The organism is Actinoplanes sp. CA-051413 (assembly GCF_050955795.1).
GTDB lineage: Bacteria > Actinomycetota > Actinomycetes > Mycobacteriales > Micromonosporaceae > Actinoplanes.
Map to the genome: position 1 here is coordinate 2675402 of NZ_CP192100.1, position 55436 is coordinate 2730837.

55 protein-coding genes and 1 pseudogene (1 of these 56 cut by a window edge) are annotated in these 55436 nt (G+C 68.8%); 27 read left to right on the forward strand and 29 right to left on the reverse strand.

Features of this window, described 5'->3' with window-relative positions; genetic code table 11:
* The first annotated feature begins 450 nt into the window (after positions 1-450).
* Positions 451-1125: a hypothetical protein gene (locus ACQP2Y_RS12725; protein WP_433727558.1), complete on the forward strand. Its 675-nt coding sequence runs from the start codon at positions 451-453 to the stop codon at positions 1123-1125.
* 621 nt (positions 1126-1746) lie between these two features.
* Here the strand turns inward: ACQP2Y_RS12725 and ACQP2Y_RS12730 are convergent.
* The 4 genes and pseudogenes from ACQP2Y_RS12730 to ACQP2Y_RS12745 all read right to left on the reverse strand — a co-directional run bounded on the left by ACQP2Y_RS12730 (position 1747) and on the right by ACQP2Y_RS12745 (position 4598).
* Complete coding sequence (locus ACQP2Y_RS12730) at positions 1747-2043, reverse strand: hypothetical protein (RefSeq protein ID WP_433727560.1); 297 nt, start codon at positions 2041-2043, stop codon at positions 1747-1749.
* 82 nt (positions 2044-2125) lie between these two features.
* Positions 2126-2224 (reverse strand): annotated as a pseudogene (locus tag ACQP2Y_RS12735) (transposase); the annotation flags it as partial.
* Entirely contained in the window at positions 2181-2912 is a 732-nt protein-coding gene (locus ACQP2Y_RS12740; protein ID WP_433727562.1) for an IS110 family transposase, read from the reverse strand. The gene ACQP2Y_RS12740 and the pseudogene ACQP2Y_RS12735, both read right to left, overlap by 44 nt.
* A 489-nt stretch (positions 2913-3401) precedes the next feature.
* Entirely contained in the window at positions 3402-4598 is a 1197-nt protein-coding gene (locus ACQP2Y_RS12745) for a DUF418 domain-containing protein (RefSeq protein ID WP_433727564.1), read from the reverse strand.
* A gap of 109 nt (positions 4599-4707) precedes the next feature.
* Between ACQP2Y_RS12745 and ACQP2Y_RS12750 the strand changes: the two genes are divergently transcribed.
* On the forward strand, positions 4708-5466 hold the full coding sequence (locus ACQP2Y_RS12750; protein WP_433727566.1) for a TetR/AcrR family transcriptional regulator: 759 nt from the start codon (positions 4708-4710) through the stop codon (positions 5464-5466).
* A gap of 5 nt (positions 5467-5471) precedes the next feature.
* Here ACQP2Y_RS12750 and ACQP2Y_RS12755 read toward each other — a convergent pair whose 3' ends face one another.
* Positions 5472-5726, reverse strand: a complete 255-nt coding sequence (locus ACQP2Y_RS12755; RefSeq protein WP_433727568.1) for a hypothetical protein — start codon at positions 5724-5726, stop codon at positions 5472-5474.
* Between the two features lie 450 nt (positions 5727-6176).
* Between ACQP2Y_RS12755 and ACQP2Y_RS12760 the strand changes: the two genes are divergently transcribed.
* From ACQP2Y_RS12760 to ACQP2Y_RS12780, 5 genes are read left to right on the forward strand one after another with little or no spacing between them, the layout of a single operon-like run.
* Positions 6177-6497: a cupin domain-containing protein gene (locus ACQP2Y_RS12760; RefSeq protein WP_433727570.1), complete on the forward strand. Its 321-nt coding sequence runs from the start codon at positions 6177-6179 to the stop codon at positions 6495-6497.
* Positions 6498-6532: 35 nt separating this feature from the next.
* Positions 6533-7279 (forward strand): SDR family oxidoreductase, encoded by a 747-nt coding sequence (locus ACQP2Y_RS12765; RefSeq protein WP_433727573.1) that lies wholly within the window; start codon positions 6533-6535, stop codon positions 7277-7279.
* Positions 7279-8214: an alpha/beta fold hydrolase gene (locus ACQP2Y_RS12770; protein WP_433727576.1), complete on the forward strand. Its 936-nt coding sequence runs from the start codon at positions 7279-7281 to the stop codon at positions 8212-8214. The genes ACQP2Y_RS12765 and ACQP2Y_RS12770 overlap by 1 nt, the downstream gene beginning before the upstream one ends.
* Entirely contained in the window at positions 8195-9628 is a 1434-nt protein-coding gene (locus ACQP2Y_RS12775) for a DHA2 family efflux MFS transporter permease subunit (RefSeq protein WP_433727578.1), read from the forward strand. Before ACQP2Y_RS12770 ends, ACQP2Y_RS12775 begins: the two co-directional genes overlap by 20 nt.
* Positions 9629-9676: 48 nt before the next feature.
* Positions 9677-10438 (forward strand): SDR family oxidoreductase, encoded by a 762-nt coding sequence (locus tag ACQP2Y_RS12780; protein ID WP_433727580.1) that lies wholly within the window; start codon positions 9677-9679, stop codon positions 10436-10438.
* Here ACQP2Y_RS12780 and ACQP2Y_RS12785 read toward each other — a convergent pair.
* From ACQP2Y_RS12785 to ACQP2Y_RS12805, 5 genes are all read right to left on the reverse strand, one after another.
* The gene (locus ACQP2Y_RS12785) at positions 10429-11274 is read right to left on the reverse strand and encodes a helix-turn-helix transcriptional regulator (protein WP_433727582.1); all 846 of its coding nucleotides are present in this window, start codon (positions 11272-11274) and stop codon (positions 10429-10431) included. The two genes, ACQP2Y_RS12780 and ACQP2Y_RS12785, sit on opposite strands and share 10 nt — an antisense overlap.
* Positions 11271-12203, reverse strand: a complete 933-nt coding sequence (locus ACQP2Y_RS12790) for an SDR family oxidoreductase (RefSeq protein ID WP_433727584.1) — start codon at positions 12201-12203, stop codon at positions 11271-11273. The genes ACQP2Y_RS12785 and ACQP2Y_RS12790 overlap by 4 nt, the downstream gene beginning before the upstream one ends.
* A gap of 69 nt (positions 12204-12272) precedes the next feature.
* Positions 12273-12629, reverse strand: a complete 357-nt coding sequence (locus ACQP2Y_RS12795; RefSeq protein ID WP_433727586.1) for a siderophore-interacting protein — start codon at positions 12627-12629, stop codon at positions 12273-12275.
* Positions 12613-13947, reverse strand: a complete 1335-nt coding sequence (locus ACQP2Y_RS12800) for an NAD(P)/FAD-dependent oxidoreductase (RefSeq protein ID WP_433727588.1) — start codon at positions 13945-13947, stop codon at positions 12613-12615. The genes ACQP2Y_RS12795 and ACQP2Y_RS12800 overlap by 17 nt, the downstream gene beginning before the upstream one ends.
* Before the next feature lie 47 nt (positions 13948-13994).
* The gene (locus ACQP2Y_RS12805; protein WP_433727591.1) at positions 13995-14870 is read right to left on the reverse strand and encodes an RNA polymerase sigma-70 factor; all 876 of its coding nucleotides are present in this window, start codon (positions 14868-14870) and stop codon (positions 13995-13997) included.
* A 107-nt stretch (positions 14871-14977) separates the two neighbouring features.
* Here ACQP2Y_RS12805 and ACQP2Y_RS12810 point away from each other — a divergent pair, with 107 nt between their 5' ends.
* The 4 genes from ACQP2Y_RS12810 to ACQP2Y_RS12825 all read left to right on the forward strand — a co-directional run bounded on the left by ACQP2Y_RS12810 (position 14978) and on the right by ACQP2Y_RS12825 (position 18001).
* Complete coding sequence (locus ACQP2Y_RS12810) at positions 14978-15922, forward strand: alpha/beta hydrolase (protein WP_433727593.1); 945 nt, start codon at positions 14978-14980, stop codon at positions 15920-15922.
* Positions 15923-15935: 13 nt separating this feature from the next.
* Positions 15936-16634 carry an alpha/beta fold hydrolase gene (locus ACQP2Y_RS12815; RefSeq protein ID WP_433727596.1) on the forward strand — a complete coding sequence of 233 codons (699 nt, stop codon included), beginning with the start codon at positions 15936-15938 and terminating at the stop codon, positions 16632-16634.
* A 63-nt stretch (positions 16635-16697) separates the two neighbouring features.
* Positions 16698-17045 carry a DoxX family protein gene (locus tag ACQP2Y_RS12820; RefSeq protein ID WP_433727598.1) on the forward strand — a complete coding sequence of 116 codons (348 nt, stop codon included), beginning with the start codon at positions 16698-16700 and terminating at the stop codon, positions 17043-17045.
* 695 nt (positions 17046-17740) lie between these two features.
* On the forward strand, positions 17741-18001 hold the full coding sequence (locus ACQP2Y_RS12825) for a nuclear transport factor 2 family protein (RefSeq protein ID WP_433727600.1): 261 nt from the start codon (positions 17741-17743) through the stop codon (positions 17999-18001).
* 43 nt (positions 18002-18044) lie between these two features.
* On the opposite strand, the gene ACQP2Y_RS12830 is transcribed toward ACQP2Y_RS12825, so the two are convergent.
* The 3 genes from ACQP2Y_RS12830 to ACQP2Y_RS12840 form a co-directional block, all read right to left on the reverse strand.
* A complete protein-coding gene (locus ACQP2Y_RS12830) occupies positions 18045-18674 on the reverse strand; it encodes a hypothetical protein (RefSeq protein ID WP_433727602.1) in 630 nt (209 codons plus the stop codon).
* 147 nt (positions 18675-18821) lie between these two features.
* On the reverse strand, positions 18822-19256 hold the full coding sequence (locus ACQP2Y_RS12835) for an aldo/keto reductase (protein ID WP_433727604.1): 435 nt from the start codon (positions 19254-19256) through the stop codon (positions 18822-18824).
* Positions 19257-19704: 448 nt separating this feature from the next.
* Complete coding sequence (locus tag ACQP2Y_RS12840; RefSeq protein ID WP_433727606.1) at positions 19705-21108, reverse strand: SGNH/GDSL hydrolase family protein; 1404 nt, start codon at positions 21106-21108, stop codon at positions 19705-19707.
* 348 nt (positions 21109-21456) lie between these two features.
* On the opposite strand from ACQP2Y_RS12840, the gene acpA reads away from it, so the two are divergent.
* The gene (gene acpA / locus ACQP2Y_RS12845) at positions 21457-23097 is read left to right on the forward strand and encodes an acid phosphatase (RefSeq protein ID WP_433727608.1); all 1641 of its coding nucleotides are present in this window, start codon (positions 21457-21459) and stop codon (positions 23095-23097) included.
* Positions 23098-23157: 60 nt separating this feature from the next.
* On the opposite strand, the gene ACQP2Y_RS12850 is transcribed toward acpA, so the two are convergent.
* Positions 23158-23379, reverse strand: a complete 222-nt coding sequence (locus ACQP2Y_RS12850; protein ID WP_433727610.1) for a hypothetical protein — start codon at positions 23377-23379, stop codon at positions 23158-23160.
* 56 nt (positions 23380-23435) lie between these two features.
* Here ACQP2Y_RS12850 and ACQP2Y_RS12855 point away from each other — a divergent pair, with 56 nt between their 5' ends.
* Both ACQP2Y_RS12855 and ACQP2Y_RS12860 read left to right on the forward strand, forming a co-directional pair.
* Positions 23436-23816, forward strand: coding sequence for a hypothetical protein (locus ACQP2Y_RS12855; protein WP_433727612.1), 381 nt, complete (start codon positions 23436-23438; stop codon positions 23814-23816).
* 38 nt (positions 23817-23854) lie between these two features.
* Positions 23855-24457, forward strand: coding sequence for a hypothetical protein (locus ACQP2Y_RS12860; protein WP_433731923.1), 603 nt, complete (start codon positions 23855-23857; stop codon positions 24455-24457).
* Positions 24458-24524: 67 nt separating this feature from the next.
* Here the strand turns inward: ACQP2Y_RS12860 and ACQP2Y_RS12865 are convergent, their stop codons facing one another.
* The 5 genes from ACQP2Y_RS12865 to ACQP2Y_RS12885 form a co-directional block, all read right to left on the reverse strand.
* A complete protein-coding gene (locus ACQP2Y_RS12865; protein WP_433727615.1) occupies positions 24525-25154 on the reverse strand; it encodes an IS6 family transposase in 630 nt (209 codons plus the stop codon).
* A 609-nt stretch (positions 25155-25763) separates the two neighbouring features.
* Positions 25764-28787, reverse strand: coding sequence for a S8 family serine peptidase (locus ACQP2Y_RS12870; protein WP_433731925.1), 3024 nt, complete (start codon positions 28785-28787; stop codon positions 25764-25766).
* A 356-nt stretch (positions 28788-29143) separates the two neighbouring features.
* Positions 29144-29776 (reverse strand): hypothetical protein, encoded by a 633-nt coding sequence (locus tag ACQP2Y_RS12875; RefSeq protein ID WP_433727617.1) that lies wholly within the window; start codon positions 29774-29776, stop codon positions 29144-29146.
* Positions 29777-30386: 610 nt separating this feature from the next.
* Positions 30387-30923, reverse strand: a complete 537-nt coding sequence (locus ACQP2Y_RS12880) for a zinc ribbon domain-containing protein (RefSeq protein ID WP_433727620.1) — start codon at positions 30921-30923, stop codon at positions 30387-30389.
* A 534-nt stretch (positions 30924-31457) separates the two neighbouring features.
* Positions 31458-31925 carry a hypothetical protein gene (locus ACQP2Y_RS12885; protein WP_433727622.1) on the reverse strand — a complete coding sequence of 156 codons (468 nt, stop codon included), beginning with the start codon at positions 31923-31925 and terminating at the stop codon, positions 31458-31460.
* Between the two features lie 84 nt (positions 31926-32009).
* Between ACQP2Y_RS12885 and ACQP2Y_RS12890 the strand changes: the two genes are divergently transcribed.
* Together ACQP2Y_RS12890 and ACQP2Y_RS12895 are read left to right on the forward strand one after the other, a co-directional pair.
* Positions 32010-32273 carry a carbamoyltransferase N-terminal domain-containing protein gene (locus ACQP2Y_RS12890; RefSeq protein ID WP_433727625.1) on the forward strand — a complete coding sequence of 88 codons (264 nt, stop codon included), beginning with the start codon at positions 32010-32012 and terminating at the stop codon, positions 32271-32273.
* 391 nt (positions 32274-32664) lie between these two features.
* A complete protein-coding gene (locus ACQP2Y_RS12895; RefSeq protein ID WP_433727627.1) occupies positions 32665-33144 on the forward strand; it encodes a DUF7144 family membrane protein in 480 nt (159 codons plus the stop codon).
* Between the two features lie 1057 nt (positions 33145-34201).
* Here the strand turns inward: ACQP2Y_RS12895 and ACQP2Y_RS12900 are convergent.
* Positions 34202-35029, reverse strand: a complete 828-nt coding sequence (locus tag ACQP2Y_RS12900) for an alpha/beta fold hydrolase (RefSeq protein ID WP_433727629.1) — start codon at positions 35027-35029, stop codon at positions 34202-34204.
* Between the two features lie 189 nt (positions 35030-35218).
* On the opposite strand from ACQP2Y_RS12900, the gene ACQP2Y_RS12905 reads away from it, so the two are divergent.
* From ACQP2Y_RS12905 to ACQP2Y_RS12915, 3 genes are all read left to right on the forward strand, one after another.
* The gene (locus ACQP2Y_RS12905) at positions 35219-36073 is read left to right on the forward strand and encodes a M48 family metallopeptidase (protein WP_433727631.1); all 855 of its coding nucleotides are present in this window, start codon (positions 35219-35221) and stop codon (positions 36071-36073) included.
* Positions 36074-36188: 115 nt separating this feature from the next.
* Positions 36189-36848: a Bax inhibitor-1/YccA family protein gene (locus ACQP2Y_RS12910; RefSeq protein ID WP_433727633.1), complete on the forward strand. Its 660-nt coding sequence runs from the start codon at positions 36189-36191 to the stop codon at positions 36846-36848.
* Positions 36849-36905: 57 nt separating this feature from the next.
* A complete protein-coding gene (locus tag ACQP2Y_RS12915) occupies positions 36906-38090 on the forward strand; it encodes an AI-2E family transporter (protein WP_433727636.1) in 1185 nt (394 codons plus the stop codon).
* A gap of 43 nt (positions 38091-38133) precedes the next feature.
* On the opposite strand, the gene ACQP2Y_RS12920 is transcribed toward ACQP2Y_RS12915, so the two are convergent.
* Positions 38134-38619 (reverse strand): hypothetical protein, encoded by a 486-nt coding sequence (locus tag ACQP2Y_RS12920; protein WP_433727638.1) that lies wholly within the window; start codon positions 38617-38619, stop codon positions 38134-38136.
* Positions 38620-39728: 1109 nt separating this feature from the next.
* Between ACQP2Y_RS12920 and ACQP2Y_RS12925 the strand changes: the two genes are divergently transcribed.
* Complete coding sequence (locus tag ACQP2Y_RS12925) at positions 39729-40244, forward strand: DUF1269 domain-containing protein (RefSeq protein ID WP_433727640.1); 516 nt, start codon at positions 39729-39731, stop codon at positions 40242-40244.
* 14 nt (positions 40245-40258) lie between these two features.
* Here ACQP2Y_RS12925 and ACQP2Y_RS12930 read toward each other — a convergent pair whose 3' ends face one another.
* Complete coding sequence (locus ACQP2Y_RS12930; RefSeq protein WP_433727642.1) at positions 40259-40744, reverse strand: DUF1269 domain-containing protein; 486 nt, start codon at positions 40742-40744, stop codon at positions 40259-40261.
* A 167-nt stretch (positions 40745-40911) separates the two neighbouring features.
* Between ACQP2Y_RS12930 and ACQP2Y_RS12935 the strand changes: the two genes are divergently transcribed.
* Positions 40912-41415 carry a DUF1269 domain-containing protein gene (locus ACQP2Y_RS12935; RefSeq protein ID WP_433727644.1) on the forward strand — a complete coding sequence of 168 codons (504 nt, stop codon included), beginning with the start codon at positions 40912-40914 and terminating at the stop codon, positions 41413-41415.
* A gap of 196 nt (positions 41416-41611) precedes the next feature.
* Here the strand turns inward: ACQP2Y_RS12935 and ACQP2Y_RS12940 are convergent, their stop codons facing one another.
* Complete coding sequence (locus tag ACQP2Y_RS12940) at positions 41612-42694, reverse strand: hypothetical protein (protein ID WP_433727646.1); 1083 nt, start codon at positions 42692-42694, stop codon at positions 41612-41614.
* A gap of 188 nt (positions 42695-42882) precedes the next feature.
* Between ACQP2Y_RS12940 and ACQP2Y_RS12945 the strand changes: the two genes are divergently transcribed.
* The 4 genes from ACQP2Y_RS12945 (at position 42883) to ACQP2Y_RS12960 (ending at position 45463) form a co-directional block, all read left to right on the forward strand.
* The gene (locus ACQP2Y_RS12945; protein WP_433727649.1) at positions 42883-43563 is read left to right on the forward strand and encodes a potassium channel family protein; all 681 of its coding nucleotides are present in this window, start codon (positions 42883-42885) and stop codon (positions 43561-43563) included.
* 78 nt (positions 43564-43641) lie between these two features.
* Complete coding sequence (locus ACQP2Y_RS12950) at positions 43642-44037, forward strand: STAS/SEC14 domain-containing protein (RefSeq protein ID WP_433727652.1); 396 nt, start codon at positions 43642-43644, stop codon at positions 44035-44037.
* 23 nt (positions 44038-44060) lie between these two features.
* The gene (locus tag ACQP2Y_RS12955) at positions 44061-44540 is read left to right on the forward strand and encodes a DUF7144 family membrane protein (protein WP_433727654.1); all 480 of its coding nucleotides are present in this window, start codon (positions 44061-44063) and stop codon (positions 44538-44540) included.
* Between the two features lie 44 nt (positions 44541-44584).
* Positions 44585-45463, forward strand: coding sequence for a YhjD/YihY/BrkB family envelope integrity protein (locus ACQP2Y_RS12960; protein ID WP_433727656.1), 879 nt, complete (start codon positions 44585-44587; stop codon positions 45461-45463).
* Between the two features lie 180 nt (positions 45464-45643).
* Here ACQP2Y_RS12960 and ACQP2Y_RS12965 read toward each other — a convergent pair whose 3' ends face one another.
* From ACQP2Y_RS12965 to ACQP2Y_RS12985, 5 genes are all read right to left on the reverse strand, one after another.
* Positions 45644-45895: an SHOCT domain-containing protein gene (locus ACQP2Y_RS12965; RefSeq protein ID WP_433727658.1), complete on the reverse strand. Its 252-nt coding sequence runs from the start codon at positions 45893-45895 to the stop codon at positions 45644-45646.
* 31 nt (positions 45896-45926) lie between these two features.
* Complete coding sequence (locus ACQP2Y_RS12970; RefSeq protein WP_433727660.1) at positions 45927-46370, reverse strand: DUF6325 family protein; 444 nt, start codon at positions 46368-46370, stop codon at positions 45927-45929.
* An 85-nt stretch (positions 46371-46455) separates the two neighbouring features.
* Positions 46456-48090, reverse strand: a complete 1635-nt coding sequence (locus tag ACQP2Y_RS12975; RefSeq protein WP_433727662.1) for an MFS transporter — start codon at positions 48088-48090, stop codon at positions 46456-46458.
* 122 nt (positions 48091-48212) lie between these two features.
* Entirely contained in the window at positions 48213-48464 is a 252-nt protein-coding gene (locus ACQP2Y_RS12980; protein ID WP_433727664.1) for a hypothetical protein, read from the reverse strand.
* Positions 48465-48467: 3 nt separating this feature from the next.
* On the reverse strand, positions 48468-48617 hold the full coding sequence (locus tag ACQP2Y_RS12985) for a hypothetical protein (RefSeq protein WP_433727666.1): 150 nt from the start codon (positions 48615-48617) through the stop codon (positions 48468-48470).
* 489 nt (positions 48618-49106) lie between these two features.
* On the opposite strand from ACQP2Y_RS12985, the gene ACQP2Y_RS12990 reads away from it, so the two are divergent.
* Entirely contained in the window at positions 49107-51593 is a 2487-nt protein-coding gene (locus tag ACQP2Y_RS12990; protein WP_433727667.1) for a LuxR C-terminal-related transcriptional regulator, read from the forward strand.
* 170 nt (positions 51594-51763) lie between these two features.
* Positions 51764-54448: a LuxR C-terminal-related transcriptional regulator gene (locus tag ACQP2Y_RS12995; RefSeq protein ID WP_433727669.1), complete on the forward strand. Its 2685-nt coding sequence runs from the start codon at positions 51764-51766 to the stop codon at positions 54446-54448.
* Positions 54449-54467: 19 nt separating this feature from the next.
* On the opposite strand, the gene ACQP2Y_RS13000 is transcribed toward ACQP2Y_RS12995, so the two are convergent.
* Positions 54468-55436: the 3' portion of a hypothetical protein gene (locus tag ACQP2Y_RS13000; protein ID WP_433727671.1), read on the reverse strand. The gene runs 396 nt beyond the window's last position; the window shows 969 of its 1365 coding nt (coding positions 397-1365); its start codon lies off the right edge, out of view; the stop codon is at positions 54468-54470.

A 55436-nucleotide genomic window follows, 5' to 3' on the forward strand; every position in this document is an offset into this window, starting at 1 on the left:
CTGACCGCTGCCTTACCTCGGTGATACACCGTTAGCCGTCCTCGGATGCCCTGCCCGCGACGCTCACCGGCCATACCCACATACACAAGGGCGCCGTCCTGCCCTGCCGAGCGAGGTAGACGCCGGGCAGACGCGGTGCCGAGACGGCACCCAGCCAGCATGCCGCGGACCGCGGCCACGAACTCCCGCGAGGGCACATCGTCTGCCGCCGAGCGTGCGCGGCGGCAGGCGGACGGCCGTCACGCCGTGTCGCGCCAATCGGGTTAGCTCGGCGCACGCTCGTGCCGAGTTCAGTGCACTCGGTCAACGCCGCGCCGGGTCGAGCTCATACAGCTCGTACGGTCTCGTCGTCCTCGTGGCGCGGCACCGTCCCAGCGCGGACTCTGCTGGCGTGGCTTCCTGACAAGTTATAGACAGTCCATGTCTCGTGAATTCTGCATAATGGATGTCATGGGACCGGTGCAGTTAATGCGTGCTAGCGCCGGCATGCGCCCGAGCGGCACGGGCAGCTTTTCGTATTACGCGAACGCTGACATCGTGGTCGATAACATGGCATACCATAAGTCGGTCGGCGTCTGGGGCCGCCAGACCATGGGCGGCGTCTGGGTGCTTTTCCCGGGGACATACCAGAGAAGTCTGCCCACGAATCGCGAGCAATGGACGGTGCACATCGCCATCGGTCCGATCGACCGGTTCGCCGTCCGGTACGACGCGGCTGGCTCTACTCACTGGGACAATAATGCGGGCAACGACTACTTCCTGGACGCCGCGGCAGCCCAGCAGCAGGACGGCGTCGGCACCGCAGTGATCACCTCACCGGTGCAGGTTCCAGCGTATTCGCAGGTGGCGGGATCGCAGGACGTGACGCTTGTCGTGCAGAACCTCTCTTACGTCAAACAGGTTGGCATCCGCCGCACGACCGACAACTGGCAGACGTACCGGGATATCACCGCGACGTACGTGAAGAGCTACCCGCCGACCGCGACCCCCGCACAGCCATCGGCCGAGTATTGGGAGGCCACCGTTGCGCCGACCGGCGGCGCGCACGGGGAATTCGTGGCGTTCTACCGCGACGGCAACACGACGTACTGGGACAACGACTTCAATCAAAATTTCCATTACTGAGCCGCGGAAAGAAGAGCCGGCGATACGCCCGTGAAGCCCTCGAACGACCCCTGTACTGAACCGCCGATGAATCCCACGCCGCTCGGGCTGTCTATCGATGGCTCCAGCCCGTACGCGGCATCAGCCCAGTCGTACATTCAATGTAACGCCACTTGGTTAAGGGGTCACAATGAGTCGATCAATACGAGTGATCTACAGGCAGAGGAAGGGCAGGTCTCGGATCAACTTCAACTGGCCCCCCATCTCTCGGCTGTCGGCTGTGTTGGTCACGGCTGCAGAATGGGCACCTGGCGTGGACCCTTCGGAGCCACAACCAGGAAGGCCCCATCTGGGCGAAGCCAACATTTATGTAACGAACATCGGCCCCCATGGCGACCCAGGCGGGGAGGCAGGAGGTGTGGAATTTCATCTTCATGTGGACAATAGCGAGCCCCTGAATGTCGTCGTCACAATCACTGCTCTAGGAGACAGCGAGCAACAATTCGTCCAAAACTGAGTGTCATCGGCTTCCCGCCACGCCTTGCCGCCGGCCAACTTCTCTATGGGATCCCGCAAGAGTTACTGACGCGCGGCCGATGCTGATCGCCTACCTTCTGCGCCCTCATCTGGCACCCCTCTGTGTCAAGAGGTGGCGAGGGAGGGTGTTCTAGGCTGGGGTTCGGCGGGTCCGGGAAGTGACTTTTCCGAAGTGTCGATCGTGGGGATTTGGTCGGCCGCGCTGGATTGCAGAGTCGCCCCCGCTTGTCCTCCCGGGCCCGTCGCTGCCGTCTTCGCGTCGGCGACCATGCGCTTGTAGACGATGTCGGACAGGCGTCGTTTCAGCGCGCGCAGCGCTTCCATCGGTGTCTTGCCGGCGGCGAGTTTGCGCCGGTAGTAGGCGCGACCTTCGGTGTCGCGGCGAAGCTGGACGATGGCCATGATGTGCAACGCCCGGTTGATGCGCCGGTTCCCCGCCCTGCGATAGGCGGTGGCGGTTCTGGTCGCCGGACGACGCGTCGATGGGCGCAGTGCCGTTCCAGGACGCGAAATGCGCCCGGCTGGCGAAGCGGTTGATGTCACCGATGTCGCCCAGCAGCCGGGCGGCGCCGGACGGGCCGATGCCGGTGAGCTCCTGCAGACGGCTGCCGGTGGTGTCCGACCAGCTCGGTCAGTTCGGCGTTGGCGATCTTGATCTTCTTGTCGATCACGACGAGTTCGTGGATCAGCTCCGAGGCCAGCCAGCGACGGGTTCTGCCGACGACGTCACGCGGGCGCACGGTGTTGAGCAGAGCGCGGGCCTGGGTCGCGGACAGGAACTTCTTCGCTCCGCCCGGCACCAGCTCGAGCAGCAGGTGATGCAGGCGGCTGACCACTTCGGTGCGGGTCCGGCCGAGCTGATCGCGGCGGTCGACCAGCAGCCGTAACGCCACCGCGGTGTCGTCCACGACGACCTGGCGCAGGCCGGTGGTGCGCAGGGCGACCACTGCGACGCTGCGGGCGTCAACCGGGTCGGTCTTGCGGCCTTGGCCGGTAGCGAACACCCGGGCCCGGGCGGACAGTTTCGCGGGCACGTCAAGAACGGTTTCGCCGTCGGCGGCCAGGCGCTGGGCGACGTGCCGGCCGATGCAGCTGCAGCCCTCGACGGCCCAGATACGGTCGGTGTGCTTACGGCCGGCGGCCAGCATGGCCTTGTAGCCGTCGCGGTCGGTGCCGAACCGGCCCTGCCCCACGCCCTGTTCCCGGTCGTTGATGATCTCAATGGTCGCGGAACGCTTGTGGGGATCCACGCCGATGATGACCTGAGCCATCCTGACTCCTGTTCCTCGCTGCGACAGTGGTTGTCGGCGAGGAGGGCATCGCTACTTTGAGCTGGGCATACCCCTCTGGAGCCTCTCCGCGCCGCGGTGACCGGCAGGGCGCACGCCAAATGAGAGCCACACCAACGGGTGGGCAGCCGAAAAGAGAGCGACTCCGCCGGTCACCTCGACCATGCCTGGCCAGGCAGCGGTCGTGCCACCAGTCAACAAGTAGCCGAAAGTAGTGCGCCCAATCTTCGATGGAATCGACGCCGACTGGGGGCGACGAGCTCGGTCAACTCGGACGAGACCTTGCCGCCGTCAATGGAATCGTTGTGGTTCGGAGCGGTTCGTTTGGCCAACCTGCAGGCTTTGAAGACGGCCTACGGGTGTCTGTCGGTGGTGATGGGTGCGGTGATTATCGTGGGCGGCAAGAGTGATCGTGCCCAGCTCGTCGAGTGAAGACCTCGGTGGCCGCCCTCGGCCGCTCCGAACCGGAGATTACGCCCGAGGTCCGTAGGTCAGGCGGCGCAGGGCGAGCTCGGCGGGACCGGCCTGCTGGCCCTTGTCGAGCAGGCGGGCGATCAGCACGGTCACCAGCCAGACGGCCACCGCGATGATCAGACCGCCCGACGTCGGGCTGCCGAAACGGTCGCCGAGGGCGAGCGTGAAGGGCGCCAGCAGAACAAGCCACGCCACTGACTGGAAGAGGTATCCGGACAGGGAGCGCTGACCCAGCGCCGCGAGGGCGGTGATTATTGGGCCGGGCCGGGTGACCCACATGGCGATCAGGCCGAAGACGGCGACGTAACCCGGGCCGGCGAACATGCCGCTGGCGCCGTGGAGCATCAGGGTCAGACTGGCGACCGACTCGTCGACGTGCAACCATCCCGCGCTGACCAAGGCGGCCGGAAGACCTCCGATGACGGCGGTTCCGAGTCCGGCGACGGCGGTCCAGCCGAGTAGTTTTCGGTGGCGGGCCGGCTCTTCGAGGACACGGCGGCGGGCGGCCCACATGCCTAGCCAGGCGATGATGATGAAGGGCAGGACGGTCAGGGTGTGCATCGGCCACTCGCCGAGGCGATCTTGCAGGGACGCGAGGTACCCGGGCGCGTCGAGGGAGTCAACGTGGTCTGAGGGGAGCGGGGCCGCTCCGCTCGAACCACGGATGCCGCTCACCACGATGGCGCCGAGGGCCAGGATCTCGACGGCGGCCAGTGCCCAGAGCACCAGCACGATCCGGTGGAACTTGTCGCCGCGGCGCAGCAGGACCAGGGTCATGACGATCCCGACGATTCCGTACGCGCCGAGGAAGTCGCCGTAGTACAGCAGCGCGGCGTGCGCGAACCCGAAGACGACGAGCCAGAGGTTGCGGCGCAACAGCACCGAACGGACCTGCTTCGGGGTGGCGCCGGAGGCGTTCTGACGACGGGCGAGCTGGACGAGTCCGTACCCGAACATCACGGCGAAGACCGGGTACCCGCGGGCGTGGACGAGTTCGAAGAGCAGGAAGTTGAGGCCGCGGTCGGCGCCTTGCGGCGTGGTGTCGAGGCCGGGCTCGCCGGCGAAGACGACTCCGGCGACGTTGGCCAGGGCGATGATCAGCAGCATCGCTCCCCGGGCCAGGTCCGGCGCGAGGGCACGTTCGGCGCGCCGTACCGGCCCTCTGGTGGTTCGCGGTTCGGTTTTGATGCTCATGCCCGTCCTTCTCCCCGAGATCCCGAATTAGTATGTGAGAGAAAGTATCACGCATATATTAATGTGATCTGACATGATGGGCATGATCTTTCGGACGTGACGAGGAGCCATGACCAGCGAGGACTATGTGCCGGCGACGTTGCGCCGGCTGTGGGGGATGTCGGAGTCCTCACGTCTCGGACGGCCCGCGGCGCTCAACGTCAACCTGGTCGTCGGGGCGGCGGTGGCCATCGCCGACCGTGACGGGCTCGGCGGCGTGACGATTCCCAAGGTCGCCCAGAGTCTCGGCGTCACCGGGATGTCGCTCTACCGGTACGTCGGATCCAAGGACGAGTTGCTGACGTTGATGGCCGACGCCGCCCTGGGCGTACCACCGGAGATGGACACCGGCGGCTGGCGCGCCGGGCTGTGTGCCTGGGCCCTGGCGCAACGCGCGGTGTTCCAGCGCCGGCCGTGGCTGACGCGCGTGCCAGTGTCCGGGCCGCCGTCCGGACCGAACCAGATCGCCTGGATGGAGGCCGCGCTGATGATCATGTCGCGCACCCGTCTCGACTGGGCGCACAAAGTAGGCATCCTCTCGCTGATCAGCGGCTACGTGGTCCAGTCGGTACGGCAGTACGACGAACTCGCCCAGGGCCGACCCGACGGCCAGGGACAGGCCGACGCCGAGCGTGACTACGGCCGTGCGCTCGTACAACTCGTCACGCCCGAGCGTTTCCCCGAGACTGCCCGCCTGTTCTCCTCGACGCTGTTCGAGGCCCCGCCGTCGGACACCACGGACTCGGCGGTGGCCGACGCGGACTTCGCGCTCGGGTTGGAGTTGATCCTCGACGGGGTCGCCGTCCGGATCGAGCACTCCGGCATCTGAGGCTATTAGTCCACATGGGCCAAGGCCGCCGAGGCCTCGGCCTTGGTGGCGAAGCCGGTGCGGCGCATGGTTCTGCGCCTGTCCAGGCTCGGCAGGTCGACAGCGAAGGCCCAGGTGCCATGCCGGGCGTTGGACAGCTTCGGGCAGCGGGCGCCGAGTTGCCGGCCGTCGCTGTTGCGGCAGGCGCAGCAGCGGTAGACCCGGCCCGGTGCGGATTCGGCCTCATGACGTCCTCCTCGGTAGAGGTGAGCTTGTGTCACCTCTACCGGTGCCGTTCGGCTGCGACAACATCGCGACAACCCCGCGTGTCACCCCTGCGTGTGACCCCCGGACTTGTGCCCACGGTCAAGGGATACAGCGGGTCTCGGGTGCGCGGCTGCCCGGCAAGGAAGTGAGAGCGGGGTCCGCGACGGTGTTCATGCCCAGCAGCGGTCGCGGTCGGTCGTCTTGCACAGGCCGGACGTCACGCTCGCGGCCAGCCCCTGCCTCGCGGCCACAAGTGGTTCGCGACAACCAAGCTGTCACAACCGTCGTGGCTGCCCGGTCTTGCAGATGAGCGGAGGTTCCGCATGCATGTCTCAGGGAGGTGTTCGATGCCGAACGATAAGTCGTCAACCGCCGGGCACAAGCCGCGATCAGATGCGTGGCAGTCGGCGGTCACTGTGGTGCAGGAGGCCGTGCCCCCGTCAATTCCGCCGGGTGCGCAGGCGATGACGATCGTCGTCGAGTTCCCGCCGGGCGACCCGGGATCACCACCGCATCGGCACCCCGGACCGGCCTTCGGCTTGGTGCTGGAGGGCGAGATGATCTTCGAGCTCGAGGGCGAGCCCGCCCGAGTGGTCCGGGCCGGTGAAGCGTTCTGGGAGCCCGGCGGCGACGTCATCCACTATCAGGACGGCAACAACCGCGACGACATCCCGGTGCGGTACACCGTCACCATGCTGTGCGAGCCAGGCCGGCCGATGCTCGTGATCGTGGACGACGACGAGCTCGCCCGGCGGCAGGACCGCCGAGCCCCGTACACCCGCTGACCCATCCCTGATTACGTCAGAAAGGCTGCGAAATCATGAAGATCGCTGTCATCGGCGGGACCGGGCTCATCGGTTCGCAGGTCGTGCAGATCCTGAACGCGAGCGGGCACGAGGCGGTGCCGAGCTCGCCGGCCAGCGGGCTGGACCTGCTCACCGGCGCAGGCCTGCCCGAGGCCCTTGCCGGGGCCGACGTCGTGGTGAACCTGTCGAACTCGCCGACGTTCGACGAGGCCTCGACCGACTTCTTCCGGACCACCATGACCAACCTGCTGTCGGCGGCCCAGGACGCGGGGGTCGGCCACGCGGTCATCCTGTCGATCGTGGGGGTCGACCTGGTACCGGACCTGGTCTACTACCGGGCCAAGGTGCTGCAGGAGGACATTCTCAAGGCCGGCCCGATCCCGTACTCGATCGTGCGCTCGACGCAGTTCTTCGAGTTCATGACCTCGGTGCTGTCGTGGACCTCGGACGACACCACCGTCCGGCTGCCGCACACCCTGGTCCAGCCGATCGCGTCGGCAGACATCGCTCAAGCGGTGGCCGACGTGAGCGCGGGCAGCCCGCTGCGGGGCACCTGCGACATCGCCGGGCCGGAGGTCTTCGCTCTCGACGAGCTGGGGAAGATCACACTCGCCGCGCACGGTGACCACCGTACGGTCGTCACCGACGACAGCGCCGGCATGTTCGCCGCGGTGAAGGGTGGCGCGCTGATCGCCAAGGCCGGTGCCGTCATCGCCAAGACCACCTACCGGGAGTGGCTTGCGGCCGCCAAGGAATCATGATGGCGGACTTCTCGCGTCGGCTGGTCACCACGGATGTGCTCGAGGTGGGCTACCACGAGGCAGGCCCGGCCGACGGGTCGCCGGTAGTTCTACTGCACGGATTCCCGTACGACGTCCACAGTTATGCGGAGGTGGCGCCGCTGCTGGCCGAATCCGGGTACCGGGTCATCGTCCCGTACCTGCGCGGGCACGGTCCGACCTCGTTCCGGCGTCCGGACACCGCCCGTTCCGGTCAGCAGGCCGCCCTCGGCGCCGACGTCATCGCGCTGATGGACGCCCTCGCGATCCCGCGGGCAATCCTGGCCGGCTACGACTGGGGCGGCCGCGCAGCTTGCGTCGCGGCCGCCCTTCGACCCGACCGGGTCGCCGGGCTCGTCTCGGTCAACGGCTACCTCATCCAAGACATCAGCGCCGCGATGCAGCCGCTGCGGCCGGACCTGGAAGCGGGTTTCTGGTATTTCTTCTACTTCCTCACCGACCGAGGACGCGCCGGCCTGACGGCGAACCGGCGCGCGATCGCCGAGGTGATCTGGCGCCGCAACTCACCCAAGTGGGCCTTCACCGACGCTGACCTAGACCGCGCGGCCGCAGCGTTCGACAACCCGGACTACGTCGACGTCGTCCTGCATTCCTACCGGCACCGGCTCGGGCAGGCGGCCGGAGCACCCGAATACGACCAGGCCGAGGCGGCCCTGGCCCGCCGGCCGGCGATCACCGTCCCCACGGTCACCCTCGACGGCACCGCCGACGGCAACTTCCCCGCCACCGACGGGCAGGCGGGCGCGGCCCACTTCACCGGTCCGCGCGTGCATCGGCAGATCTTCGATGCCGGGCACAACCTGCCGCAGGAGGCGCCCGCAGCGTTCGCCGACGCCGTCCGGGAGGTGTCCGAACTCAGGGCCAGGGAGGAACAAGATGCTCACGTACGGCAGTAGACAGGGCCGGTGGGTGCTGGCCGCGACGGTCGGCGGTTCGGCGATCGCGTCCATCGACGCGACCGTGGTCGGTATCGCGTTGCCGGCCATCGGCCGCGACCTCGGCGCCGGGCTGTCGGCGCTGCAGTGGGTCGTCACCGCGTACACCCTGACGCTGGCCGGCTTGCTGCTGGTGGCTGGGGCTCTGGGGGACCGGTACGGGCGGCAGCGTGTCTTCACCATCGGCGTGCTCTGGTTCGCCGGCGCCTCGCTGCTGTGCTGCGTGGCCCCGAACTCGTCGGCGCTGATCGGCGCCCGAGCATTGCAAGGGGTCGGGGCGGCCCTGCTGACCCCGGGCAGCCTTGCCATCCTGGAGGCCGTGTTCGTGCCCGCCGACCGGGGCAAGGCGATCGGTGCCTGGTCCGGCCTGAGCGGAGTAGCCGGCGCGGTCGGGCCGTTCCTCGGCGGATGGCTCGTCCAGGCGGTGTCCTGGCGTCTCATCTTCGCGATCAATCTGCCGATCGCCCTGGCTGTGGTCCTCGTCGCTCGGCGGCATATCCCCGAATCGCGGGATGCGAGCGCAACCGGCCGGGTCGACCTGCTCGGCGGCGCCCTCGTCACGCTGGGCCTCGTCGGGCTCACCTACGGGCTCATTCAAGGCTCGGCCGCCGGCTGGGACGGTGCCGCGACACTCGTAGCGCTGATCCTGGGCGGCGCTCTGCTGATCGGCTTCACCGCCTGGGAGCGGCGCGCCCGCACGCCGATCCTGCCGCTGCACCTGTTCACCTCGACGCAGTTCAGCGCGACGAACCTGGTGACCTTCGTCGTCTACGGCGCGCTGGGCGGCGCCTTGTTCCTGCTGCCGTTGGAGCTGCAGCAGGTGTCCGCCTACTCACCGCTGGCGGCCGGCGTCTCGCTGCTGCCGATCACGGCGCTTATGCTTCTGCTGTCCGCCCGCTCCGGTGCACTCGCGGCTCGAATCGGTCCGCGGCTGCAGATGAGCGCCGGGCCGGTGCTCGTCGGGCTCGGCCTGGGCCTGTTCGTGCGGATTGGGCCGACCGGCGACTACCTCACCCAGGTGCTGCCGGCGATCACCGTGCTCGGGCTCGGCCTGGCCGTGACGGTGGCGCCGCTGACCGCCACCGTGCTGGCGGCGGTGCCGCCGCAGCACGCCGGGGTCGCCTCGGCCGTCAACAACGACGTGGCCCGGGCGGCCGCCCTCATCGCCGTCGCCGTCCTCCCGACCGCGGCCGGCATAACCGGCGCCGCCTACCAGAACCCCGGCCAGTTACTGACCGGGTTCCATTCCGCCGCCGTCATCTGCGCCGGGCTGTGCGTCCTCGCCGGTGCGCTGGCCGCGGCCACCGTCCGCAACGGCCGCCGGCCACCGGCGAAGCCGACGGAACGCACCGTCGCGAGTTCGCTTGTTCACTAGCTAAACCGTCTGGTCGTTCGCGGACGACCACAAAGGAAAGGGAGAGCGATGCGTATCGCGGTGGCCGGAGGCACCGGCCAAGCCGGTCGAATGGTCGTTGAACAGGCACGTGCCGCCGGCCATGACGTGGTGGTGATCGCCCGGTCGGCAGGGGTGGATCTGAGCACCGGAGCAGGCCTGGACGCCGCTCTCGAGAGCGTGCATACCGTGATCGACGTGTCGAACATCCAGACGATCAGCAAGACCGCGTCGGTCCGGTTCTTCGAGACGACTACGCAGAATCTGCTCGCGGCGGAACAGCGGTGCGGGGTCAGCCACCACGTGCTGCTGTCGATCGTCGGAATCGACCAGGTGAACTGGGGCTACTACCAGGGAAAGCGCCGGCAGGAGGAACTGGTGCTCGCCGGCCCGGTGCCGGCGACCGTCCTGCGGTCCACCCAGTTCTTCGAGTTCACCATTCAATCGCTCACTGCCTTCCCCGGGCCGCTGGCCGTGGTCCCGTGGATGCGGGCCCAGCCGGTGGCGGCGGCCGAGGCGGCCACCGAGCTGGTGCGACTGGCCGAAGGGCCCGCGTCGGGGCGCGTTCCGGAGCTGGCGGGCCCCGAGGTGTTGGTGATGTCGTCGGCCGTTCGCCAGGTGGCCAAATTCCGTGGCCCGCACAAGGTGGTAGTGAGCGTGCCGTGGCCGTCCGCCGCGGGCCGGCCGATGGCTAACCGCGGCCTCCTTCCGGCGGCACCGGGCCCACGGGGCACCCTGCGGTTCGCGCAGTGGCTTTCCGAAACGGCGCAACGACCTGCGCCTCAGCGATAGCTCCCCGCCGGGGCCGGGCTGCCGATTACGTTCAGAAGCCGCAGCTTTTCCTGGCTCTCGCTGCCCGGCTCGGCGGTGTAGACGACCAGTTGCTGGGACAGGTCCGGGTCGATAAGCCGCTGGCAATTCAGCTCGAGCAGACCCACCTCCGGGTGCACGAGCCGTACTGGACCGCAATAGCGTCCCGCGACCGGGTGCTGCCGCCAGAGCTCGGCAAACTGCGCGCTCTGGCCGAGCAGGGCGTCCACGAGATCCCCGGCCCGGGAGGCCGCGCCGTCGCGGACGTACGACTCGTGCAGGTCCGCGACGATCAGCCGAGTCTGCTCCGCCCGATCCGGCTCGGGGTAGATCAGCCGGGTCTCCGGGCTGGTGAACCAGCGGTAGTGCAGACTCCGGGCCGGCCCCGTGTAGTTCGTCTCGTCGCCGAACAGCGTGACGGCCAGTGGGGTCTGCAGCAGCGCCTCGCCGAGCGGGCTCATCACCCGTGCAGGCGCCTCCCGCAGACCATCGAAGATCCGCATCATGCCCGGGTTGACATGGTCGTCCGAGGTGCGGCGGGGTGTGGTGTACCCGGCCAGCCAGAACAGATGGTCGCGGTCCTCCATGGACAGGCGCAGCCCGCGGGCCAGCGCGCCGAGGATCTGCTCCGACGGGTGCGGGCCGCGCGGCTGCTCGAGACGGCTGTAGTAGTCGATCGACATGTCGGACAGGACTGCGACCTCTTCGCGGCGCAGGCCGCGCGTGCGCCGGCGCCGCCCGCGTGGGAGACCGACGTCCTCCGGTTGCAGAGCCTCCCTGCGCGTACGCAGGTACTCGGCCAGCCCGGCGCGGTTCATCTCCGTGTCGCCGCGAACTCGACGCCGCCCAGGCGCACCGAGACGTCCCAGAGCCGGACGGCGGCTGCCTCGTCGCGTGCCGGGCGGTAGATTGCCAGCTCGGCCGGTCCGCCGGTGAACTGGCCGAACCCGTCCGGGCCGTAGAGGCGGCCGCCGTGGGCGTCTGGGCTCGTCGCCGCGTAGAGAGCCGGCAGCAAACCCCGGTCGACGCCCTGCACCAACACACCCCACCGGGCCAGACGGCGCATGACGGCCTCGATCGGCGACGGCTTCTCCCGGCCCAGGTTGGGCCCGGCACCGTACAGGCCGGTCAGGGTCGTGCCCGGGTGAGCGGCATTGCTGACGATGCCCCAGCCCTGGGCGCGGGAGCGCCGATCGAGATCGAGGGCGAACATCAGGTTCGCCAGCTTCGACTGGTTGTACGCGCGGACCGGCGCGTACGCCTGCTCGCTTTGCAGGTCCGTCCAGTTCAGCCGGCCGTGCCGGGCTGCGCTGCTGGTCATGGTGGTCACCCGGGCGCGGCCCGCGCTCAGCATTGGCAGCAGCCGGGCGGTCAGCGCGACGTGGCCGATGTGGTTGGTTCCGAACTGCAGTTCGAGGCCGTCCTCGGTGGTGTGCCTCGTCGCGGGCGTCATCAACCCAGCGTTGTTGATCAGCAGGTGGATCGGCCGGTTCTCGGCGTTCAAGGTGTCTGCGAGCGACTCGATGGACTTCAGCGACGCCAGGTCCAGTTCGCGCAGCGACACGTCGGCGGCCGGTACCCCGGCGCGGATGCGACCCAGCGCGGCCTGTCCCTTGGCGTGGTCGCGGACCGGCAGGACGACCTCGGCGCCGGCCGCGGCCAGGCGGGCTGCCAGGCCCAGTCCGAGGCCGCTGGTCGCGCCGGTGACAACGGCGCGTCTTCCGGTCAGGTCGGGTGTGTTCGGCATGGTTACCTTCTTCATGATTCGACGGTGACCCCGATCGCGGCCGGTAGCCATGTATTGCCGGTACAAGGCTCAACGGTGGTGCCAGCCCCGGAGCTTGGCGGGATTCAGGACGACCCAAAGGGCCGTGGCTTGGTCGTGGTCGCAGGTCACGGCGATCACGGCGAGAGCCCGCCCGGTTCGGCGCAGCACCAGGCCCGCGCGCCCGTTGACGCTCTCGACCGTGAGGTCGTTGCCGGGCAGCAGCGCATGCACCAGCCAGGCCACCTCGGCGGCTCCGCGCAGCGGAAGGACCGGAGCGGGTACGTGGCCGCCGCTGTCGCATACCGCGACGGCTTCCGGGCCGAGGACGGCCTCGATCGCTTCGACGTCGCCCGTGCGGCAGGCCGCGGCGAGCCGGGGTACGACGTCGTCAGGAACGTAGGACATCGCCCGCCGGGTTGGCACCGGCCAGGAACGCCTCGCGGGGGTGCTGCACCGAGGCCAGCGAGACGATGTCCCGGCCGAACGGCACAGCGGTCGCCCAAACCGCGAGCACCCGGAACCTCCGCTCCCAGGTCGGCACCGCGAGCACGTGGTAGCCGCGGTGCATCAGCCAGGCCGGGAACCCCTTGATGACCAGGCGGTGGAACTGGAAGATGCCGCGGCCGAGGCCGAGCGTGGCGACTACACCGAGGCTGTGGTGCACGTACGGCCTGGGCTCCCGCCCGCGCAGCGTGGCGATCACGTTGCGGGCCAGCAGTTTGCCCTGGCGTACCGCGTGCTGGGCGTTGGGCACCGTCGAGACGCCGGGCCGTTGCGCGGCGAGGTCCGGGATGGCGGCGTCGTCGCCGGCGCCCCACGCGTCCGGCACCGGAGCCGCCTCCGTGCCGACCCGCAGGTCGGGCCGGACCACCAGCATCCCGTTGCGGTCGATGGGCAGGTCGGTGTGGTTGTGCACCATCGGGTTCGCCGCATTGCCGACCGTCCAGACGATCAGCTCGGAGGCGAATTCGTCGCCGGTCGACAGCACCACATGGCCGTCGACCGCGGAGAGCAGCTGGCTGTTGAGGTGCACACGGCCGCCGCGCTTCTCCAGCGAGCGCACCACCCAATCGCCGGGCTTGCCGGTCACCTCGGGCAGGATCCGGCCACGAGCCTCGACCAGATGGAAACGCAGCTCGTCCGGGCTCAACTCGGGGTAGCGTCGCACCAAAGCCCGGGCCAGCCCGAGCAGCTCACCGAAGCCCTCGACGCCGGAGAAGCCGCCGCCGACGAAGGTGACCGTGAGCAGCTTTCGGCGCTCCGGGCCGGGCGCGAGCCCGGCGGCCTGGTCGAACGCGGTCAGCAGCCGGTCGCGGATGGCGACCGCCTCCTCGACGTGCTTCATGCCGATCGCGTGCTCGGCCACCCCGGGGACCGCGAGCGTACGAGTCACCGCCCCGGCCGTCACGACGATGATGTCGTAGGGGAGCGGATACTCCTCGCCCCGAGCCGGACGCACGGTGACCACCTTGTGCGCGTGGTCGATCTTGGTCACCCGCCCGGCGATGATCTCTGTTTCCGTGAGGTGCCGGCGCAGCGAGACGGCGGCGTGCCGCGCCTCGACCGAACCGGCCACCACCTCGGGCAGGAAGGGCTGATACGTCATGTACGGCCGCGGGTCGACGACGATCACCCGCGCCTCATCCCGGCGCAGCTTCTTCTGCAGTTTCCAGGCCGTGTAAAAGCCGGCGTACCCGCCGCCGACGATCAGGATCGTCCGCACCTCGGTCCCCTGTCTCTCGCTGTCACGAGTACAGACCGGGTAGGCGGCTACTTTGTGACAGCGACGGCGGCGGTGAGTTTGTCGGGGTTCATCATCCACAGCACCTGCTCGATGCCATCCTCGGAGGCGTCGATGGCGACCACGCCGAGCGGCGTGTCACCGCGCCGCAGCACGACGGCGGGCCGCCCGTTGGTGGTCACCCATCGCACATCCACGCCATCCCAGTACCAGCTCGAGAACGCCGCGATGAACTTCGCCACCCGAGAAGCGCCGGCCACCACCTTGCGGGCGATGTGCTTGGCGCCGTTGCCGTCGGACACGCTCGCGACGTCGGCCGCGAACAGCTTCTCCAGCGCCTCGAGATCGCCGGAGCGGGCGGCCTCGAGGAACGTCGCCAGCAGCTGGCGCTGGGCGGTCTCGGGCACCGGGATCTTCCGCTCGTCGGCCACGTGCTTCCGGGCCCGGCTGACCAACTGGCGTACGGCCGGCTCGGTGGACTGCAGAATGTCGGCGATCTGCGCATACGGGTAGTCGAACGCCTCCCGCAACACGTACGCCGCCCGTTCCTGCGCGGTGAGTCTCTCCATCAGCATGAGGACGGCGAGTTCCAGGGCCTCCCCACGCTCGGCACCCAGGAACGGGTCCGCGCTGGTGTCGACGGGCTCCGGCAGCCACGGCCCGATGTAGGTCTCACGGCGGGCCCGCGCCGACTGCAGCTCGTTGATGGCGAGCCGGGTCGTCGTCGTGGCCAGGAACGCACCCGGATTGTTCACCACGCTGCGGTCGGTGCCCTGCCAGCGCAACCAGACGTCCTGCACCAGATCCTCGGCCTCACTGGCGCTGCCGAGCATGCGGTACGCGATCCCGAACAGGCGCGGCCGCACGCCCGTGAAGATCGACGCCGCCTCGTCGAGATCCCCCACCACTTGTCCCCCCAAGGTCCGCCGCGACACCACGTTAGCCCGCTGTCACAATTCCCGACCCTGCCCGGTCCTCGCTGTCGAAGGCAACCGAGAGTTGTGGAGGGCACATGGACAACCACGTTCTGGAGCCGGCGGCACAGGAGATCGCCGACGCCACGAGCAAACCCCCTTTCCTGTACGAACTCGGCGTCGACGCCGCCCGCAAGGTGCTCGACGACATCCAGGCCGCACCGATCGGCAAGCTGCCGGTCGACGAGAAGTGGATCACCGTCCCGGCCGCCGTCGGCGACGTGCGGGTGCGCATCGTCAAGCCGGCCGGCGTCGGCGGGCAACTGCCCACCATCCTGTACGTCCACGGCGGCGGCTGGATCCTCGGCAACGCCGGCACCCACGATCGGCTGGTCCGCGAGCTCGCGGTCGGCGTGCCGGCCGCGGTCGTCTTCGTCGAGTACGACCGCTCACCCGAGGCCCGCTACCCGGTCGCCATCGAGCAGGCCTACGTCACCGCGCAGTGGATCACCAAGCAGGGCACGACCGAAGGGCTCGACCCCACCCGGCTCGCCATCGCCGGGGACTCGGTCGGCGGAAACATGACCGCGGCGCTCACCATCCTCGCCAAGCAGCGCGGCGACGTCACCTTCGTGCACCAGTCGATGTACTACCCGGTCACCGACGCCGGGCAGGACACCGGCAGCTACCGGGAGTTCGCGGACGGGCCCTACCTGCCGGCCAGGAGCATGGCGTGGTTCTGGGACGCGTACCTGCCCGAGGTCGAGAAACGATCTGAGATCACCGCGTCGCCGCTGCGGGCCACCCTCGACGACCTCGCCGGGCTGCCGGAGGCGTTCGTTCTCGTCGACGAGAACGACGTGCTGCGCGACGAAGGCGAGGCCTACGCCCGCAACCTCACCGCGGCCGGCGTCCGCACCACGAGCGCGCGTTACAACGGCACGCTGCACGACTTCATGATGCTCAACCCGGTCCGCGGCACCGCCGCCGCGACCGCCGCGATCGAGCAGGCGATCCACGTCCTCCGCAAAGCCCTGACCTGAAAGGCAGAGATCAATGGCTACTGTTCTTCTCGTCCACGGCGCCTTCGCCGAATCGGCCAGCTGGAACGGCGTCGCCGAACGGCTGACCGCCGCCGGCCACGACGTCGTCGCCGTGGCCAACCCGCTGCGCAGCTTGGCCGGCGACGCCGCCTACGTCCGCGACGTGATCGCTTCGATCGGCGGGCCGGTCGTGCTGGCCGGCCACTCGTACGGCGGCATGGTGATCACCGAGGCCGCGGCCGGCAATGACGCGGTCACCGCGCTGGTCTACGTCTGCGCCTTCGCACCGGACACCGGCGAGTCCGCCTTCGACCTGTCGACGAAGTTCCCGGGCAGCACTCTCGGTGACGCGCTCGCCGCGTACCCGGTCTCGACCGGCGGCAACGAGTTCGCCATCCGCAAGGACGCCTTCCACCACCAGTTCGCCGCCGACGTGGCCGCCGAACAGGCCGCGCTGATGTACGCGACCCAACGCCCCGTTACCCAGGCGGCGCTGTCCACCGGCCTACCCACCGACCAGCCGGCCTGGAAGTCAATCCCGTCCTGGTTCGTCTTCGGCGACCAGGACATCAACATCCCGGTCGCCCTGCACCGCTTCGTGGCCGAACGTGCAAGCGCCCGTGGCGTACGCGAAATCGCCGGCGCCTCCCACGCGCTCAGCGTCTCCCGGCCCGACGCGGTCGCCGAAACGATCCTCGAGGCCGCCAAGTAGATCCGCCCGGCTCCCCGGCCCGGCCCGGGCAGGGGAGCCGGACCCACCTTCGAGGGAGGACCCATGGGCGTTGTTGTCATCCTCGCTACGGTCGTCGCCAACGTCGTAGCCGCCCTGGCCGACTTCACCAAGGCCAGGTTCGCCACCGAAACCGCGGCAGAAGTCGGCGTCCCACAGACATGGCTGCCCATTCTCGGCACACTCAAGACCGCCGGGGCAGCCGGGCTGACCCTTGGCCTGACCGGCGTCCCCTATCTCGGCCTGGCCGCCGCGGTCGGCCTGGTCCTATTCTTCCTCGGCGCGATCGTCGTGCACCTGCGCGCCCACGAGTTCCACCACATCGTCGCCACCGTCGGCTACTTAGCCCTGACAACCGCTGCCCTGAGCACCGAAATCGGCAGAACCGGATAATCCCTTACGGCGCCATGCTGCGCTCAACCCTCCGCGCCGTCGCAAATTCCCGTCAAAAGCGTAAGCCGCTCCGGTACCACACGAGCCTGCGTCATAACCGTTGCCAGCCGCAAACCCCCGAGCGGCGTCCACGGCGAGGGCGCCGCCGGTCCACCCGGGTCGACGCGTGCGAATTGTCGGCCAGGATGCTACCGACTGAACACACCCGCTTGGGCGGTTAGGCTATGAGCAGTTCGAGGTCGACGATCTGCCCGAATGGGGTATTGGTTTGTGTCGATCCCGACACACACCAAACTCCCATACTGAGGTCAGAGGCGGTTAGAGGCCTCGACTCGGTCTACGATTAGAACTCCCATGCGCGGTGTTGCGTCTTTCTCCGCAGTGCACCCACGCTGCGAGCGGGGACTTTGGCCGCACTCCCGATGGGCTGGGCGCGGACGACGGCGCGAGGTTCAGGCGCGGCTGACACAACCCGTCTGGCCGGGTGGCGATGCCGTCGCCCAGCTGATCAGCGGCATCCAGGACCAGGGCTACGCGGCGGCCAGCGGGGCGAACGAGACATCCACGCCGCGAGCGGCCAAGCGGCCCGCCAGCAATCCGATCCCGTACCCACCACCGAACTTCCGTCGCTGAGCAAGGCCATCGAGACCCGCGACGCCGAGAGTGTCCTCGCCGGGTACACCGACGATGCCCCGGTGACCGTGCTGGACAAGGACCACCCGCGCACCGCACCGCTCGTCTTCGCCGGCGCCGAGCCGATCGATGCCTACTGCCGTGATATCTGCGGCCAAAACATCCGGCACGAGGTGCGCGACTTGGTCAGCACGGCCTGCGGTCTCGCGTATACCCAGCACTGCCGCTTCCCCGGGCGGTACGATCGTGATCTTTCTACGGTCGCGACCACCCACGACGGCAGGATCTCCAACCAGACCGCGGTCCAGGCCTGGGAGAACTGACCCGCTCCGTACGGGCGCCCGGCCACTCCGGGCGCCCGACGCGTCAGGTCAGGATGTTGACGGCGCGCGACACGACCAAGACGACGATGACCAAAGAGGACGCCGCCTGCAGCATCATCAGGAACTTGGCGTACTGGGCGAGCGGAACCGTGTCCGCCGGACCGAACCCCGCTGCGTTGGTGAACGAGAGATACAGATAGTCACCCAGCCTCGGTTCCCAACCGGGCGGGCAGAGCTCCTCCTCGCTCATCTGCGGGAAGAGGATGTCCGGATACCGTTGCCCCCCGAACGCCCGCGCCGACGGGCCGCCGCGGTCGACGTGCCAGTACGTCAGCGCGAAAAGGAGGACGTCGGTGACCCAGATGGCAGCGCCGCTGAGCAGCAAATGACGGCCATCGGCCCGCACCGGCGCAGTCCATATCTGACCCAGAACCCTGGCGATCGACAACGAGATCACCACGGCCGCAAGCGCGAGCAGCGACAGTTCTAGACTGCGAAGCAAAGGGGAGGGTCGGCCGACCCGCACCGGGTTGGCGAGCACGACGGTCAGCAGCATGGCGATTTCTATCGTTGGCAAGAGCCAGCGCGGTCCCATCGCCATCTCGCGGGTCGCCCACGTGATGGCCGCGATCGCGGCGGTCGCGAGGGTGGCCGGCCACCGGTGCTCGGCCAACGTCCTCCGTCGCCAGGCCGGCTCGTAAACGTTGCTCGTCGAATCCGTCATCACGCCGGCCCTCTCTGCCCCGATGCCTCACCTCCTCGGATATACGCCCCGGCGGGTCATGAGCGCATCAGCCGCCGAGCGGGCATCGGTCGGGAGTCACTGCTCGATCACCTGCATCTGCTCGTCGATGTGGTGGCCGCCCTCGGCCACCGGCAGCGCGGTGAGAGCGGCGACCTGCTCGGGCGTCAGCGTGACGGCGTTCTCGTCCACGCGGCTCACCCGCTTGGTGCCGGGGATCGGGACGATGTCGTCGCCCTTCGCTAGCAGCCAGGTCGCGCCCACCTGGGCCGAGGTCGCGCCCACCTGGTCGGCGACCGCCTGCACCTGGTCGGCGATGCGCAGGTCGCACTGGAAGTTCTCGCCGGTGAAGCGCGGGAGGTTCCCGCGGAAGTCGCTGTCGTCGAGGCGCTCGACGTCCGCTGGGTGCGCAGGGCGCCGGTGAAGAAGCCACAGCCGAGCGGGGAGTACGCCACCAGGTCGATGCCCAGCTCGCGCAGCACGAGCAGGATCTGCTCCTGGTCGCGGGTTCACAGCGAGTACTCCGACTGCAGGTAGCGACCGTGCGCGCGGCGGATCGTGTCGACCCTGTGTGCGCAGATGCTCGCCGACCAGGGCGCCGAGGTCATCAAGGTTATATCCCCGGCCGGTAACGAGGCCCGCCGTTCGTGGACGAGGCGGAGACCACCAGCGCCTACTACCAGGGACTCAACGCGGCGAGGCGAATGTGACCCTCTACCTGTCGGTGCCACAGGGCCGGGAGGTGTTCTACGACCAGATCGTCGGCGCTGATGTGGTGGTGGAGAATTTCAAGACCGGCGCCATGCGTCGATCTACGGGCCGGACGTGTCGGGGGCAGGCCTGTCCCGTGCCCACGCGAACCATGGTGACCACCGCGAACAGCGGCCCGAGTCGCCTAGGTCGACGGCCGGTCAGGCTGCGGCAGGGGCCGCCACCCGCGGCAGCCCCTGCCCGTGCTCGCTCAGGCGGCCGGCTTGACCGCCGGGTACAACGCGAGACGCAGCACCTGGGACACGTCCACGGCCGCGCCCATCGCCAGGAGTCCGGCGCGGTTCGGGTGCAGGTGATCGCCCGGGCCGCCGACACTGCTGTTGGTGTCGTAGGCCGGCAGCAGGTGCCCCGGGTTGGCCGGGTCCTCGGTCACGGCGGCGAAGTCGGCAACCCCGTCGAACATCCCGCTCGTCCGGATGAAGGTGTTGATCGTGCGGCGCTTGGCGTCGGTCTCCGGCGTGCCATACAGGCCGAAGGCGGTGCCCGCGGACGGGGTCAGCGTGGCACCGATGATCTTGATGCCGCGCGCGTGCACCCGGCGGATAATCTCGCGGTAGCCGCCGATCACCTGTTCTGCGGTGGCACCGCCACCACCCAGGTCGTTGATGCCCTCCAGGATGATGACGACCCGTACGCCGGGCCGGGCGAGGACGTCCCGGTCCAGCCGGTCGACGGCGGGCGGCCCGTCACAGGGTGTGCAGCCGCCCGGAGTGCGTCCGATTCGCGTCACCATGTTGCCGCCGATCGCCTCCGTGACCACGGAGACCGCGCGGCGGGACGGGGAGTACTGGTCCACGCGGCGCTGCAGGACGTCCGGCCACCGGTCCCGGCCGTTGATCGTGGAGAAGAAGCCGTCGGTGATGGAGTCGCCGAAGGCCACGACCGTGGCGGCGTCCCGGCGCTGAAGCTGCACTTCGGAGACGAAGAACCACGAGGTGGTGGAGTGCGGGAAGGCGGTGTCGGCGACGTCCGCGGTGCGGTCGCCGGCGTTCGGGTCGGACAGGTACGACGTCGTGAACGCAGCCGCGTGCCATGTCATCGGTCCGCTGTCGCCGGCGACGTGCAGGCTCACCGCGAGGTGCTGTGACTGGGCGTCGGTGACCTTGACGGACACCGGGTCGCTCAGCGTCGTCCGGCCCGCCGGGACGGTGACCGACCGCCGGCCGGAGAAGGTGAGCACCCGGTTCGTGCCGGGCACGACGGTCGCGCCGATGCGCTGCAGGCCCACGTACGCCCGGCCGAAGGTCACCGCCCGGGTGCCGAACTCGTTGGTCAGCCGCACACGCCAACTCGTGCCCGCGGCACTGGGTTGCACGATCATGCGTAGCGTCTGGTTGTGCGCCTGATTGTCCGGCAGGGCGGAGGTCAGCAGCGGTGCCGTGTTCCCGGGGCCGGCCGGTCCGACCGGTCCGGGCTGACCGACCGAATAACCGACCGGATAGACGCCTTGAGCCGACGTGGTCCAACCGTCGACCCAGGCGTGCGATGATCCGTGCGCGGTCGCGGCCGGTTCCTGCGCCACAGCGACCGCCGGCGTGAGAAGCACCCACGCGAAGGCTGCGATGGCAGCTCGGCTCGAACGTGTGATTCGCATGCCACTCCTTTGTGGACGTGATGGTGCACGATCACGCGTGCACACCTGCGTTCGCTCGTCCCGGACGCGGTGCATGCGCGTTGGCACGGCACCCGGGCAGACCCTGCCTGCACCCGGGCGCCGTGCGGGCCCTGGGGCTCGTCAGGCGATGATTCGGCTATCCATCGATCACCATCGTTACCACACGCGCCGAAGGCGGATCAACCTCATCGACGGTCTTTTCCGCCGGGAGGTCTTCCCGGCGACGCCTGGCTCGCGGCAATCGACGATGGGTGCCACGAGCGACAACGCCGACCGGCCGCGCTGCCGCGATACGTTGCGGTGAGTCGGACTATGGCTGGAGTGGACATGAGACGTCTCAGCGCGGTGCTCGGTGCGACCGTCCTCGTTCTTGTGGCGGCTGTCGCCCCGGCCGAAGCGGCCCATCGCCGGCCCGGCCCGCTCGGCCCCTTCACCCACCTCGTGGTCATCTACCAGGAGAACCACAGCTTCGACAACCTGTACGCCGGCTGGGGACGGGTCGGCGGCCAACGGGTCGACGGGCGCGGCTCACCGGGTTACACGCGCCGCAGCACCCAGGTCCGGCAGGACGGCAGCCCCTACCGGTGCCTCTTCCAGAACGACCCCAGCCTGGCGACGCCGCCACTCGACGCCGCCTGCGGCACCGACACGGCGAGCAACGGGTTCTCCTACGCCAGTCACTTCGCAAACAGGCCGTTCTCCATTAACGACTACCTCACCCCGCAGAGCCCCACCTGCCCGGGTGGAACTCCCGGTGGCTGCACCCGCGACCTGGTGCACCGGTTCTACCAGGAGCAGTACCAGCTGGACGGCGGCCGGATGGACCGCTACAGCACCGGCAGCGACGCGGCTGGCCTCACCCAGGGTTACTACGACACCCGCCGGCTGCCGGTCTATGAGTACCTGCACGCCGCCGGAGCGCCGCACTACGTGATCGCGGACCGGTTCTTCCAGGCCGCGTTCGGCGGGTCGTTCCTCAACCACCAATATCTGGTGGCCGCACAAGCACCGCCGTGGCCCGGCGCCCCCGCCACCACCCATTCGATCATCGACGCCGAGGGCTTCCCGAACTCCAATCCACCCGCCGCGGGCACCGGCATCCGGGCGTACCCCCTGCACACCAGCAACCCGGCACTCAACGACGGACCCCTCACCCAGGCCTGCCCTGGACGACCCGGCTTCGCCTGCGGCGACTACGCGGTCAACACCGTCCAGCCGGCCAGCCCGCCCACCGCGGGCGGCGCCAACACGCTGCCGCTGGTCAACAACGTCGACCCGGCCGCGCCGGACTACCGCCGCACGATCGGCGACGAGCTGTCCGAACAGAACATCAGCTGGGCCTGGTACGCCGGCGGCTGGAACGACGCGGCGTCCGGGCATCCCGGCCCGCTGTTCCAGTACCACCACCAGCCCTTCAACTACTTCGCCCGGTACGCCCCCGGATACGTCGACCCGCGCACCGGCGAGCACCCCCGCGACCACCTCCAGGACGAGACCTCGTTCTTCGCCGCCACCCGCCAGGGGACGCTGCCGGCGGTCAGCTTCGTCAAGCCGTACGGGGCGGAGAATGAGCATCCCGGCTACGCCAGCACCGACAACGGCGAGCGGCACCTGGTCGACCTGGTCAACGCGGTCATGAACGGCCCGCAGGCCGCCCACACCCTGATCGTGGTGACCTACGACGAGTTCGGCGGCCAGTGGGACCACGTCGTCCCGCCCGGGCAGGGCCGCCACGCCACGCCCGGCCCCTCGGACGAGTACGGACCCAGCACCCGCATCCCCGCCCTGCTCATCAGCCGGTCGCTGCGCAGATCCGGCGTCGACCACACGCCCTACGACACGACCTCGATCTTGCGCACCATCGAACAGCAGTACGGCCTGGCCCCCCTGGACACCCGCTTCGGCCGGGACGCCCGCGTCAACGACATGAGCCCCGCACTCCACGTCGGTGGGATCCGGCACCGCTGACAACCTGCCCGTTCCTGGGCCAGCGAGCCGTAGCCGGTCATGACCGAACTGCGCGGCTCCTCACCGGTGCGGGAGCGTCGCGGGAGCCGGGCCGGTGCTCCCGCGGCGCAGTATCCGGAACGCGGGCCGTGCGTGGACGCGTGGGGGTGCGCCGGCGAGGACGTCCAGGACCACCCGGCCCAGCAGCAGGACCCCATGCTCATGCACGTCGATGCTCAGCACCGACAACGGTGGGTCCGCCAGCTCGCACAGCGGCGAGTCGTCGTACCCGAGCAGGCTCATCCGGCCCGGAACCCGGGCCGCCCGACTGGACCAGATCCTGCTCGGCGGCCACCGCTATGACGTCGTTGTCGAAGATCACCGCAGTGACCGGCCCGTCGGCGGCCAGCAGCCGGCGGGCGTACGGCGTACACCTCGCCGCCGTTCGACGAGGTCTCGCCGGGCCGCAGCGGGTTGGCCCGGAACAGCACGACGTCTTCGATGGAGGCTCGTGGGACAAGGACATGTGGGCAGCGGCGTACGAGCGGCTGGACTCCCTGCTGCGCCTGGACTACGTCGCGGTGCCGATCGATACCGCCGGGTTGACCACCGAACCGGCGATGAAACGGCAGCAGGCTTCGACCTCCGGTACGCCGTGGACGGCGACGCGGGGCAAGCCCGGGCGGTCCCCGTGGGGAAGCGCGCCGCGGAGGGGAAGCCATGCACCCGGTCCGGGGTGACATCGGACCTGCTCGTCCCGTTCGTGAATCCCGCGTCGGTGGAGCGGGTCGCGATCCGCTCGGGGCTCGCCGAGGGTAACAATCGGCGAACCCTGCAGGCGCGGCCGCGCCGCATCGAGCTGTCGTTCTCGGACGGCACCTGCGTGCCGTACCAGCTGGCCAACTCCCCGGGCGAGCAGAGGATCAGGGTTAAGGCCACCGGCGTGGACCAGGTTCGCCTGACGATCATCGACGTGTACCCGCCCGAGGACGGCGGCGCCCCGTGTCGTCGCGCTGAGCGAGGTGCCGTTCGAAAGCCGGGCATGCACCGGGCAGGCGTACAGCGGTTGCAGTCCAGCGTCGGAAACCGTGCCGTGGCGCAGTTGGTGGGGGGCGGCAGACGCTCTCGAGGCGCGGATGCGAGGCCGACCGGCGCCATCGCAAGCGAGGTGTTTTGGTGCTTAGCCCACCTCGGGATCGTCCGATGGCATCAAGGCCGAGGTCATCGCGCTGGCCGATGCCTCCTTCCCTCAGCTGTGTCGACAGGTAGACCGGCGCGGCCAGCCGAAGTCATCGGCGACCACAGTGCGCGGTTCGCGCCGTGGCGTCATCGTCGACCCTTGGGGCGGATAGGCATGACCGGGGGCGCCGGCTGCGGCTGATTGTCGTCCTCGGGGGTCTGTTGCGTTACCGGATCAGCAGACACTCTGAGCCGGCCGGACACGCTCGTCAGATCGCGTCGGCGAGTTCGGTGAATGCTGCGGCGACCCGCAGTGCGGGGCGGACGTCGACTCCGAGTTCGTAGTGGTCGCGGCGCACATTCTGCATGAAGGCATGCCCGGCGATCACGATCTGTGCGGTCCGATCTGTTTGGAGGCCGCGCATTGGTCTCAGCCGGCGCTTGAGCTGCGCATGATCGGCCTCGACCGGATTATTGGCGTACTGCTCGACGTGATGCCAGGCCGAGGGCAGCACGTCGTCGAGAACAGCCGGGTAGACCGGTGCGGCGTCAGTCACCACCTCGCTCGGGATCACCTTCAGCGTGCGCAGCGCCCGGGTGAAGAACCGCCGCGCCGCCTGGGCGTCCCGGCGGATCGAGACCAGCACGTCGATGACCTGGCCGTGCTGGTCGATCGCCCGGTAGACATAGCGCCAGATCACATTGACCTTCACGTACGTCTCATCGACGAACCACCGATCGCCGGGTGAGTGCCGGACGAACCGCGCGGCATCGACCAGCAGTGGCGTGAAGCGCTGCACCCACCGGTAGACCGTCACGTGATCGACCTCGATCCCGCGTTCGGCAACCAGTTCTTCGACGTCGCGGTAGGACAGGCCGTAGCGCAGGTACCAGCGCACCGCCGGACTTCGGGTCGCTAGATTGTCGAGCTGATCGCGATGGGGAAAGCGGCTGCTGCGCGGTGCCTGGAGTTCTGCGCTCGACCCTGCCTGTCACCAGGCCTTGCAGCGCTGCCTGAGCTCGGTGGGAGTCTTCGTTGGTCATGTTGGTCCAGACGCCACCTCGCCGGCGGGTCGCGTCGGCTAGCGCCCGTCCGTTGCCGTCTCGCTTGCCGTTGGTTCAAGGTTCGGCATTCACGGCTTGGATGGCATCGATGATGGCGTGGCGGCTCGGCCGCACTCCTGTGGGAACGACAGGCGGCGACTTCGGGTTGTGCTTCCTCTCCTGCCTCGCATGACCTTTGCCGTTGCGGGAGCGTCATCGGAGGCCATCAGGACCCTCCACGTCGTGACGTGAGTGCTGAGCTGAGCGCCCTGACGCGTCGACCGATTGTCTGTCCGGACAGGGGCCCGCCCGCCGAGTTGTCGGTCAACATGACGTCCCGACGGCCGGGCCGCGAGCCCGATGGGTTACCGCCCTCGAGGCTGGCCCAGAGTTCCGCGGCATCGTTGCTGATAGTCCCACCCGCTTCCAACCGAGGCGAACGCCTCATCATTGCCGACGTCGCGCTACGTGTTCTGAAAGTAGACGTCCCAGTCGTTGTTCGTGTCCGCGTTGTCGAGCGACAGGGCGGCTTGGGTCAGGAAGATGAGCTTGCCGGCCGCCGACAGCTGAGGGTCGATCGACCGGCCGGCGGCGCGTTGGGGCTGTTGCGGTGGTGTGCTGACCCGGCGCAGCTGAGACGTGTCGTTGGACCACAGGTAGACGTCGGACATGCCGTTGAGATCGCCGGCCTCCGCCGCAGCTCCGGTTGCGAAGGCGACCAGCGCGCCGTGACTCGAAATCGTGGTGCCGGTGGCGTGTACGGCGGGTGCGATCGTGGAAGTGGCGCCTGTGCTGCGGTCGTAGAGGAAGACGCCGTCGTTGCCGCTGTAGGTGATGTAGCGGCCATCCGGGGAGATTGCCGGTGCGTCAGACGCGACGGTCCGCTCGGTGTCTGCGGGGTTGCGGCTGACGCGGGTCGTTGTGCCGGCGGCGAGGTCGCGGACGAAGATGTCCGCGACGCCGTTGGTGTCGTCGGTGACCAGCGCGGCGGTGGACACGAATGCGACGAGCATCCCGTCGGCCGAGATGGCCGGCGAGGTGCCGTTTGCCGTACCGCGGGCGTCCGCGGCGACGCTGACCAGGGTCGGCTGAGCGGCGTTCATGTCTCGTATATAGACGTTGGTCTGCCCGGTGTTCGCGCCGAAGTTACGGGTGTCGGAACTGAAGGCGACGTACCGCCCGTCGGCCGAGCTCACGGCTCCAGTACTAGTCCAAGCCGGCGCAGGTCCCCCAGCCGTCTGGTCGGCCTGCACGACCGTGCCGGTTTGCGAGTCGATGCGGAAGATCCCGAGGTGGTAGTTGCCGTTGTTGGCGGTGACGGCGGCGTAGCGGCCGTCATCGGAGATCGTCACGCGGTCGGCGACGATCGGGCGGTTGCTGATGCGGACAGTGGTGCCGGTGACAGTGTCGCGGCGGTAGAGCCACAGTTGAGTCGAGTTCCAGACGCCGTCAAGGACGCGGCCCGCCGAGAGGAACGCGACATATCGACCGTCGCCGGATACAGCGGCGCCGACGCTGCTCGTTCCGGCGGCGTCACCGTAGGCGCCACGGCTGATCAACGCGGAGGGAGTGGGGTTGACGGCGAGGGCAATCGTACGGATGACGTGGTACCCCATGGTGTCGGTGAAGGCGAACCCAACCTGCGCGGTCGTGGCACCGGCCGGGATCCCGCTGATGGTTCCGTCGGCGGCTAGCGTCAACCCGGCAGGCAGCTGACCGGCGCTGACACTCCACGTGCCCGGCCGGTCGTCGGCGACGGTGAGACGGGCTGTGTACGCCCGTCCTTCGGTACCGGCCGGCAGCGTCGCGGTCGTGATCAATGCCGCCCCATGGGCGATCAGCAACGACAGAGTCGCCGTTGCCGTGCGGCCTCGCTTGTCGCGGAACTGCACGGTGACAGATTGGGTCTGCGCCGCGGTCGGAACGCCAACGATCAAGCCGGCCGTGCTCATCGCCAGTCCGGTCGGCAACGCGCCTTTGATAATTGACCAGGTGCCAGCACGCCGGTCCTCGGTGGCGAGCTGGGAGCGGTACGCGACCCCGTAGGTACCTGCGGCGAGACGGCGAGTGGCGATCACGGGCGGGTCGGCCGCGACCGTCAAGGTGAGGGTACGGGTGCTGGTCTGCGGGACGTAGTCGGTGAAGGCGACCGTGATCGTGCGTGAGCCGACGCCGGTCGGCGTGCCGGACAGCACGCCGTTGCTGGAGAGCGTGAGGCCGGGCAAGAACTTGCCGTCCACGATCTTCCACGAGCCGGTGCGTGCGGCCTTGAGCTTGAGCTGCGTCGTGTACGGCGCACCGTCGGAAGCAGTGGGCAGAGACCTTGTAGCAATGGCCGGCGCCGCCGGAGAGGCCGGGACGTACAGCAGCCGGTTGGGTGACCCGGCTCGATCAGCAACCTTCCCGGTGGTTGCCTGGCGAACCAGCGCGGATCGCACGGCCGCGGGGCTGTAGGAGGGGTGGGCGGCGAGAATCAGGGCGGCCGCCCCGGCGACGTGCGGGGTGGCCATGGACGTGCCGTCCCAGGTGGCGGTGGAGGTGTTGCTGCGCGCGGTCGCTGACGTGATGGCGACGCCGGGGGCGAAGATGTCGACGCATGACCCGTAGTTGGAGAACGACGCGCGCCGGTCTGCCTTGTCGGTGGCTCCGACGGTGATGGCTGGGCTTAGCCCAGACGGGCTGCCGTAGCAGGCATTCTGGTCTTCGTTGCCGGCCGCGACGACGTAGGTGATGCCGTTTTCGATCGAGTAGGCGACGGCCTGGTCCAGCGCAGGGCTGGAGCTGCCGCCTAGGCTCATGTTGGCCACCGCCGGCCGGATTGCGTTTTCTGTCACCCAGTCGACGCCGGCGATGCTCTGGCTCAGCCGTCCTTCGCCGTCGCAGTTAAGGACGCGCACTGCCACCAGGCGAATTTTCTTCGCGACGCCGAATTTCGCGCCTCCGAGGGAGGCCGCTACATGGGTGCCGTGCCCGGCGCAGTCATTGGCGGATCGGTCGTCGTCGACGAAGTCGTACCCGTAGCTGGCTCGGCCACCGAACTCGCGGTGCCCGAGCCGAATTCCGGTGTCGATGACGTACGCCCGCACGCCGGCGCCGGACGCTGACGCTGTGTAGGTCCTCGACAGGCTCCGAGACCGCTGGTCGATCCGGTCCAGAGACCATGGGGCGCTTCGCTGGGTGGCTGCCGTCCGCACGATACGGTCCTGCTCCACGATCGCAACGGCGGGATGCGCGGCGAGCCGCTGGGCGGCGGCCGGCGTCATGATCGCGGTGAAGCCGGGCACGTCGTGGCCGAACACCCGGGAAACCGAGGGCCCGGCGAGCGACTGGGCGGTCGCGGCGACGCCCTGGGCGAAGACCCGGTCACGTCGCAATAGCACGATGTATTGGCCCGGAACGACGTCTGCCGCAGTGGTCCCGTACACGACGCCCTCAGCTGGCGCGTCGGCGGCCCGCGCTGTACGGGGCGCCGGATGACCGGACAGCACCAACGCGATCGACACCGCCGCCGACCAGAATGCCGACATGAACATCGAACCCCTCACACACCATGGGCCTCAGACGCGCCCGGGAGCGAGGCGTCAGCTTGCGAGAGTCATGTTCGGTCTCTCGGTACTGTGACTTGAGGGATCAGCTGAAACAGCCCGAGCTACCGAACGGGCCTTGAGCAATAGCGAGACGACGGCCGACCACCACAACCGGCTCGACCGGTCGCTGAGGTGTCCGATGCACGGAGCATTTTGCGCGACGTGATCACCGTGGGCGCAACCGCGCCCTCAACTGCCGAGTGGAGTGCACCCCCGATCATGCCGAGCCGATGCCACCCTCGGCGCTCGGTGTTGAATCATCTGCGTCCTGACCAATTCGTCAAGAAGCGGTCGACTAAGCGCCTGAATCGCGACAAGGTGCCTCCCGTGGAGGCGCCATTGCTCGCCGGTTCCGGCTGGCGGGAGGACGCGCGGCTAAGTTCGGCAATCTCAGATGAAAGGCTCTCGTGCATATCATCGACCTTCTTCATCATCGCGTCTAACTGCTTCGGACTGACCGATCGATACGAAAGTAGACTCGAAAAAAGCACGAAGGTGACGGCGGCTCCGGCGAATCCCGCGCCCAGGTTGGTGAAAACGTCTGAGAAGAACGGTAAAGGGGGCTGGCCGCTGATTTGACTCAGCCAGAAGCCGAAGAACACCGTGCAGATTCCGACGGCAGCGACAGATCCGAAGAGGAAGGCATCGACGGAACGTTCGTCAGCCGCCGCCACCCGGCGCAAGCGTCCCCATCTGATCAGGAAGAACAGGACGGCGATGACGCAGCCCACGGACAGGTCCAGTGCTAGCTCGATCCCTCCGAGAGAGGCAAAGCTGGTCGCCGACAGAAACGAGCTGTGGATGAACCGAGTTTCGGAGCCATAGCGAACCTCGTACCACTCATTGTTGCCGTATACGGTGTCGCCGGCCACCCTTGCAACCACGATCACTTGACGTCCCTGGGTGTACGTTCAGTAGGGTCACACTCTATTCGAGGGCATGGCCGCACATTGGCTTCCCCGTGTACATAGGCCGTGTCCAATCCCTTGGCCTGACCGAAACTGGAATTAGCGATCCCCGCAAACATGAGCAGAATGGTGGCCAGCGCCATCAGGGGAATGAAGAGGCCGCCAAACGCTGCGAGGCCTGCCCGGGTTCTCATATGTCCATCGTATTACCCATCCGCTGCAATCGGAGTGCGCACTCTCCTGCCGCCGACAAAGGCGCGCACGCGCCAGCCGCCGCGCGACGAAGTAGCTCAGGGCGGCTCCGCGGGTCGACCGGCTGCCCGCGGGAGGTGCGCAGCGCTGGAGCCGGCAAGTACGCCGCTTGTGATCTCGGGCGGCGACACCACAGGGGTCGAGATGCAGGTGGGATCTTGGCCAGTCACCGCGAGGGGCCGGCGACTGGCTTTTGATCTCACCTTTGCACGGGTGTTGCGGTGGCGAGCAATGCGTCCAGCAATCGAGCGGTCAGGCTACGATCAGTTCGAGGTCAATGACCGGCAACGATGGGGTATTGGTTTGTGTCGATCCTCGGACACGTTAACCCCCACCACGATCATTCACGTTTCGGCGGATGATCGCGTTGGGGGTTTTTGATTGCCGGTCGGGCCTGCGGGATGCTGATTCCGGGCAGTGACAGCTGCCCCGTGTCGGCAACGTCCAGAGCATCGGGGTCGTCCTGCCCAGCGGCCTGGGCGGGACCGGTGTCCAGGTTGATGCTTACCGGTGTGCAGACGATCGCTATGCCTCGGCTGCGTAGCTGGCCGGCCACACCGGGGTCGGGGATTGCGTTCCGGTTTGTGCCGAGGCGGTGCGCCAGTTGCTCACCGGCTTCGGCAAGGGCCTGGTCTTCGCGCACGTAGAGCGTCTTCATCCGGTGTGGCTGAGCGTCGCTGGCGCTGGTGTAGCCGTGTCGGCACCGGTAGCGGGCTCGTCCGTGTGCCCAGTGCCCTTCTGCCCGGCGCCCGCACAGCCCGCAGATCACCAGGCCGGTCAGTTGGTAGCGGTGTGGGTTGGCATCGTCCGGGATAGCGAGGGCGGTGATGTGTTGCGCCGCGACGAAGGTCGCCTCACTGACCAGCGCCTGATGCACCCCTGGCGGCGAGACTTCCCACTGCTCGCGCGGATTCCAGCCGCGGGACGGTTCAGCCCAGCCGGGCGGCTGCTCTTGGCGCCTGGCCGTAGTTCTCGGTGAGCATGTAGCAGCGAACACCTCCGTCAATCGGAGCTGGCGCGGTATGGATCTTCTGGACGGCGACGAAGTCGACCTCGCTGACTAGTGCGGGATGACTCGGTGTGGCGGAGATGGCCCAATGCGATCCGCTGGTCCGCTGCTGCGTGTCGGTGTATCGGGTCATGCCGTCCACAGGGACATCGGGCCCGGCGCGGGCGCGCCACCGTGCCGGCACCCCGTTGAGGGAGGCGTTACCAGGGCACCCGTAGGGCCTGCGTTACCAGGCGTTGCTGCCCAGCTTAGCGGCCAGCAACGCCGCCGACAGCTCGTCGACGAGCACCCGGTCGACGAGCGCCAGTTCGAACGACTGAGCGAGCGACGCCTGTGCACAACCCCTCCACCGACGCGTAAGGCACCGTCACCGCGGCACCGTCACCGGCCGGCCACCGGACGTCAGGTCGTGCAAAGGCCCCAAAGGCCCCAGCTCGAGTCGATGCCCCGGCGGATGCACCAGCGCCGTTCGGCCGCCTCGTCGCCGATCACCCGCAGCAGCGGTTCACCCTCTATCCGCGTGACCTCGATGCTCCAGTGTTCGCCCGGGCGGACCTTCCCGTCTCTGAGGATTTGCCAGGCGCTGAACGAACCGTTCGGGTTGCGCCACTTGGTCCAGACCTTGTGATCGGTGCCGACCACGTAGATCTGGATGGTTCCGCCGCTCCACACGTGTGCGCCCCAGCGGTAGGCGCACAGGCGCACTCCGCCCCATTGATAGCCGGCGTACGACGTGGCGGTCTGACAGTTTTCGGAGGCGTCCGGGTCACCCTGGTTCTGATACTGCCGGACGGTTTCGGCTGCCGCGGCCGGCACCGCAGGTGAAGCGGCCAGCATGGCCACGATCGACAACGCGGCGGCGACGAACATACGGACTGATCGCAAGAGCATATTCACTCCTCGATAGATGGAAGCCTATTGACCAGACCGTACCTCCCGGGTAAAGCGCGCACCGTGAGGGTGCTGGGAATCAATTCGATCTTCCACGACCCCGCTGCCGCGGTGGTGGTCGACGGGCGTGTCGTCGCGGCGGCGGAAGAAGAAGAGCGGTACAGCCGGCGCAAACACGGAAAACGCCCGGTGCCGTTCTCGGCCTGGGAGCGGCCGGAACTGTCCGCGGCCTGGTGCCTCAAGGAGGCCGGCCTCAAGTCGGCCAGTTGGTGGAACACCCGCCGGCGGGACTCCAGCGGCCCGTTGGTGAGCAGGCTGACCACGTAATGCTGGCGGGTCAGGCGTCGGGTGCAGTGCACCCGGCGTTGTGACTCACCCATGACGACTGCCTCGAAGTCCCGCGCCGAGCTCTTGATCGTGGCGAGCAGGCGCAGCGCTTTGGGTCGACGCTCCATGGCAGCGAGCGGGAGAGCCCGATGTCGAAGAACTCGGCGACGACCTCGCCGCCGGCGGGCTCGATCAGGCTACGAGCCCGTGAAGTTGCCAGGCCTTGGATGCCTGCGGGTCTTGTTGGTCTCGGTCGATACGCGTCCGTGGAAAGTGAACCGTCTTCGGGGTGCGCGCCGGTGCCAAGCGTCATCCGTGCCGGATGAGCCGCCCAGCTCCGGAGGCGGGTGGGATGGCCTCAACTGATCCATAACGCATGGGAGGAACCCCGATGGCCGACGTCGACAAGGCATGGGCCGGTTGGATCTCCTTTGCCGGCACGCTGCTCGGACTGGTCGGCATGCTGAACGTCGCGCGGGGTGTCGTGGCGTTGATCTCGGACAAAGAAGTGGTGCAGTTCTCCGACAACGTCGTCGTCGACAACGTGACCGCCTGGGGATGGACAGTCCTGCTGTCCGGCGTGCTGTTGATCGCCACCGGTGCCAGCGTGTTCGCCCGGCGAACGTGGGCGCGAATCGCGGCGATCGTGCTGATCCTCCTGCATGCCACCTCACAGGTCGCCTGGCTCGACGCGTACACGATATGGGCGTCGCTGATGATCGGGCTGGACACAGCGATGCTGTTCGCGTTGACGGCCCGGTGGTCGCAGGACCGCGACGACCTGCCCAGCCTGCGGAATGCTACCGGCGGCACGCCGCGCAGCGCCGGGAGTTTGGTCCAGGAGACGGATCTGCAGCCCAGGGTGAGGTGATTCCAGAGGCCATACGCCGGTACGGAATGGACGGCTGCCGTCCTCCCGCGGTGCATCGGCGGTAAAGCCAATCCATCCGCACGGTCCCCGGGGAGCCGAGGTTGTGATCCTGGGCGTGGAGATGTTCCTGGATACTCGCGAGTCGAGTGACGGCGCGCAGTCAACCAGGCGAGACGGCGTTCGACGATCCCGTCGTTCGGCTGCACTGCGAACCCTCGCTGCTCGGCCGCCCAGCCGTCGGCCCTGCAGTTCGGTTTGGGCGCGCATTGCGGCGATGACCCGGTGCCGTGCCCGCGACACTTCCCGCTGCGAGCGGACACCGAGCAGATCCCGCAGAGCCAGCTGGCGTGGGCTGTCGAAGTCGACGGGCCCGTAAGTTTCCGGTAGCCACAGCGCCACACCATGACGGCGCAGCAGCAGTGCCAGCTGATCGAGCTGGCGCCCTTGGAAGGCACGTTCGCACTCACCGACCACGATGGCGTCTGTGACGCGCGGGATGGTGCTGATGGCCTCCAACAGACGTTTCGCGTGTGGCCGGCAGGGCCAGGCGACGCGGCGGGAGATCAGTGGCTGGGCGGGCAGGCGGTATTGCTCAGCGTGCGCGGGGACCAGGACGCCGCGAGGACGCAGTTGCCGGCCCCCGACCCCAGGCCCAGCTCTTCGACCAGCGGTCGAGTTCTTGTGGATCGTGTTGCAGTTCGCGAATCGCTCGGGCGGATCTCACCACGGCGCCCCGGTGCGAAACCGCTACGCCGTCGCCTCGACCACCGTGCTTCGGTCTGCCGGCGGACGGCCCATAGCCTTCACAGCGGGAAACAGAGGCCCGAGCACGGCCCACGCCTCATCAGAGATCACGTCACGCGACACAAGCACAAGGCTGCGCCCGACGACTTGGAAGACGCTCTAGCAACCCGTCGCAGGCGGGAGGCGTGGCCCGTGTTGGGAATGGCGCTGCTCCACGGCCGGCTCACCAGCTTCCGTTGGCAACACGGCCTGGGCGCGCTCGACAGTGATCCGCGGCCGCGGCCGTGGCCGTGGTCGTGCGCCCTGCGCAGGATCACATGTCTCTTCGACGTACTTCCATGACTTGAGCGAGGCCTGGCTGGTCGGGGTCGTCAGTTACTTCTCGGCGGTCGAGCCAGCAGCCGATCAGGTGGGCGAGCTCCCTGGGATGGCTGAAGTTCATGGCGTGCGCAGCGCCTCTGATCACCGCGATTGTCACGTGCGGCGGCGCCAGGCGACCGACCTCCCGTACGCGCGACGGCGGCGGCATGAGCGGGTCGCGGCTGCCGATCACGGCGAGCGTGCGCACCGGCGTCCGCAGGACGCGTTCGAGCGACGGGAACCGCACGAGCTCGCCGAACAGCTGCAGGGCGTTCACGGGACCGAAGTGCAGGTAGTCGGGCAGCACGACGGGGACCATTCGTGGGCTCTCGCGCCGGACGTCACGAGCAAGCTGCACGACTGCCCGGCTGAGCGGCTGGTTGTACATTCCGCCCGCGGGCGAGCAGAGCACGACGCCGGCCACGTGTGCGGGTGCGCTGTGCGCGACCTCCAGGCATACCGGGCCGCCCATCGAGTTGCCGACCAGAATCACCGGCCCGACGTCGAGCGCCTCGAGGACCTCGAGGAGTAGCCGGGCCAGCGACGGGATCCCCAGGGCGTGACCCCAGCCGGGGCTTCGTCCATAGCCCGGTAGGTCGGGAACGAACGTCGTCGCCCGGTTGGCGAGCGCCTTGGCGGTCGGCAGCAGGTAGCTGCCGGAGACCGCGAAACCGTGTACGTGTACGAGCGGGATCGAGCCGCGGATCTGTGGACTCTTGCGCACGAAGACCGGACGTCCCTGGACCACGACCCGGAGCTCTTGCCAGCCCGCCTCTGCCATGCCTGCACCGTGACGGAGGGAGGTGTGCGCGCGCCCCACCCGGAACGGATGAGCACTCGGGAAGTCCTGATCACGTCAAGCCGCCTCGACGGCGATCCGGCCCGCCGCCGTGCTCACTCCGGCGGGGTGAGGCACGACCCCGCCCGTGTGCCGGATCGTCGGCGGCGGATCGAGGACAGGAGGACCGTCGTGTCGACGTCATCACGGGAGAGCGGCCGGTTGCGGCATCCCGCCGAGCTGCCCTTCTACGTGTTCATGGTGATCCTGAACGTGATGATCATCGGACTGATCCTGCAGGCTGCGATTGCTCTGCCCCTCCTGCCGGACCAAGTGCGGGACTCGGGGTGGGGCCCGGTGATCCGTTCGGCGTTCATCGGATTACTGCTCCTGGCCCCGGCGCTGGTGGTGATCCGTGAGACGCAGCGGGCGGTGATCCGTGGCACGGCGGTCGAGCTGTCCCCCCGCCAATTCGGTGACCTGTACCGGACCATGGATGATTTCGCCCAGAGCCTGGGACTGTCGCGCCGGCCGCAGCTGTTCCTGGCCAACGGCAACGGCACCCTGAACGCCTTTGCCGCCCAGGCCACCGGCCACGACTACGTGGTCATCGCCAACGAACTGTTCGCCAACCTGCGGGAGAGCAACCGTGAGGGGCTGCGCTTCATCCTCGGTCACGAGCTCGGCCACATCCGGCTGCATCACGTCTCACTCTGGTACCAGCTGTCGGTCGCCTACTCCGAGCGGATTCCGGTGCTTGGCCCGACCCTGTCCCGGCTGCGCGAGTACTCCTGCGACCGGCACGGCGCCCATCTCGAACCGCTCGGCGCGCCCGGACTGGTCCTGCTCGCTTCCGGCCGGTACACCGAGCACGTCACCGACGTGGCGCAGCTGGTCCGGCAGGGCCAGCAGCTGCGTGGGTTCTGGGTCGAGCTGGCGCAGCTGCCGATGTCACACCCGTTCACGGTACGCCGGTTGGAACGTCTGTTCCGGCTGGGGATGTTCCATGCCCAGGTCCGCGGCGTCGAGTCGGAGACCACAGTCTGATCCGGCTTCGGCCCTCAGCTGCCTTCTCGGGGATTCATCCCCGGCGGAGGGTGTCTTCGTGATCGTGCTGGCCCAGATTGTGGCCAGACCACTCTGGACCTCCGGGGGGCTTTCGATGGACGACACCTACGCGTACCGACCGGCCGGGCTCGCCGCCCGGGACCGCACCAACACCCTGTTCGCTCAGACGATGGGCTACGTCGCGGTGACCACCGGCCTGTTCGCCCTCGGCGCGTACCTCGGTCGCAATCTTCCCGGTGGTGTCGCCTTCATCGCCTATCTCGCGGCGTTCGCCACGCTGATCGCCATGCAGTTCAGCGTCCGCAGATCACGGCAGACGACGGTGGGGCTGCTCGCGGCGTTCGGCCTGCTCATCGGGGTGGCGACCGCGCCGACGCTGGTCTACTACGCCGGCACCGACCCGCAGGCGCTCTGGCAGGCCGGCACCGCGACGGCGCTGTTCGTCGCCGCCTTCGGCGCGGCCGGGTACGCGACCCGCCGCGACCTCACGGCGCTGGCCCGGATCTGCTTCTGTGCGCTGGTGGCCCTGCTCGTCCTCGGCATCGTGCTGATCTTCGTGAGCATCCCGTACGGATCGCTCATCTACTCGGTGCTCGGCCTGGTGATCTTCGCAGGCTTCATCATGTTCGACTTCCAGCGGCTGCGGCGCTCCACCGACGTCGACGCCGCGCCACTGCTGGCAGCGTCCATTTTCCTCGACATCCTCAACGTGTTCCTGTTCTTCCTGCGGATCTTCCGGGGCGGGAACCGCTGACGCGTGAGCGCACACCCACCGTGGTGGCGCCGGTCGGCGGGCAGGCCGCCAGCCCTGTTGAAAGGTGCGTTCGTGAACGACAAAGGCATTGAGGATGGTCATCCCGCCGCCGCGTCGCCGCGTCCGGCGAACAAAGTCGCGGTGAACGGGCGGTTCGACAACACGCCCGGTGGCCCCGGTCCCGATGTCGTGCCCCGATGGTTGGCCCGGATCGGCTGGTCCGGCTGGATGGTCGCGGGTACGGTCGTCGGGGTCGGCGCAGTGATCGTGGCGATCAGTGTCGTGTTGCCCTTTGCCACGCCGGTGATCTTCGCCGTGGTGCTGGCGGCGGTGCTTCAGCCGTGGGTTGCCTGGCTGCAACGGCATCGGGTTCATCGGGTGGCGGCCGCCGTCATCGCCACGCTTGCTGTCCCGGCGGTGGTTTCCGCGCTCGTCGTCGTGGTCGTCGTGGGCTTGCGGGGGCAGAGCGCTGTCTGGGCGCAGACCGTCGAGACTGCCGCGGAGTCGCTGCGCTCAGGTACGGGCGTCGATCCTTTGACCCCGGTGGTGGACGCGTCGCAGCGGCAGGAGGTGCTGCTCGGGCTGGCCGGCGGTGTGCTGAGCGGAGCGGCGGCGTTCGCCGCGCTTGTGTTCACCGTGCTGATCGCCCTCTACGTGCTGTTTTTCCTGCTGCTGGACGGGCCTCGCTTCGGTGCCGGGATCGCCGGTCGCCTCTCCCTTCCCGCGGACACGGTCCGGCTGATGGTGGCGGACGGCGGCGTGCGCCTGCGCCGCTACGTCGTCGGGACGACCGTCGTCGCGGCTCTGGACGCGGTGGTGATCGGCGGAGCGGCCGTGGTCTTGCGGCTGCCGTTGGTTCTGGTCATCGTGCTGGTCACCTTCGCCACGGCCTATGTGCCGTACCTGGGCGCCTGGATATCGGCGATCTTCACAGTGATGGTGGCACTCGGCGCGGGCGGTGTGGACACCGCGTTGTGGATGCTCGCCGTCGTGCTGGTGACCCAGAACCTGCTCGAAGGTGTGGTCAGGCCCGTGGCCTTCGGCGCGGCCCTCGACATGCATCCGTTGGCGATTCTCGCGGCCACGGTCGCCGGCGGAATTCTCGGGGGTGTCGTGGGGGTCTTCATCGCGCCGCCGCTCGCCGCGATCGTCGTGTCCTGGCTGCGGACCCTGCGGGGGCAGCGGCAGGCCACGCGGGTGGCTGATGACGCGGGCGGGTCGCTCGGTATCGCGAAGGCGTGACAACCGCCGACAGGCTGCCGGTGCGGGCCGATCGATCGTGGACTCAGCCGTTCTGGCGAGGACTTCGCCGGCGGCCGGAGGGAGCTTGAGGGAGGGCGTGGACGGCGGCGGCGAGGAAGGGCCCGACCATCGCGATCCGCGCGCTGCCCGGTGCGGCCAGTTCGACCCGTGATCCGTCCGGCAACCGCAGGCACATCGCCAGTGGGTAGCGGCCACAGCGCCGGACCTCGGCCGCCGGCACGTGCCGGATTCCGCCCTCCGCCGGGTCGACCCTCAGCGTGACCGAGCGGCTGCCCAGCAGCCCTTGGCGGACGACCAGGACGTCGGCGACCCACCGCGCCCATACCCGGCGGCGCGGCCAGTCCCGTCCCAGGCGCGGCCAGAGACCGGACGGCTCGTCGAGGGCGCGGGCCTTGCACGGGAAGGAGTCCTTCGCCCGTGCGAACCGCCACCGGTTCAACGCACTCAGGATGATCACCGCGACTGCGGGGAGCAGCAGGACGACGGCGACGGTGACGATGGACAGCATGGTGGGGACCTCCTCGCGAATGCTGCGCCAAGAATTGCCCGCGGGAGCCGTCGTGCGCGTCATCCGCGACGACTGAGAGATCCCCGGCGCCGGCAGCTGCCGTGCTGACCGACTCTTGCCCGGTTGCGGCTGACCTGCTGAGCACAAGGCGTCGGACCTGTCCTGTCACCCCCGGCAGGCCGGGGCCATGCCAGCAGGGCTTGTCATCCCGGCCGGACGATGCTGAAACGGCCGCCCGGGCACAGGCTGTGCCACAAATTCGATGGAGGGTGGTGCAGTGATGTCGAAGCGGCAAGAGCTCGAGGTGGGAATCGCCGCCGGCAGGGCGCTGGAGGCGTTGCTGGAAGCGGGAAGGTACTCCCGCTATGGCCTGCGTACGGCGGGCACGCGGGTGAACCGGCGTGCGGTCGCGGCCGGGGCGGAGGGTGCCCGACGCGGCAGTGCCGCTTGGTCGGCATTGCGGGGAGCGACGCCTGCGCCACCGCCTCAGCCGGTGGCCGGGATTTTCATTGCCGCGATGGCGGGGAGCGCGGCGGCGTGGGGCGTCTGTCAAGGAGTCGTGGCTTGGCGAGCCGCGTACCCGAAGGCCGATGTGGCCGCGAGCCTGCGTCGCGTGCTGCGCTCCCGACGGCCGGTCCCCGCAGCCGGCGCGGCCGGCGCAGAGCACGTCACCGAGACGGCATCGGTGCCGGATTCCCCAGTCGGCATGCGGTGAGGACGAGGAGCGTGACCACGTCGGCGAGCTGCTCCTGCTGAGGAGACTGATCGGGCTGCACGCCGACGTACGCGCGTGTTGTTCGCGCTGCTCCGGCGCAAGTGTGACAGCGGCGGGGAGACCGGATGGCGACAGCCGCGAGTGAAGAACCGTGCGGGTAGACCGTCCCGGCTGGGTGCCGACTCGATCGCCGGGCTGTTCGGCGCCGTCAGTGGCGTCTGCTCCGGCCCCCGCCCGCCAGCCCGCGGCGCTCATGCGGACGGGATGAGCCGTTGCCGCACCGCCATGGGCTTTCCTCGGTTGCGGGAGACCTCGGACACCGCGCAGGGCTCTCACTATGTGACAAGCCGCTCACCGGGGCCTGCCGGACGAGCCCAGAAGGGGAGGGACACACATGTCTACTCTGGTCGCGATCGGCTATCCAGACGAGACTACCGCCGCGGCGGCCGCGAAGGAGGCACACCGCCTGGCGCGGGACCTGACCATCGAACCGGACGCCATCGCGGCGATCCGCCGCGACGCGGACGGCAGATTCCATGTTCAGACCAGCCACCACGCGGTCGGTGCGGGTGCCTCCTGGGGGATGTACTGGGGTCTGCTCTTCGGGGTGATCTTCTTCATCCCGTTCCTCGGCATGGCGATCGGCGCCGGCCTGGGCACGCTGATCGCCAAGGTCGCCCGGAACGGAATCGACGAAGACTTCCAGAATCAGGTACGCGACCTGGTCAAGCCGGGCACGTCCGCCTTGTTCCTGGTATTGGGGAGCGCAGCACCTGACAAGGCAGCCGAATCCCTCAGCGGCTTCGGCGGAACCGTCCTCAAGTCCTCGCTTTCGGAGCAGGCGGAGGCTGAGCTGCGGGAGGCACTGCACGGATCCACGGCGACGGACGTACGCCCCAACAAAGTGTGATGACCCGGTACGGATCAGCGCCCGAAGGTTTCCAGCAGGATTTCCCGCTCCTGCTCGGTGAGGTTGGTGGCGATCAGTTTCTGGTGCAGGCCGCGGAACCGCTCGCCGAGCCGGTCCAGGTCACCGTGGTCGGTGACCAGGAACAGTGCCGAGGTGCCCTCGGTGACCTCGGTGCGGATGCGCTCCAGCTGATCGCGGTTGATGCCGGTGCCCTCGGTGGCCTTGACCAGAGCGCCGATGCCGGCGCCGACCGCACCGCCGACCACCGGGACGAAGAAGAGGCCGCCGACCACGATTCCCCAGAACGCGCCCCAGCCGGTGTGCCGCCACGTGCTCTCATGCTCGTGGTGGGTTTCGGGCTTGGACGCGCCTTTGGGCCAGACGACCACTGCGCGGTCGATGATCGTCACCAGGCCTTCCCCGGCGGCGTGCTCCAGGATCGAGGCGGCCCTTTCCGCGTGATCGGGTTCGTCGAACTTCCATACCGTGAACGTCGTCATGACCGTCATGGTCGGCCCTGCCGTTCCGCCCGCACCTCATCCCTGGTGGGGTAACCGGTGGCTGAGCCCTTGGGCGGGATGGCGGGCTTTCATCCGCGCGGAATGAGGATCGCCGCTGAACACCGTGGCTGACTGAGCTGGACAGCAGGGTGCGGGAGGAGAGAGACATGGCAACATTGGTCGCTATCGGGTATCCCGACGAGACCACGGCGACGGCGGCGTCACTCGAGGCACACCGTCTGGCCAAGGATCTGATCATCCAGCCGGACGCGATCGCCGCGATCATCCGGGATCGGGAGGGCAAGTTCCACGTGACAACGAGCCATCATGCGGTGGCCGGCGGCACCTCGTGGGGCATGTTCTGGGGGCTGCTGTTCGGGATACTTTTCTTCGTCCCGTTCCTCGGCATGGCGATCGGCGCCGGGTTCGGTGCCCTCAGCGGCAAGCTCGCCAAGGGGGCGATCAACAAGGAGTTCACCGATCGGATCCGCGCGGAGTTGCAACCCGGCACCTCGGCCCTGTTCCTGGTGCTCGAGTCGGTCACACCGGACAAGGCGGTGGCGGCACTGAGCAGGTTCGGCGGCACCGTCCTCAAGTCCTCGCTGTCCAAGGAGACCGAGGCGGAGCTGCAGGAGGCGTTGCACGGCGGCGGCTCGGACGCGCTCCGATAGCGTTACCCAAGCCGGATCCGGACGCCGCCCCGCAATTGCGGGGCGGCGTCCCGTGTCCAGACCCTGCCGTCGCGAACAGGACGATCACCCCGACGACCACGACCATGGTGATCACTTCGGGGTCGTCCGCGACATTCTGTGCCGCGACGACGGTCGCTGCGGAGAGTTCCGTTTGTCAGGAGTCGACCTGCACACCTCATTCCCGGTGAATGGTGTGATGAGCGGCCGGCCGTACGGTGGGGAAACGGTCCTCGTAGAGTGGCCGGTACCGGTCGTCGAGCAGGGTGAGCAGGCTGAGCAGCAGCACGAAGAACAGTGCGTTGAGCAGATTCAGCTGACCGTCGGCGCGCGCCAGCAGCTGGTCGGCCACAACGACCAGCCCGGCGTTCATCAGCACCCGGACCCCGAAGGCCACCACCGCCGGTCTTGTGCCGCCCGTGGACAGGCTGATGGCGGCGTTCACCACGACGAACGCCGCAGTGCCGAGGAACAGCTGACCGTTCGTGGCCTCGGTGCCCGGTAGCACCTGCGAGAAGATCACCCACAGCAGTCCGACCAGAACCACCTTCTCCAGGGTCCCGGTGGACAGCAACCGGCCGGATGGTGCCGCCTGGCGATCACGTGGGAAGCCGATCGGTAGCGGGTCTGCGGCGACATGCCAGTGCCAGTCCGGCGCCGGCTGCCGGGGCCTCACGGCGTACCAGTAGACCAGGCACAGCAGGGCGACGGCGGCGACGATCGCCGGGCCGAACCACGGGACCTCTGCGATGGTCTCGGTGACGTCGAGCCGGGCGATGTGGATCCACCACTCCTGCGGCAGTTTGACGAAAACCCAGATCAGGCCGGCCGCTATGACCCACGAGCGCTGCGACATCCGGGCCGGATTCCAGAACAACCGGTAGACCTCGTACGCGATGAAGAAGTACTCGAACGTGTTCGGGAAGATGAGCAGCAGCGGGCGCCAGTCGGTCAGCTCGAACGCCACGACGCCGACGAGGCGGTAGAAGTAGAGGAACCGGGCTACCTGGACAGCCGGCCGGCTGGTCCAGTTGCGCATCGTCGACAGGTAGGCGACCGCCAGGTAGTAGACGTCCATCGCCTTGTCGTAACCCTGATAGCCGGGCGGGTCGAAACCGAACGACTGGAAGACGGTCTGGTCGACGGCGTCCAGGATCAGCGCCGTGACGATCGCCGGCAGCGGGTACCGGGGGATGAGCAGCGGGACCAGGAACCGCGCGGCCACCACCGCGAGGAAAACCGCCGTTGCCGTTGCTGTCATGTGTGCCATCCCCGGCCGAGACGGTGCGCGAAGGTGCCGCTTCATCCCACCCGCCCGCTCCCGCCAGGGGATCATCCAGCAGGGGTGAACGGATCCGACGCTCATCCGCGGGGAGCGATGGCCTCGACGGCGTCGGCGTCGAGACTCGCTGTGCGGGAAGGCGGAGGTGATCGAGGGGGAGGGCAGCTGTGTCCGGACCGGAACAGAGAACGGACGCCGACCGGTACGGGCTGGTCTTCACGCTGTTGCTGGCGAGCTTTCTCACCGCCGCGTTCCTGAGCAGCCGACCGTCGCGGGTCGTGACGATCCTGCTCTTCGCCGCCGCGCTGGTCCTCGCGCTGAGATTCACCGACATCCCATCGCGCCGGAGCCGGCGGCTGCGTGGGGGATTGCTGGTCGGGTCGGTGATCGTCGCCGCGCTCGCGGCCGTCGCGTCCGGTCGGCTCGTCGACGGATTGTCCTCGCTGTGGCTGGCGGGCATCCTGCTGTTCACCGTCTACGTGGTCGTCAGGCGGGTGCTGCACCACCGGGTGGTCTCGATGCAGACTCTCTTCGGAGCTCTGTCGGCCTACCTGCTGATCGGCTTCGTCTTCTCCGCGCTGTTCGCAGCCACCGCCGCGCTCACGACCGGGCCGTTGTTCGCCGACGGTGGCCGCGCCGACGGCAGCACGATCCAGTACTTCGCCTTCGTCACCCTGACCACGACGGGGTACGGCGATCTGACACCGGCCGGGCAACCCGGGCGCAGCCTCGCAGTGCTGGAGGCTCTGCTCGGCCAGATCTTCCTGGTGACTCTGGTGGCCCGGCTGGTGTCGGTGTTCGGCACCGAGCGGTACCGGCCGTCCGGTGATGTCGCCGACGACCGGTGACCGGGTGGCGTCATCCGCGGGGGGCGATGCGGCGTCGGGGCCGGCGGGACATGGTTTCGCCATCGGAAAGGAGTTGCCATGTTGAAGGCGATCAGCCACATGCCGGCTGGGACTCTCGGATTCGAGGCTGTCGGCGAGGTCGACGACGACGATGTCGAGAAAGTCGTCGCGCCCGCGCTGAAGGGGTGGGTGGCCGAGCGGGGGAAGATCCGGTTGCTCTACGTCCTCGGTCCCCGGATGGAGGAGTTCGAGGGCGACGCGGTCTCGGAGAACGCCAAGTTCCTCGCCCGGCATCCGACCGCCTTCGAGCGCGTAGCCGTGGTCAGCGACGAGGACTGGCTCCGGCCGGCGATCAAGGCGCTCTCGCTGCTTCTGCCCGGCGTGGCAAAGGCTTTCCCGGTCCGGGAGCTGACCGCCGCGAAGAGCTGGTTGGCCGAAGGGCTCGACGCCGACGGCCTGGCCCTGCGCCCTTGAGCGTACGAGAACAGGAGACACCGATGGCGACTCGACGTGGTGGTGCGTGGGCCGGCTGGATCGTTTTCGCCGGCGTCATGATGACGGTCACCAGCTCGATCAACATCTTCGAAGGTTGCCTGGCGCTGATCGCCGATGAACGGGTGGTCGCCACCGCGGACGAGTTCATCCTCGTCGACCTGACGTCCTGGGGATGGACGCTCGTGTTGTTCGGCGTCGTGATGCTCGGCTCCGGCCTCGGGCTGTTCGCCGGCGCGGTCTGGGCCCGGATCGCCTCGGTCGTGGTGATCGGCCTGCACGCTGTCGCCCAGGTGCTGTGGCTGGGGGCGTACCCGGTCTGGTCGTTGCTGATGATCACGCTGGACACGGTCGTGCTCTTCGCGCTCTGCGCGCGATGGGCGGAGAGCCGGCCGGCTCTGCGCTCCAGAGACATCGAGAGCCGCTCGGCCGACGGTATTCGGGGCGAAGAACTGTACGGACAGCTACCGCCTCAGGTCAGGTGACCTGACACGTCGAGCAACGTCGTGCGCCCCGAGAAGGAGTCGCCGTGACAGCCGAGAATTCCCGACCATCGACGCTGCGGGATCGGCTTCTCCGGGCAGGCGGACACCGCGGGGCCGGCCTCCTTGCCCGGGCCGAGTCGTCGCTGCCGGTCCGCTGCCTGATCCGCTTCGGGGCCATCAACGGCCGCGACCGTGCCCTCGTGCTGGGCGGCCAGGCGTTCACGACGATCATCCCTTTGCTGATCGTGGTGGCCGCCGCCGCCTCCCGCCAGGGTCCGACCGCGCTGGCGGACAGCCTTGCCGCACGGTTCCGGGTCACCGGCGCGTCCGCCGAAGCCATCCGTGCTCTGTTCGAGAGGCCGCCCGGCGCCACCGGCGCGATCACCCTGGCCGGTGTGGCAGTCCTGCTCTTCTCGCTGCTGAGCCTCACGCGGTCGCTGCAGCGTGCGTACGAGGCGGCATGGCAGCTGCCCGCGATCGGCGTGCGCGGCACGTTGAACGGCATGACGGCGATCGGACTGCTGCTGAGCTCTCTGTTCGTCCTGTCGCTGCTCGTCGGCCTGTTGCGGCAGGTGCCGGCCGGCAGCGTGCTCGCCTTCGTCCTGCGCGTGGTCACGTCCACAGCGGTCTGGCTGCTCCTGCAGAGCCTGTTGCTCTCCCGGCGCGTACCCATGCGGCGGCTGCTTCCCGGGTCCGTCCTGGCCGGCGCCGGCAGCGCGGTGCTGAGTGTGTACTCGGCGCTGTGGATGCCCCGGCTCATCGAGAACAACGCCGGACGGTACGGCATCATCGGCATCACGTTCGCCATGCTGACGTGGCTGATCGTCGTCTGCTTCGCGGTGGTGACCATCGCTGCGATCAGTGCCGAGATGGGCGGCGCGACGCGGATCGGTCGGCCCACGGACCGCGACGAGGCCACGTAGCGCATGGAGGGCGTTCCGCCGGATCGGCCGAACGCCCTCACGGGTGTTACCGGTAGCGCTACTTCTTCTTGCCGGCCTTCTTGGCCTTGCTGTCTTTCTTGGACTTCTTGGACTTCTTCGCCATCGGAACACCCCCTTCGCCCATCAGAAACGGTCCCTCGGTGCCGGGCAAGGTTCGGGTCAGGCCAGGATCCGTCGCTTCTGCTCCTCGAACTCCGCATCGCTGAGCACGCCTTGGGACTTGAGGTCACCCAGCTCCTTGAGCTGAGCGAGCTTCTGGCTCATCGTGTCGTCGGGAGCCTGCTGAGCGGGCGGCTGGTCAGCCTTGGCGGCCCAGCGGCCGGCCTGCCGGCGCGAGACGCGGTTGGACACGGCGGTGGCGGTACCGGCGACGGCGGCGGTGCGAGCGATCCCGCGAAGTAGACCTGGCATGGGGCGGCTCTCCTCTCGAGCTGACAGTCGGTCACACATTGACATCGGTGGCGTCCAGGGCGGCCAGAGCCGCCTGGACCGGGATGCGGCCGCTCGCCACCAGCTGGCCCCCGCCGCGACGCAGGGCGGATGCGAAGGGCGCGGCCCAGAGGTTCTCGTACACCAGGACGCCGGCGGAACTGCCGGGCTCCAGTACGGAGCCCGCATCGGCGATGTCGTCGGCGCCGAGCATGCCGGAGGAAGCTCCCTCGAAGACGGCAAGATCGAGCTTGCCGTCGTGGTCGAGATCCGCGATCTCCACCGCCGACAGCGCACCGTCGAGTTCTTTGCGGATGAAGAGCAGATCGAGAATGCGGATGATGCCACGGTCGACCAGCTCCACCAGCAGTGGCATTCCTTCGCCGGTCATCCGGTTGCCCGGAAAGGCGACGACCAGATAGTCGATCGGGCCCATCGCATCGAGATCGTCGTTCATGTCAGCCCTCCGTTTGCGTGTTCTGCCATGACTCAAGGTGCCGGAACAAAGGCCCCGGTCCGTCACCCGCAGCGGGTGAGACGAGCTACGGAGGGTTCACCGGCTCGGCATCGTGCGGCTGCCGCCGGGGGACGCCGTTGGCGACGAACAGCGCGATGAGCGCGATGACCGCCAGCACGCCCAGTGCCGCCCGAAGACCGTCGAGTCGGGCCGCCTGGTTCTCGTCGACGATCTCGGCCTTCGTCGTGCCCGCCACGCCGGCGGCGGTGAGCGCCTCGTCCAGTTTGTCGTCCGGGATGAACGGCACGCCGCCGGCCAGGTCGACCTGGGCCTGGGAGGACAGCTGCCGCGGGATGGCCGGGTTGTCCGCGATCCCGGTGAAGAAGGACGAGCTCAGGGCGGAGATCAGCACGGCTCCGGCCAGCGCGGTACCGATCGAGGCGCCGAGGAAGGTGACAGTGTTCTGCAAGCCGCCGACCTCCGCGCTCTGCTCGTCAGGCACCGCGGAGACCGTGACACTGCCCAGCTGCGATGCGAGCGCGCCGATGCCGAGCCCCGCGAACAGCATCGGCCAGGTGACCACCGCGGCTTGCACTCCCACCTCGAGAGCGGCGGCGAGCGAGACGATCCCCACGAACAGCGACAGGAACCCGAGCCGGACCACCAAGCGCGGTGAGACGTCGGGGAAGAGCTTCGGAATGCCGACCGCCGACGCCAGCAGGGCGATCGACAGCGGCAGGATCCGCAGGCCGGTGTCGACGGCTGACAGGCCCATCGCGATGGACAGGAACAGCGGCACCACGAAGAACAGGCCGGCCTGCAGCAGGTACTGGAAGAAGAACGAGGTCAGCCCGCCGCGGAGCAGTTTGTTGCCGAGCATCGCCGGGTCGATCAGCACGGCGGCGCCGTTTCGCTGACGCCCGCGCTCCCAGCGCAGGAAGCCGAGCAGGACCAGTCCACCGGTGAGGACCAGCCAGAGCACGGGGGAGAGGCCGAACAAGCTGGGGGCACCGGGCTTGGGACTGACGAAACCCCATGCGCCGGCCCGGATGACGCCGAACACCACCAGCCCGAGCCCGGTGGCCGACAGCAGCGTGCCGACCGGGTCCAGCCGGGCGCCGCGATCGGCCGGCACATCGGCCATCCGTCTGGCCAGCACGACGATGCCCAGGACCAGGATCACCTCGCCGGCGAACACCCAGCGCCAGGACGCGTACGTGGTGAGCAGCCCGCCGATCAACGGGCCGACCGCCACCGCGATCGCGCCGGACGCCGCGACCAGACCGTAGGCGCGGGGTCGATCGGCGCGGCTGAAGTTCGAGGCCACCAGCGCGACGATGGCCGGCATGATCAGCGCCGCGCCGACGCCCTCGAGCACCGACCAGCCGATCAGCAGCACGCCGAGGTTCGGGGCGATCGCGGTGATCAACGAGCCGCATCCGTAGATCATGCAGCCGATGGCGAAGGCGCGTTTGCGGCCCAGAATCTGCCCGATCTTGCCGCCGGTGATCATCAAGGACGCCATGACCAGGGTATACAGGGTGATCGCGGTCTGGATGCCGGTGACCGTCGTGCCCAGGTCGTCGGCCACCGTGGCAATCGACACGTTCATCACCGAGCTGTCCAACGCCATCAGGAACTGGCCGGACGCCAACGTCAGCAGGACGAGTCCCGAGCCGGACGCGGCCCGCCCGGCGACCGGTTGTGCGGTGGAGACCATGGGTGGATACCTCATCCCTCGTCGGACCGGAGGCGGAAGGCGGGGATCGGCATGTCGCCAGGATGGATCGGTGGTTGTGACCCCGGCGTCATCCGAACAGGATGAGCCGGTTACGTCCGGCGCTACCGGTCCGGACAGGGCCGGTCTTCGGTCGCCCGTTCGATGGCGACAAGCTGAATGCCGACCTGTTCGACGCGCCGCAGCAGGGCGTGGAATTCCTCCCGGGACAGCCATCCCTCGATCACGGTCTGCCGGGGCACCACCTCGGCCCGCATGCCGGCGAAGGCTCCGCACAGAGCCGGTCCGAGTCGATCCGACACGCGAATGCGATAGGTCTGTTTCATGTGCTCGCTCTGGGTCGGTTTGCTGGGCACGGGTCATCCTTTCTCGGGTGGGCCGAGGTCCGTCAGCCGTCGTACCTCCAGCAGCTGCAGGCCCAAATCATGAATGCGGGCCAACAACCCGAAAAGCGCCGACTGATCGGCCAGCGTGCCGTAGAGGACGGTCTCTGCCGGTTCGACCGACATTTGTAGTCCTTCAAGGTCACGAACCAGATCTGACGGGATGGGCCCAGCGACTCTCAGCTGGTACAGCGCGCGTACCGGCGAGGTATCGGACCGCTCGGCTGGCGGGTTCATCGCCACATCGTGCGCCGCTCATGGCCGCCGCGGATCGCCCTCCGCGGATGGCGGGTGGCCCGTCTGACGTGTTTCGGCACACGTCCGAGAGGACGATCACCCCATGCGACTTCCACTACTGTCAGGGGCTTAGCCAGGTGCGACGCAACAGCGGGAGGCGCGAGACCGAGCATGGCGGGCCGGCAGAGGCGCATCCCACACCGCGAGGCAGCGTCGCGGATGGAGAGTGCGGGGGAGCTGCTAGCGGCCAAGCTCAGACCACCGCCGATACCGTATCCGGCGATCGATCGGCGCCGGCTGTTGCACCGGCTCGATGAGGGCGTGTGCGGAGAGGTGACCGTCGTCTGTGCCGGTCCCGGTTCGGGCAAGACTTCACTCGTGGCGGCCTGGGCCGCCGGCCACACGTCGGAACCGGTTGCGTGGCTCTCGCTGGACAGCTTCGACAACAGCCCCAGCGCGTTCTGGGCCTATCTGCTCGCTGCCCTGCGGGCCACCGGCGCGGTCCCCGACGGCCATCGGTTGGGGCGGCTCCGCCCGGGACGTCGCGTCGACGAGACATTTTTGCGCCGGGTCGCCGGCGCCGTCGCCGAGCTGCCCGCGCCGGTGGTGTTGGTCCTCGACGATCTGCACGAGATCTCGAACCCCCGGGTCCTGAAGTCGTTGGCCTTCTTCCTGCGCTATCCGGTGTCTCAACTGCGGCTGGTGGTCACCACCCGGGTCGAGCGGGCACTGCCGATGCGCCGGCCCCGCCTGCGCCGGGCGGTGGTGGAGATCCGCGCCGCCGAGCTCGACTTCACCGCCGACGAGGCCGGCGAGCTGCTGGCCGGCTACGGTCTGCGACTCGGCCCCGCCGAGGCCGAAACGGTCATCGGTCTTGCCGAGGGCTGGGCCACCGGTCTGGTCCTGGCCGGGAGACTGCTGCGCGACCGGGGTACGAAGGCCGGCCTCGCCGAGTTCTCGGGCAGTGAGCGCACCGTCGCCGCCTACCTGACGGACGAGGTCCTGTCCACGATGACACCGCACGTCCGACGCTTCCTGCGGCACATGTGTGTGGCGGAGCAACTGTCCGGCGATCTGGCCGACGCGCTCACCGGCGACACCGACGGGCAACTGACCCTGGAGCTGCTGGCCAGGTCGAACGCCTTCGTCACGGAGATCGATTCTCCGTCCGGCTGGTTCCGGTGCCACGGCCTGCTCGCCGGTCTGCTGCGCCATCAGGTGCGCATGGAGACGCCGGAGCTCTTCCGCGAGCTTCACCGCAGGGCCTCCGGCTGGTTCGCGGAGCAGGATGCGGTGCTCGCCGCGCTCGCTCATGCCGTCGCCGCTCAGGACTGGCTGCTGGTCGGACGTCTGGTGGTGACCAGGGCCGGTCCACGGATCGTCTCCGTGGACCGCCGCCGCCTCATCGAGCTGTTGAACCGGATCCCCGCGACGGAGCTGTCCGCCACCGCGGCGCTCGAGTTGTGTTCCGCCCTCGTCGCCTATGATCGCGCCGACTACGGCGCGGTAAGCGCCCGGGTCGCCCGCGCCCGCGTCCTGCTGGTGCACGAGCAGGCCGACCTCCAGGACTCCGTCGAGGTCATGGCGCGCTCGATGGACGCTGCGCTGGCGAGATCGCGCGGCGACATGGCTGCCCTGGTCGAGGCGGCTGAGGACGCACTCTCCCGGCTGTTGGAGCTGTCACCGGCACAGTTCTTCCGCGCCCGGGAATACCGGGCGATCGCCTTCAACCAGGCAGGCGTGGGATTGTTCTGGCTGGGAAACCTCCGGCAGGCCGATACCCGGCTCCGTTCGGGCATGGCGATGGCCCAGGCGGTCGGCGCCGAGTTCACCCAGCTCAACGCGGCGAGCCACCTCGCTCTGGTCGCGGCTGCGCAGGGGGCCTTGCACGGGGCACGCAGGTATGCGGGCGTCGCTCTCGATCTTGCCACGAAGCGTGGCTGGCGTTCGAGGTTGCAGGTCGTGCCCGCGTACCTGGCGTCGGCGATGGTCGACCTGGAGTGGGACGATCTTGACGCCGCCGATGGCGCTCTCGAGGAGGGACTCGCGGCTCAACAGGCGGATCCCGAGCCGATCCAGCTGCCGGCTCTGCGGATCACCGAACTGCGGCTCCTGCTCGCCCGACGCCGGGTCGACGCCGCCCGGCTCGTCGCGGACCGTGTCGAGTCGGACATCGACGGTGCCCCGGTTCCGCTTCTGCTGGCCCTTTGGCTGGCGGTCGCCCGGGCCGAGCTGGAACTGGTCGCCGGCAATCCCGACGCGGTGCTCGACCGGATGGACTATCCGGACCGGGTGAAGGACGCTCCCCGGATGCGGGTGTGCCTGGCGCGCGCGCACCTTGCCCTCGGCGCCCCGGAGGCGGCCGAGGCGGTGCTGGTGCCGCTGCAACGATCCGCGCCTGACGTCGCGGTCGCGGTCGAGACCTGGGTGACCACCAGCCTGGTGGAGGACGCGCTGCGGCAGAGCAACCGGTCGGTCGACGCCTTCGCCCGGGCGGTCGCGCTGGCGGAGCCGCAGAACATCCGCCGGCCGTTTCTCGGCGCCGAGCGCCACACGATTGCCGGTCTGATGGAGCGCTACCAGTGGCTGGTGCCGCAGCAGTCACCGTTTGTGGCGGGCCTGCTCACCGACCTGGCGGTGGACGGGGCGACCACAGCGGCGGGGTCGGAGGCCGATGACCTCACGGCGCGAGAGCTGGACGTTCTGCGCTACCTGCCCACCATGCTGAAGAACCAGGACATAGCCGCGGAGATGTATGTATCTGTGAACACCGTCAAGGCGCATCTGCGGTCGCTCTATCGTAAGCTCGGCGTCACTCAGCGTCGTGAAGCCGTGGAGCGAGGCCGAGAGCTGGGGCTCTTGTAGGGCTTTGTCGTGTCCCGATGGGGCTGCGACCAGGCGCGCCGGTGCCGGGGAGTCACTCACCCCATGTGGACGATGCGCGGTGTCTGTCGCTGCTAAACCCTGAACCGAGGTGCGTTCCCCCATACGTGCCGGGCCAAACGCTGGACGCGACCAGTAAACGAGGCTAAGCCGTGACGAGCGATATGACGATCGGTGCCGTGCCCGCCGCCGAACAGACGACACCGACCGACCCACTGCTCGCATCAAAACTGACCGTGCCGGAGGCGCCGCCGTTCATGGTCGATCGAGGACGTCTGCTCGACCAGCTCTCCCGCGCCGTGCGCAACCCGATCACCGTGGTGACCGGCCCGCCGGGCTGCGGCAAGACCCAACTGGCGGCGTCGTGGGTGGCGTCCGGGGCGGCACCCGGACCGGTCATCTGGATCAGCCTCGAGGACGGTGACAACGACTCGGCCGTCTTCTGGCCCTATCTGATCGAAGGTCTGCGCCGCAGCGGCATCGTGCTTTCCCCGCCGATCGAGGAAGCGGCCCACAGCGCCGGCTTCGACCGGCCCATGCTGGCGCGGCTGGCAGCAGATCTCGCCGCCGCGCAGCAGCCGGTGGTGGTACTCGTGCTCGACAGTGCGTCGGTGCTCGCCGACCGGCAGCTCGCGGAGGAACTCGACGCGCTGCTGCGGCACGCCGATCACCATCTGCGCATCGTGCTGGTCGGCCGGTGGGACCCGCCGCTGCCGCTGTACCGCTATCGCCTGAACGGCAAACTCAGCGAGATCCGCGGCGAAGACCTGGCCTTCACCACGGACGAAACGGCCACCCTGCTGGCCGGGCACGCCGTGGAGCTGCCGGACTGGGCGATCGGCGCGCTGGTCGAGCGGACCGAGGGCTGGGCGGTCGGTCTCCGGCTCTTCGCCCTGGCCATGAAGGGACGCGCGGACGCGGAGGAACTGGTCGTCACGATCGCCGGCGACGACGCGAACATCGCCGAGTACTTCCTCGGCGAGGTGCTCGCCGCCCAACCGCCGGAGATTCGCGACTTCCTGCTGCGGACGAGCATCGTCGACGACTTCACCGCGGAGCTGGCCGAGGCGTTGATCCAGCAGGGCGACGCGCGGCACATCATCACCGTGCTGGAACGCGCCAACGCCTTCGTCCAGCCGGTCGCCGCCCGCTCCACGGTGCACCGTTACCACCGGCTCTTCGCCGAGCTGCTGCGCGCTCAACTGGCGTACGAGAAGCCGGAACAGGTCACGCAGCTGCATCGCCGAGCGACGGCCTGGTACGCCGCCCACGACCAGAGCACCGACGCGATCCGGCACGCGGTCGCCGCCGGCGACTGGGAGTACGCCTGCGCGATCCTGGTCGAGGACCTTTCTGTCGGCCGGCTGCTGGGTGAGGACGCCGATCGGCTCCGCCGGTTGTTCCTCGCCATGCCGGCCGACGCGGATGGACCACAGGCCGCCATGGTGCTCGCCGCGAAGGCCCTCACCGCCGGCGAGGACGGAGAAGCGGTGCGGCAGCTGAACCGCGTCGACCCCGCATCCTCGGAGTCATCGGTGCCGATGCGGCTGACGGTGGCACTGCTCGATGCGGTGGCCGCGCTGAAGCGTCATGACGACGCTCGGGCATTGTGCGCGGCCGGTACGGCGGGGGCCCTCCTCGCACTGGCATCGCCGGCCGCCGTCGCCGCTCATCCGGAATTGCGCACGGTCTTGCTGGTCACCAAGGGAACGGCGCAGAATCGCTCGGGTGCACTCGCCGATGCCGTCGTCACGCTGACGGAGGCTGCCGGGGGAGTGCAGCCCGCCGGGTGCGAAGGAATCCGGCTCGCCGGGCTGGAACAGCTCGCGCTGGCCTACGCCTACCAGGGCCGGTTGCAGGAGGCCGCCGACGCGGCCGCCCGTGCGATCCACCTGGTCGGACAGCACCGCCGCATGCCGCCGCGCCCCTCGTCGGCAGCCTCGGCCGTGCTCGCCTGGGTGGCGAGCGAGAGGTGGATCGTGGCCGACGCCTGGCGTCATCTACGGGCCGCGGAGGCCGGCGTGCCGGCCGCGGACGATCCGCTGACCACAACCGCGATCGCGCTCGTGCGATCGCGGCTGCTCAGCGGCCGGGGTGAGCTTCGCGGCGCGGCACGAGCGCTCGGCACCGTGCGATCCGACACGGGCGTAGCGCAGCCGGAGTGGCTGGTCCGGGAGGTCACCTTCGACGTGGCCCGGCTGCACGTGGCCATGGGACAGCCGGACGAAGCACTGGCCACCAGCCGGGAGCTCGCGTCCGCCGCGCCGGCCGAGGCAGCAGTCGTGAGCGCCGCCGCCCTCGTGGCGCGCGGTGATGCGCGGCAGGCGCGCGAGGTGATCCGGCCGGTCGTCGAGACAGCGGGTCTGCCTTCGCCGTTGCTGATCGAGGCCTGGCTGCTCGTGGCGGTCGTCGCGGGGGAAAGCGGCGAGGCGAGCACCGTGCGCGACGCGTTGGGACAGGCTCTGGCCCTCGGCGCAGCGGACGGTCATCGACGCGCCTTCCACCAGGCCGGGCCCTGGCTGCGCCACCTGTTACGCAACGACACCGAGCTGGCGGCCGGCTATCAGGCGCTCGGCGCCTCGTCACCGGCAAGGGCCCGCAATCCCACGGTGGGCGCCCCGGCCGCCGACAAGCCGATCGTCGTCGACTCGCTCAGCGAACGCGAACTCCAGGTGCTTCGGCATCTCGCCGCGATGATGGGCACCGAGGAGATCGCCGACGCCATGTACCTGTCGGTCAACACGGTCAAGACCCACGTGCGGAGCATCCTGCGCAAGCTCGCCGCGTCGCGGCGCAACGAGGCGGTACGCCGGGCCCGAGCGCTGGGAATCGTCTGAGCCCGCGTACCGCTTCACCTCACCCCACCGGCACCGCGGGTGGGGTGAGGTCGTTGAGGACAGCCGGAGCCGGCTCCACGGCCGGCAGCTCGGAGCCCCGGCGCAGCAGTTCGATGACGGCCAGGACTGCCAGCAGGGTCACCGTGAGCCAGACGACGACCGAACTGGTCGGCCGGTCCCACCAGGCGTAGACCGCGATGATCACGACCAGGGCGCCCGCACGGAGCGCCGTGACGTGCGCGGCGACCCAGCGGTCGACCACATTGGCCCGCCAGCCCAGTCGCTGGCCGCCGAGCCTGGCCGAGGTCATCGATCGACCGGCCGCGGTGCGCAGCGCGTGCGCCGCCCGGCCGGACCCGGTCAGCCAGGCCCCGATCGCGATCACCAGGCCGACCAGGACGATCGTCTGCAGCCGGACGGTGAACTGCTGCATCAACGTGTCCCAGACCACGGCGGCCGCACCGGTCGGAATGGTGTCCGGGGGCAGATGGGTCAGGTAGTAGTTGCGTCCCAGGGCCAGCGCGCCGAGCAGCGCCAGCAGGGCGCCCGCGATCCCGAACCCGGCGACGGACGTCATACGGCGGTGACCCGGCGCCAGCCAGACGCCGATGGCGATCAACAGGAAGGCGAAAACGACCAACGGTACGGCGAGGGTGTCGAGCAGCCCCGCAGCCCGCTGAATCCGGGGTATCTCGTCGGACCGCACGATCGGGAACGAGATGTTCACCGCCGGAATCCGGTCGGCGAACGGCACGCCGGCCGCCACCAGCCGAGGCTTGATCAGCGCGATGAACGCACCGAGGCTCACCGACACGGCGCCGTTGCGCACTTCGATGGCGCCGCCCTCGTTGCCCTTCAATGCGGCGACCAGCCCCGCGTGGGCGGCCTGGTTGGCCTGCTCCCAGGCCTGGGCGAACAATTCGGTGCGGACCACGTTGCGGATCTGGGTGTGGGCGAACGAGCGCACCCCGTTGACCATCGGTTGCCG

What these genes read in the sequence shown, in the direction of transcription:
- ACQP2Y_RS12985 (WP_433727666.1), bottom strand. Translation starts at nt 48,617, where the DNA reads ATGTCGGTCGAACCGGCAGAGACCGTCCTCTACGGCACGCTGGCCGAT.
- ACQP2Y_RS12855 (WP_433727612.1), top strand. Translation starts at nt 23,436, where the DNA reads ATGACGTCGTTGTCGAAGATCACCGCAGTGACCGGCCCGTCGGCGGCC.
- ACQP2Y_RS12730 (WP_433727560.1), bottom strand. Translation starts at nt 2,043, where the DNA reads ATGGCCATCGTCCAGCTTCGCCGCGACACCGAAGGTCGCGCCTACTAC.
- ACQP2Y_RS12820 (WP_433727598.1), top strand. Translation starts at nt 16,698, where the DNA reads ATGGGCGTTGTTGTCATCCTCGCTACGGTCGTCGCCAACGTCGTAGCC.
- ACQP2Y_RS12770 (WP_433727576.1), top strand. Translation starts at nt 7,279, where the DNA reads ATGGCGGACTTCTCGCGTCGGCTGGTCACCACGGATGTGCTCGAGGTG.
- ACQP2Y_RS12745 (WP_433727564.1), bottom strand. Translation starts at nt 4,598, where the DNA reads ATGAGCATCAAAACCGAACCGCGAACCACCAGAGGGCCGGTACGGCGC.
- ACQP2Y_RS12955 (WP_433727654.1), top strand. Translation starts at nt 44,061, where the DNA reads ATGGCGACTCGACGTGGTGGTGCGTGGGCCGGCTGGATCGTTTTCGCC.
- ACQP2Y_RS12815 (WP_433727596.1), top strand. Translation starts at nt 15,936, where the DNA reads ATGGCTACTGTTCTTCTCGTCCACGGCGCCTTCGCCGAATCGGCCAGC.
- ACQP2Y_RS12970 (WP_433727660.1), bottom strand. Translation starts at nt 46,370, where the DNA reads ATGAACGACGATCTCGATGCGATGGGCCCGATCGACTATCTGGTCGTC.
- ACQP2Y_RS12930 (WP_433727642.1), bottom strand. Translation starts at nt 40,744, where the DNA reads ATGACGACGTTCACGGTATGGAAGTTCGACGAACCCGATCACGCGGAA.
- ACQP2Y_RS12920 (WP_433727638.1), bottom strand. Translation starts at nt 38,619, where the DNA reads ATGCTGTCCATCGTCACCGTCGCCGTCGTCCTGCTGCTCCCCGCAGTC.
- ACQP2Y_RS12965 (WP_433727658.1), bottom strand. Translation starts at nt 45,895, where the DNA reads ATGCCAGGTCTACTTCGCGGGATCGCTCGCACCGCCGCCGTCGCCGGT.
- ACQP2Y_RS12850 (WP_433727610.1), bottom strand. Translation starts at nt 23,379, where the DNA reads ATGAGCCTGCTCGGGTACGACGACTCGCCGCTGTGCGAGCTGGCGGAC.
- ACQP2Y_RS12975 (WP_433727662.1), bottom strand. Translation starts at nt 48,090, where the DNA reads ATGGTCTCCACCGCACAACCGGTCGCCGGGCGGGCCGCGTCCGGCTCG.
- ACQP2Y_RS12765 (WP_433727573.1), top strand. Translation starts at nt 6,533, where the DNA reads ATGAAGATCGCTGTCATCGGCGGGACCGGGCTCATCGGTTCGCAGGTC.
- ACQP2Y_RS12775 (WP_433727578.1), top strand. Translation starts at nt 8,195, where the DNA reads ATGCTCACGTACGGCAGTAGACAGGGCCGGTGGGTGCTGGCCGCGACG.
- ACQP2Y_RS12760 (WP_433727570.1), top strand. Translation starts at nt 6,177, where the DNA reads ATGACGATCGTCGTCGAGTTCCCGCCGGGCGACCCGGGATCACCACCG.
- ACQP2Y_RS12940 (WP_433727646.1), bottom strand. Translation starts at nt 42,694, where the DNA reads ATGACAGCAACGGCAACGGCGGTTTTCCTCGCGGTGGTGGCCGCGCGG.
- ACQP2Y_RS12785 (WP_433727582.1), bottom strand. Translation starts at nt 11,274, where the DNA reads ATGAACCGCGCCGGGCTGGCCGAGTACCTGCGTACGCGCAGGGAGGCT.
- ACQP2Y_RS12950 (WP_433727652.1), top strand. Translation starts at nt 43,642, where the DNA reads ATGTTGAAGGCGATCAGCCACATGCCGGCTGGGACTCTCGGATTCGAG.
- ACQP2Y_RS12750 (WP_433727566.1), top strand. Translation starts at nt 4,708, where the DNA reads ATGACCAGCGAGGACTATGTGCCGGCGACGTTGCGCCGGCTGTGGGGG.
- ACQP2Y_RS12900 (WP_433727629.1), bottom strand. Translation starts at nt 35,029, where the DNA reads ATGGCAGAGGCGGGCTGGCAAGAGCTCCGGGTCGTGGTCCAGGGACGT.
- ACQP2Y_RS12740 (WP_433727562.1), bottom strand. Translation starts at nt 2,912, where the DNA reads ATGGCTCAGGTCATCATCGGCGTGGATCCCCACAAGCGTTCCGCGACC.
- ACQP2Y_RS12885 (WP_433727622.1), bottom strand. Translation starts at nt 31,925, where the DNA reads ATGTTCGTCGCCGCCGCGTTGTCGATCGTGGCCATGCTGGCCGCTTCA.
- ACQP2Y_RS12935 (WP_433727644.1), top strand. Translation starts at nt 40,912, where the DNA reads ATGGCAACATTGGTCGCTATCGGGTATCCCGACGAGACCACGGCGACG.
- acpA (WP_433727608.1), top strand. Translation starts at nt 21,457, where the DNA reads ATGAGACGTCTCAGCGCGGTGCTCGGTGCGACCGTCCTCGTTCTTGTG.
- ACQP2Y_RS12895 (WP_433727627.1), top strand. Translation starts at nt 32,665, where the DNA reads ATGGCCGACGTCGACAAGGCATGGGCCGGTTGGATCTCCTTTGCCGGC.
- ACQP2Y_RS12795 (WP_433727586.1), bottom strand. Translation starts at nt 12,629, where the DNA reads ATGTCCTACGTTCCTGACGACGTCGTACCCCGGCTCGCCGCGGCCTGC.
- ACQP2Y_RS12910 (WP_433727633.1), top strand. Translation starts at nt 36,189, where the DNA reads ATGGACGACACCTACGCGTACCGACCGGCCGGGCTCGCCGCCCGGGAC.
- ACQP2Y_RS12725 (WP_433727558.1), top strand. Translation starts at nt 451, where the DNA reads ATGGGACCGGTGCAGTTAATGCGTGCTAGCGCCGGCATGCGCCCGAGC.
- ACQP2Y_RS12840 (WP_433727606.1), bottom strand. Translation starts at nt 21,108, where the DNA reads ATGCGAATCACACGTTCGAGCCGAGCTGCCATCGCAGCCTTCGCGTGG.
- ACQP2Y_RS12780 (WP_433727580.1), top strand. Translation starts at nt 9,677, where the DNA reads ATGCGTATCGCGGTGGCCGGAGGCACCGGCCAAGCCGGTCGAATGGTC.
- ACQP2Y_RS12810 (WP_433727593.1), top strand. Translation starts at nt 14,978, where the DNA reads ATGGACAACCACGTTCTGGAGCCGGCGGCACAGGAGATCGCCGACGCC.
- ACQP2Y_RS12790 (WP_433727584.1), bottom strand. Translation starts at nt 12,203, where the DNA reads ATGCCGAACACACCCGACCTGACCGGAAGACGCGCCGTTGTCACCGGC.
- ACQP2Y_RS12925 (WP_433727640.1), top strand. Translation starts at nt 39,729, where the DNA reads ATGTCTACTCTGGTCGCGATCGGCTATCCAGACGAGACTACCGCCGCG.